Source organism: Streptomyces sp. MUSC 14, assembly GCF_001866675.1.
GTDB lineage: Bacteria > Actinomycetota > Actinomycetes > Streptomycetales > Streptomycetaceae > Streptomyces.
The window spans coordinates 1-57,671 of record NZ_MLYN01000010.1; the positions used below are offsets into that span (position 1 = coordinate 1).

A 57,671-nucleotide genomic window follows, 5' to 3' on the forward strand; every position below is an offset into this window, starting at 1 on the left:
ACCGCGTGCCGAGGCCTGCCGCAGGGATGACGGCCTTGGAAATGGAGGGGCGGGAAACCACGGGGTGCTCGTCTCTCTCGTTCGGTACGTCAGGCCGTGCGTCAGGCGCCGATGAGGCCACGCTCAGCGGTCGGCTGCTGCGGAATGCGTGCCTTGGCGACGACTCCCGGCGCGGGCGCCGGAGTCCGCTCGTCCAGGGGCAGCACCGCGGGACCCTGGTCCTGGCCGAGGAACAGCCGGCGCACGACGCGCTCCGCCGCGTTGCCGTCGTCGAACTGCACGAACCGTTCGCGGAACGCGGCCCGCAGCTCGGCGGCCGCGGCGCTGTTCCAGGCGCCGGAGCGGAAGACCGAGATCAGCTCGTCCTCCGTGGTGGCGGTCGCGCCGGGGGTCTCGCCCGGCTGCCCGGAGAGAATGTCGAAGTAGACACCGCGGGCCTTGCGGTAGACCTCCCAGTCGTCCGCGTAGCTGACGATCGGGCGGTTGAGGCACGCGTAGTCGAACATGATCGACGAGTAGTCCGTGATCAGGGCGTCGGCGGCCAGGCAGAGGTCCTCGACCACCGGGTACCTCGACACGTCCTTGATCAGCCCGCGCTCCTGGAGGGCCGCCAGCCGGGGGTCGGCGCCGTAGAAGTAGTGGGTGCGCACCAGGACGACATGGTCCGGGCCGAGCTCGCGGCAGAAGCGCTCCAGGTCGATCCGGGGCACGTAGCCCTTCTGGTAGTCGCGCACCGTCGGGCAGTAGAGGATGGCGGTCTTGCCGTCCTCGATGCCGAGTTCACGGCGGATCCGTGTGACGTCCTCGGCGGTGGCCCGGAAGTAGACGTCGTTGCGCGGGTATCCGAACTCGACGGCCTCGAACGCGCAGGGGTACACCCGCTCCCAGATCTCGGTGGAGTGCTGGTTGGAGGTGAGGCTGAGGTCCCACTTGTCGGCCCGCTCCAGCATCTTGGCGAAGCTCATGTTCTTGGCCGCCGCCGGGTACTTCTGCTGGTCGATGCCCATCTGCTTCAGCGGGGTGCCGTGGTGGGTCTGGAGGAAGACCTGCTCCGGCCGCTTGACGATGTTGTTCGGGAAGTTGACGTTGTTGACGAGGTACTTGGCGCGGGCCATGACCTCCCAGTAGCGCGGCGAGTTGGCCACCACGTAGTCGACGCCCGCGGGGACGGTGTCCACCGCGTCGCGCTTCACGACCCACACGCCGTGGACGTTCGGGGCCAGCTCCTTCGCCTTCTCGTAGACGGCTCCGGGGTTGCAGGCGACGCCGCGGTTCCAGTAGGCCGCGTAGACGGCGAGGTTCTCGTCGACCGGGCGGCGCAGGTGCAGCTGGTACAGCCGGTTGTAGGCGGTCTTGCCGAGCTTGGTCTTGACCCTGGTGGCCCGCTTGATCACCTCGCGACGGGTGTTGCTCGCGGCCATCACCGCCGAGTACGCCGTGTAGGAGCCGCGCTCCAGCAGCTGGAACCTGGTGCCCTGCGTGCCCTCCGGGAGGACGAAGCCCTGCGGCTTGAAACGCTTGTAGCTGGCGGCCGCCAGCTTGAAGAACTCCGCGCGGTCCTTGGGGACGATGCGGTCCTCACGGGCCAGGGTGAACAGGTAGTGGCTGACGGCGCGCTCGAACAGCAGGGCCCGCACGGACTCCAGCCGGGGACGCTCGTCGAGGAACGCGAAGAGCCGCTGGTACTGCTCGAAGATCCCGAAGTGCTTGCGTCCGGGCGTGCGCATGGAGTTGCCCTGGCGGCGCTGGCGGTACTCGACGCAGACGTGGTCGGTGGCGGCGATGCGCTCCGCGGTCAGCATGGTCTTGTAGACCATGAGGGCATCCTCGTAGATGCCGTCGGTGAAGGTGAAGTGGTGGTCGTCGACGTAGAACTCGCGGCGGTAGGCGCGGTTCCACACCACGGCGAACATGCCGAGGTACTCGGGACGCTCCAGCGCCGTGAAGACGTCCGTGCCGGCCGCGGCGAGCAGTTCGCCGGCCGCGCTCGCCTGTACCCGGTTGTTCCAGTACGTGCGGACATGGTTGAGCAGGAGGACGTCGGGGTTGTCCGTGACGGCCAGCCGGTCGGCTATCGCCTGGAGAGCGCCCTCGGCGAGGGTGTCGTCGCTGTCGAGGAAGAGGATGTACTCGCCGCGTGCCTTCAGCGCGCCGGCGTCGCGTGCCTTTCCTATGCCCTGGTTCTCCGTCAGGTGCACGGGGATGACGCGCTCGTCCAGGGCGGCGTATTCGTCGAGTATGCGCCCGCAGGAGTCGGGGGAGTGGTCGTCGATCGCGACGACCTCGAAGTCCTCGAACGACTGGGAGAGGATGGAGTCCAAGCATGCGCGCAGATATCCCTGAACCTTATAGACAGGGACGACCACGCTTATTTTGGGCGAAGTGCTTCCATCCGCGAGGGGCATGCTTGGGGCTCCTGGACTGTCGATCAGACTCACCCGCGCCCCGCTGCTGACATGCGGCGCGGGTGGCGAGAGGCACAAGGAGTGCAAGGTTAAGGTTCGTTTAATCGTACCCTAACGTCACTCGCGGGGTGTTCTTACCACTACCCGTCCGTCCCTGGTCAGTTGGGGTGTGGCGGGGCTCACCCCGACTCCGGGACCGGACGCGCCGCACGAGATGACCCCCCAAAAGGTAAGAAGAGGATCACTGTTCGCATTCTTTCGTGCATCTTTGGCGGGTAAATAGGGAATTCCCGTTCGAGGTGGCTTTTCGGCGTTCCACCCACCGGACCCGGGCGCACCACCCGCCCCCGTTCGCGTAGATTGCGGCTCGGGTGAAGGACCGCGCGAGGGGACAGCAAGGTGGCAAGGGCAAGGCAGGCCGTACGCGAGGCCCGCAGGATCGTCGTCAAGGTGGGCTCCTCGTCGCTGACCACCGCCGCCGGCGGCCTGGACGCCGACCGCGTCGACGCGCTGGTGGACGTGCTGGCCAGAAGCCGCAGCGGCGGAGAGCGGGAGGTCGTCCTCGTCTCCTCCGGCGCCATCGCCGCAGGTCTCGCCCCGCTCGGCCTGCGCCGGCGCCCCAAGGACCTGGCCCGGCAGCAGGCCGCCGCCAGCGTCGGCCAGGGCCTGCTCGTCGCCCGCTACACCGCCTCCTTCGCCCGCTACGGCGTCCGCGTCGGCCAGGTCCTGCTCACGTCCGACGACATGAGCCGCCGCGCCCACCACCGCAACGCCTCCCGCACCCTCGACAAGCTGCTCGCCATGGGTGCCTTCCCGATCGTCAACGAGAACGACACCGTCGCCACCGACGAGATCCGCTTCGGCGACAACGACCGCCTCGCCGCCCTCGTCGCCCACCTCGTCCACGCCGACCTGCTCGTCCTGCTCTCCGACATCGACGGGGTCTACGACGGGGACCCGAGCAAGCCCGGTACCTCGCGGATAGCGGAGGTGACGGGGCCCGGGGACCTCGCGGGCGTGGAGATCGGCAGCACGGGCAAGGCCGGCGTCGGCACCGGCGGCATGGTCACCAAGGTCGAGGCCGCCCGGATCGCGGCCGCCGCGGGCATTCCCGTCGTCCTCACCAGCGCCGTGCACGCGGCGGACGCGCTGAGCGGCGGCGACACCGGCACCTACTTCCACCCCACCGGCAAGCGCTCCGCCGACCGGCTGCTGTGGCTCCAGCACGCCTCCACCCCGCAGGGCGCGCTGACCCTCGACGACGGGGCCGTCGAGGCCGTCGTCCAGGGCCGCAAGTCGCTGCTGCCCGCCGGAATCGCCTCCGTGGAGGGCGAGTTCAGCGCCGGCGACCCCGTCGAACTGCGCGACACGGCCGGCCGCGCGGTGGCCCGGGGCCTCGTCAACTTCGACGCCAAGGAGATCCCCCGGCTGATCGGGCGTTCGACCCACGAGCTGGCCCGTGAGCTGGGCCCGGCGTACGAACGCGAGGTAGTACACAGGGACGACCTGGTGCTCCTGCACCTCTGACAGTCGCAAGACCGCTCGTAAAACAGGGCGTACGGCACGCCCCCGGTGGGGGACGTTCCGTAAAACCACCACGCGGAGCCCTGCGGCCTGCTCAACTTTGTCTCGGGGGCATGTTGGCAGGACACGCCTTCCGTCAAGGGGCCGAGCGAGCCATGAAGGAGGCCGTCGTGAGACGAGTGCGCCCTGGGGCGACGTCGCGCGGTGCTCTGACGAGCGTCGCGGCCGGGGACACCTACGAGGAGCCGAAAGACCTGCCCCGGCTGTGGCACGTCACCCTCAGCGTCTCCGGGGACACCGTCCCCCTGTCCGATCTGCGTCGGGCCCTGGAACAGCTGGCCCACGACCACCCCTTCCTCCTGACCAGCAGATACGCGACCGATCACGCCGAGATCCGGTACTGGGAGGAGGCTCGCGACCTGCACGACGCCGCGGCCGTCGCCCTGCGCCTGTGGGGCGAGCACCGGCAGAGCGCCGGACTGCCCGCGTGGGAGATCGTCGGCCTGGAGGTCATCGACCGCGAGACCTACCACCACCGCATCGCCGAGGGCTACGGCCCGTCGCCCGCGACACCCGTAGGGGTCCACCCCTTCTGATCCCGTACGGGGGTTTCGTCTCGGGGTGTGGGACGTGCGCCGGAGGCGTACGCGGCGCGCACTACCCTTCCCTCATGACCACGCTCTCGCCGTACGACTCGATGTCCCCGGTCACCCAGGCCGCCTACCGGGCCAAGGCCGCGGCCGCCGACCTCGCGCCGCTGCCGCGCGCCGTGAAGGACGACGCGCTGCTCGCCATCGCCGACGCGCTGGAGGTACGGACCGCCGAGATCGTCGAGGCCAACGCCGAGGACGTGGCCAGGGCCCGGGAGAACGGCACCAGCGAGTCCGTCGTCGACCGGCTCACCCTCACCCCCGCGCGGGTCCGCGCCATCGCCTCCGACGTCCGCGACGTCGCGAAGCTGCCCGACCCGGTCGGCGAGGTCGTCCGCGGCTCCACCCTCCCCAACGGCATCGACCTGCGCCAGGTCCGCGTCCCGCTCGGCGTCGTCGGCATCATCTACGAGGCCCGCCCGAACGTCACCGTCGACGCCGCCGTCCTGTGCCTCAAGTCCGGCAACGCCGTCCTGCTGCGCGGCTCCGCCTCCGCGTACGAGTCGAACACCGCGCTGGTGCGGGTGGTGCGCGACGCCGTGGGCGGCGCCGGGCTGCCCGCCGACGCCGTACAGCTGGTGCCCGGCGAGAGCCGGGAGTCCGTGCGCGAGCTGATGCGCGCCCGCGGCCTGGTGGACGTCCTCATCCCGCGCGGCGGCGCCTCCCTGATCCGGACCGTGGTCAGCGAGTCCACCGTCCCCGTCATCGAGACCGGCACCGGCAACTGCCACGTCTACGTCGACGCGGCCGCCGACATCGACATGGCGGTCGACATCCTGATCAACTCCAAGGCCCAGCGGGTCAGCGTCTGCAACGCCGCCGAGACCCTCCTGGTCCACCAGGACATCGCCGCGGAGTTCCTGCCGCGCGCCCTGGACGCCCTCGCCGAGGCCGGCGTCACCGTGCACGCCGACGAGCGCGTGCTGGCCCACGCCAAGGACTCCAAGGCGACCGTCGTCGAGGCCGTGGCCGAGGACTGGGAGACCGAGTACCTCTCGTACGACATCGCCGCCGCCGTCGTCGACTCCCTCGACAAGGCCGTCGAGCACATCCGGCTGTGGACCTCCGGGCACACCGAGGCGATCGTCACCACCTCCCAGCAGGCCGCCCGCCGCTTCACCCAGCTGGTCGACTCCACCACCGTCGCCGTGAACGCCTCCACCCGGTTCACCGACGGCGGCCAGTTCGGCTTCGGCGCCGAGATCGGCATCTCCACCCAGAAGCTGCACGCCCGGGGCCCGATGGGCCTGCCGGAGCTGACCAGCACGAAGTACATCGTCACCGGCGACGGCCACGTACGCCCCTGAGAATCACCCGTTCGGCCGTACGTCCGGGACCCTGGCGGGCGGCCGAAAGGCGTCTCACCTGTCAGACGAATTTCCCTACCGTCTGCCCAAATTGACCCCTCAGGTCTACTCTGGACGTGTGCCGGAGGACGTGGGGGGCACGCCGTTCCCTGACGGCTGGGAGCCCGACGACGACCACGACCACGGGGTGTCGGACGAAGAGTTCGCCTCCGTGGTCTTCGACGAGGCCTTCGTGCAGGCGGCCACGGTCCATGAACCGACCGCCGTGGAGCGCCTCCTGGCCGCCGCGCAGGCGAGAGCCGAGGCCTCCGAGGCGGAGGCCCGCCGAGCCCGCGCCCGCGGCGAGCGCTACGACGACAAGTACGCCCCCGAGGGCACCGATCTCGGCCAAGATCGCGACGACGACCTGGACGACCTCTACGTCCTCGACGACGGCGACGGCCCCTTCGGCGCCCACGGCAGACAGGTTCGCTGGCACCGGCCCGTGGCCTGGGTGCTCGCCGTCGTGATGGGCATAGGCATGGTCGCCCTCGCCTTCGCCGCGGTCTACCGCGGCGGCTCCTCCGGCGCCCGCGACCGGGTACCCGCCCCCGCCTCCACCGGGGTGGAACAGGGCGGTGCCGCCGCGCCCTCCGTCTCCGCCGACACCGGCCAGCCGGTCGCCTCGGCCACCCCGCGCACCCCTTGAGCGCACTCACCCGCCCCTTGGTGAGAACCTGTCAGAAGTTGTCGTGTACCAGGGCGTTTACCTGAGGCCCCTGAGACCTACCCTGAAAGTATGGGCGGGCCAGGAGACCCACCGGAGGGGACACCCGAGGGCGGCCCCGCAGGTGGCGAGGACGAGTACCGATCCGTCGTCTTCGACGAGTCGTTCGTCCGCGCTGCCCGCCTCCAGGAGTACTCCGCCGAGGAGCGGATGGCCGACCACACACCGGCCGTACGCCGTCGCCCGCCCCTGCACCGCGGCCTGCCCCGGCAGTTGCTGATCCTCGTCGTGCTGTTCGCCGTCGCCCTGGGCACCGCGGTCTACATGAGCGTGCGTCATCCCTACGGCTCCCCGCAGGCCCGGCGCCCCGTCGAGCCCCTGCGCACGACGGTGATCCCGCTCGCCCCGACCGCCGAGGTGCCCGGCGGGGCCGACGCCGAGAGCCTGTACGCGCACAGCCCCGCCGCCCAGTTCGACATCGGCGCCGAGGGGATCCCGCTGCCGGCCGCGCGCGGCACCGTCCACTTCTCCGACAGCCAGGTGATGACCGCGCTCACCAGCGCCAAGGACTACATCGTCCGCTCCGCGCTCTACCCCGAGGTGCTGACCGGCCGCCAGAACGCCCCCGCCCGGGCCCTGCTCGACGCTGACCAACTCGACCAGTTCGACCAGAGCTTCGCCCGCCCGGCGGCCGACGGCCGGCACGCCGCCACCGGCTGGGTGGTCCGCTTCGACCCCGCCCGCACCCAGCTCGCCGACGACCGGATCCGGGTCCGGGGCGACCTCCAGGCCGTCGAGACCGACGCGGACACGCTGGAGGTCACCGCCGACCACACCCTGGTCTACGCACTGCGGCCCGCCGGCGCCCCGGCCGGCGCGCGGGTCTCCCTGTTCACCGTCCGCCGCGAGCTGACCTTCGGCTTCAGCCGGGACGACCTGCGCACCCGCCAGGTCCAGCTGCTCACGTCGTACGTCCAGGCGGGCCCCCTCGCCTGCGCCGAGGACTCCTCGGCGTACCTGAGGCCGCTGCTGGCCGGGCAGACGGCCCGCAGCGGGGGCCCGGCGGGCACCGACCCGTTCGCCACGGACAGCCCGGCGGCGCTGTGCGGGACCCTGGCTACTCCTCGTCCGTCGGCTCCTCCTGCGCCGTAGGCGGGCCGCTCTTGAAGCCGTCGAAGCCGCGTCGCACCCGGCCGCCCAGGTCGCCCGCGCCGCCCGCGAGGTCCGAGACCAGCTTCATCAGCGGGTCCTTGGAGCCCTTGACGTCGCTCGCGTAGGCGGCCGCCGACTCGCGGAAGGAGTCGCTGACCGAGGTGTCCTTGTCCTCGTCGCGGCGGGCGTAGTGGCCGTCCATGATCCGCTGGAAGTCCCGGGACTCGGACCACTTCTTCAGCTCGGCCGCCCGCACGGCGGCGAACGGGTGCGAGCGGGGCAGCACGTTCAGGATCTTCAGCACCGAGTCGCGCAGATCGCCCGCGGCGTCGTACTCCTCGGCCTGCTCCAGGAAGGCGTCCACGTTCATCTCGTGCAGGTGGTTGCCGCCCGCGATCTTCATCAGGCCGCGCATCGAGGCCTGTGCGTCCTGGCCCACCAGCAGCCCCGCGCGGTCCGCGGACAGCTCCGACTTGCGGAACCACTCCCGCAGGGCCGTGATGATCGCCATGATCGCGAAGTTGCCCAGCGGGATCCAGGCGACCTTCAGCGCGAGGTTGGTCAGGAAGAGCAGGATCGTGCGGTACACCGCGTGACCGGACAGGGCGTGGCCCACCTCGTGGCCCACGACCGCGCGCATCTCCTCCTCGTCGAGGAGCTCCACGAGGCCCGTCGTGACCACGATGATCGGCTCGTCCAGGCCGATGCACATCGCGTTCGGCTGCGGGTCCTGGTTGACGTACATCGGCGGGACCTTCTCCAGGTCCAGGATGTGACAGGCGTCCAGCAGCATGTCGTGCAGATGCTGGAACTGCCGCTCGGAGACGCGGACCGAGTCGGACAGGAACAGCAGCCTCAGGCTCCGCTCGGGCAGCAGCCCGCTGAGCGCCTTGAAGACCGTGTCGAATCCGCTCAGCTTGCGCAGTGCGACCAGGGCCGAGCGGTCGGCCGGATGCTCGTACGCGCGCGAGGAGATCCCCGGGAAGCGCCTGCGCTGCCTGCTCGGCACGCGCTCGTGCCCGGTCTGCTGGCCGTCGTCGGACATGTCGTCCCCCATGTGCGTTGAGTGCCCACTGTGCCCCCGAGGCAGGGCCCAGCCTAGGCGGAGATACGGTGGACGGGCAGTACAGCCGAAGGAGTCCACCGATGGATCACCATCCCGCAGCCGTGTGGCTGACCGAGGCCGCCACCAGCGCCGCCCAGCAGCACGGGGCAGGGAATCTGCTCCGCGTCGTTCTGGTCGTGATGGTCCTGGGCTGTGCGCTGACCGCCTGGTTCCTGCTCAGGGGCTACAAGCGCAATGACGACTGAGCGGTGGCGAAAGTTCCCCGCCTCGGCCCAACGGCGGAGTCGGCGTGATCGTCGCCGGGCCGCCCGCATACGATGAGCCGACATCTTTATCCCGCCCACACGCGTTAGGTCTGCCGAAGATGAGCCTTCACAGCGCCGCAGCCCAGATGGTCACCCTCGCCGAAGCCGAGGGCGGCCACCACAACAGCCTCAACCCGGCCATCACCGGCGGCAGCGCCTTCGTCATTTTGCTGCTCCTGCTGTGGATCACCACGCGCTTCAACCGCGACCGCTGAGCCGGGCGCCCGTCCCCGGCGGGACCTCGGAGGCCGGGCCGGTAGGGTCTGCACGCATGGGAGAGCAGGACATGCCTACCGGCCCCGTGCACACGGGCAAGCGACGCCTGGGCGTCATGGGCGGAACGTTTGACCCGATCCACCACGGACACCTGGTGGCGGCCAGCGAGGTCGCCGCGCAGTTCCAGCTGGACGAGGTGGTGTTCGTGCCCACCGGCCAGCCGTGGCAGAAGTCCCACCGCAAGGTCTCCCCGGCCGAGGACCGCTATCTGATGACGGTCATCGCGACCGCCGAGAACCCCCAGTTCTCCGTCAGCCGCATCGACATCGACCGCGGCGGTCCCACCTACACCGTGGACACCCTGCGCGACCTCAGGGCCCTCAACCCCGACACCGACCTGTTCTTCATCACCGGTGCCGACGCGCTCGCCCAGCTGCTGACCTGGCACGACAGCGAGGAGCTGTTCTCCCTCGCGCACTTCGTCGGCGTCACCCGGCCCGGCCACCACCTGACCGACCCCGGCCTTCCCGAGGGCGGCGCCTCGCTGGTCGAGGTTCCCGCGCTCGCCATCTCCTCCACAGACTGCCGTGCGAGAGTCGCGAAGGGCGACCCCATCTGGTACATGGTGCCGGACGGAGTCGTGCGCTACATCGCCAAGCGCGAGCTGTACCGCGGCGAGTGAGCCGAGAGGGGCACCGGTGAACGACCGATACGACACGGGCAATGGCGGCTACGGCGCCGACCCGTACGAGATCGTCGGCTACGACGAGTACGGCCGGCCCGTCTACCAGCAGGTCACGGCACAGCAGGCCCCGCACACCCAGCAGGCCGGCTACGACCCGTACGCCCAGCAACAGGGCTACGGCTACGACCCCTACGCCACCGGCCAGCAGCCGCCCGTGCCCTCCTACGACTCGGGGCAGCAGCCGGCGTACGACCCCTATGCCGCCCAGAACCCGTACGACCCCTACGGGACCGGCACCCAGCAGATGCCCGGCCACGACCCCTACGGGCAGGCCGCGGCCGGCGGGCAGCAGTCCCGGGCCGCCGGACAGACCGCCCACATCCCGCACCAGCCCGGCCCGGCGCAGGGGCCGCGGGAGCCGGGGGAGCGGCCCGCGGAGACCCGGGACGGGGGCGAACGGGACTACCGCACCGAGCAGTTCGCGTTCGTCGAGGACCCGGACGGTGACTCCGAGGACGTCATCGACTGGCTGAACTTCACCGAGAACCGCACCGAGCGCCGCGAGGAGGCCAGGCGCCGCGCCCGCAGCCGGCTGGTCGCCCTGGTCGTCGTCCTCGCCCTGGTCGCCGTCGGCGGTGTCGGCTACCTCTGGTACGCCGGAAAGCTGCCCGGCCTGTCCTCCGCGGCCGCGGGGCCCGGCACGGCCACGCCCGTCGGAGCCCAGAAGCGCGACGTGATCGTCGTCCACCTGCACAACACCGACAAGGGCGGCACGTCCACGGCGCTGCTGGTCGACAACACCACCACCAAGCAGGGCAGCACCGTGCTGCTGCCCAACAACCTCGCCCTGAGCGACGACTCGGGCGCCACCACGACGCTCGCCAAGTCGGTGGACGGCGACGGCTCCTCCGGTACTCGCGACCAGCTCGACACCGTCCTCGGCACCAACATCCAGGCCACCTGGCGCCTCGACACCCCCTACCTGCAGAACCTGGTCGACCTGGTCGGCAACATCGACATCGACACCAACGCCGACGTGCCCGACCCGAGCGCGAAGAAGGCCGGCGCCGAGCCGCTCGTCCACAAAGGCAGCCAGCAGACCCTCAGCGGCAAGATGGCCGTCGCCTACGCCACCTACCGCGCCTCCGGGGAGAACGAGAACGCCCAGCTGGAGCGGTTCGGGCAGGTCATGCAGGGCACGCTGCGCAAGCTGTCGTCCGACCCGTCGGCGGCGATCACCACGGTGCAGACCCTGGCGCAGATCCTCGACCCGCCGCTCACCGACAACGACCTCGGCACCTTCCTCGCCAAGCTCTCCGACCTCGCCAAGAGCGGCGACTACAAGACCGCCATGCTGCCCGTGCAGACCGACGGCACCCTGAGCGCGAAGACCAGCGACAGCGTGGTGAAGGACATCCTCGGCGGCACCGCGAAGAGCCCCGCCGCCGGCTCCGCGGTCCGGGTCTCCGTACAGAACGCCACCGGTGTGAAGGACGACACGGAGAAGGCCCGCGTGGTGCTCCTCAACGGCGGCTTCACGTTCCTGGACGGCGGCAGCCCCACCGGCACCCAGGCCGTCTCGAAGGTGCTCTACGCGGGCGCCTCCGGCCGGCAGAACGCCACCGAGGTCGCCAAGACCCTCGGCCTGCCGAGCAGCTCCGTGGCCAAGGGCACGGTCTCCTCGGGCGCCGACGTCTCGGTCGTACTCGGCCAGGACTACAAACCGTCCGCCTCCTGACCGTCCGCCTCCCGGTCCCGGCCGAGGCGCCCGGGGCACCCTGCGCGACCCTTTGATCACGTGGGGTGCCCCGGGCGGTCCGTGAGACCCTTGAGGGCAAAAGACCGCCGACGGAAAGCCATGTAGTGACCGCCACCGACCGTTCCCTTGAGCTCATCCACACCGCCGCCCAGGCGGCGGCCGACAAGCTCGCCCACGACGTCATCGCCTACGACGTCAGCGACGTGCTGTCGATCACGGACGCCTTCCTGCTGGCATCCGCGCCGAACGACCGCCAGGTCAAGGCCATCGTCGACGAGATCGAGGAGCGCCTGCAGAAGGAACTCGGCGCCAAGCCGGTGCGCCGCGAGGGCGACCGCGACTCCCGCTGGATCCTGCTCGACTACGTCGACATCGTCGTCCACGTCCAGCACAGCGAGGAGCGGGTCTTCTACGCCCTGGAGCGGCTGTGGAAGGACTGCCCCGAACTGGAGCTGCCCGCCGACGCCAAGGCCACCCGCGGCAAGGCCGAGGAGCACGCGAAGCAGCAGGCCGCCGAGGCCGACCAGGGGCCGGGCGGGCAGTGGTGATGAGCGCCACCGGCGAGGTCACCGACCGCAAGGGCCGCGGCCGCCGCATCATCCTGTGGCGGCACGGCCAGACCGCGTGGAACGTCGAGCGCCGCTTCCAGGGCAGCACGGACGTCGCGCTGACCGAGACCGGCATCGGCCAGGCCCGCCGCGCCGCCCGGCTGCTGGCCTCCCTGGGGCCGGACGCGATCGTCTCCTCCGACCTCCAGCGGGCGGCGCACACGGCCGCCGAGCTGGGCGCCCTCACCGGCCTCGACATCGTCCGCGAGGAGGGTCTGCGCGAGACGTACGCGGGCGTGTGGCAGGGGCTGACGCACGAGGAGATCATCGCCCGCCACGGCGCGGAGTACGCCGCGTGGAAGCGCGGCGAGCCGGTCCGCCGCGGCGGCGGTGAGCTGGAGACCGAGGTCGCCGACCGGGCCGCCCCCGTCGTGCTGCGGCACGCCGAGAAGCTGCCCGAGGACGGCACGCTCGTCGTCGTCAGCCACGGCGGCACCATCCGCACGACCATCGGCCGGCTCCTCGGGCTGGCGGCCCGGGACTGGGAGAGCCTCGGCGGTCTGTCCAACTGCTGCTGGTCCGTGCTGGGCGAGGGCGCCCGCGGCTGGCGCCTGCTGGAGCACAACGCCGGCACCCTCCCGGAGCCCGTGCTCGGCGACGACGACTGACCGCCGGCCGACCCGCCGGGGCTCCGAACCCCGGATTTCACTTTCCGGCAGGTCACAGGCTAGAGTTCTTCTTGTTCGCCCCGCCGAGCGGGAAGAACGTAAGGGGCTATAGCTCAGTTGGTAGAGCGCCTGCATGGCATGCAGGAGGTCAGGAGTTCAATTCTCCTTAGCTCCACTGATCGACACTCTGTCGAGTGTCAGAGATCGGTGAGAAGATCCCGTCCCCCGAGGGGGCGGGATCTTCTGTTTGTCGGCGGCGGCCTTTGAGTCGCTCGGGGTCCCGTGCTCGTATACCCCTCCGGTGGCGTTCCCGTGGCAGAATCAAACGGCCGGAAGGGGGCGCGGCCCGACGGGAGGGAGTAGCGATGCCTGCGAGCATCCTTGGGGAGGGCGGCGACCTCCTCGGTGCGGCGTTGATACGGAGCACGGCGACCCGGCTGTTCTGCCCTTCCTGCGGTTCCGCGCATGTGGCCCAAGTCCTCGGCGACAACGGCGGAATCTCCTACGTGTGCACGGCCTGCGGCCACAGCTGGAGCTGATCGATGGGTGCACACAGGCGAAAGTGCGACTGGTGCGGCAGCGGTACGCCGATCGTCCGTGACATGGAGCCGATCAACCCCGACTACCAGTACTGGTGCGAGGAATGCGCCCGGGCGCTGATCATAAAGGGCGACCCGATCGAGACGTACCGGGAGCTGGAGGGCGAGCCGATCTACGGCCGCCTCCTCGAAGAGCACTGCACGCTCAAGCGCTTCTACTCCTTCGTGACGGCCTGACAGATCCCGTGCGAAAGCGGACATACGTGCACACATTGGTGCGGCCCTGAATCCGATTTTGCGCTCCGCCCACGGCCCTGTAATGTTTACGACGTCGCCGGGGGAACCGGGCGAAACAACAAAACAAGGGGCTATAGCTCAGTTGGTAGAGCGCCTGCATGGCATGCAGGAGGTCAGGAGTTCAATTCTCCTTAGCTCCACAGAAGTCGAAGGCGGATCATCCCGAGGATGGTCCGCCTTCGACGTGTTGGCCGCTCCGCTCAGCGGCCCAGGGCCCGTCGGCCGCGGCCCTGTGAGAGGACGGGCAGGTTGCGCGACGGCGTCTGTCCGCGCGTGTCCTCCTCCAGGCGCAGGGCGAGCGCCGGGCAGCGGCGCACCGCGCGCAGCGCCTTGGCCTCGGCGTAGCGCGGCACCTGCGCCTGGGCGACGGTCGGGAACCCGTCGGCGCCCAGCTCGAACACCTCGGGCAGGATGTCGGCGCACAGCCCGTGGCCCCGGCACAGCGTCCAGTCGACGTAGATCTTCTGACGGCTGGCGCCGGTCTCCTCGGGCTCTCCGCCGCCCGGGATGCCCGTAGGGGCCCTGCCCCCCTCGAAGAGCGGCAGAACGCCCTCCACGGGCCGTCCGCAGCCGTTGCCGAGGACATGGGCGGCCAGGTCGTCGGTGAACGCCTTGATGGTCGACTCCAGGAACATCGCGGAGCCGTCCGGGTGCGAACACGCCCCGCGGCGCTTGACGTTCTTCGCGACCTGCTTGAGCGCCTCCAGGGCGGCCGGTCCGCCGCCGTTCAGGATGTCCTCCATCCCGCGCGCGGCCGCGGGCAGTCCGAGGTAGCAGGGGCCGCACTGGCCGGCGCTCTCCTCGGCCAGCCACTGCGCCACCCGCAGCGACTCGCCCAGCGGGCAGGTGTCCTGGCTGATCGGCAGGATCGCGCCCGCGCCCAGCGAACCGCCCACCGCGTCCAGGGAGTTGCGCGAGACGATCGCCTCGTTGACGGTCGCGGCGTCGATCCACTTGCCGTGGTAGCCGCCGGTCAGCACGCCCTGCGGCACCGGCGGGGCGCCCGCCAGCTGGAGCACGTAGCGCAGCGGCACGCCCGTGGGGACCTCCAGGACCATCGGGCGGGCCACCGCGCCGGACACGGTGAGCATGACCGTGCCCGGCTCGTCGTACAGGCCGGTGTTGCCGTAGCGCTCCGGGCCGATGCGGGCGGCGATGGCCAGCTGCGCGAACGTCTCGGCGTTCGACAGCAGTGTGGGCGCCCCGCCGACACCGCTCTGCGAGGCGCTGATCTTGCGGCCGGGCGGGATCGCCGGGCCGCCGTCGACCGAGCGGATCAGCGACGCGGCGGCGCCGGTGACCATGCGCACGGGGTTGCGCTGCACCCACGCGCGCAGCGCCGATCTGCGGCTGTTGCTCAGGCCGCGTTCGGCGAGCGCGGCCTCCATGGAGCGCTGGGTCGACTCGCGCGTGACGCCGATCACGAGCGTGCGCGCGCCGAGCGCCTCCGCGCACAGCAGCGCGCCGTCGAGGATCAGGTGCGGGGCACGGTTGATCAGCACCGTGTCCTTGCGGCAGGCCGGCTCGTCCTCGCTGCCGTTGACCACGACGACCGGGCGCACCCCGCGCTTGATCGCCGACTCGGCGACCGAGCGCAGCTTCCTGTGGAAGGGGAAGCCGGCGCCGCCGCGGCCCTTGAGGTTGATGTTCTCGGCGAGCTGCGCGAGCTGTTCGCCGCCCAGGGGATCGAGCGGCCCGTGCACCTTCAGATGCATGGGCAGGTCGAGTCGTTCCACAAGGTCGAAGCCCGACGTGAGCTGCGGAAGGCCGACGACGCGGACCTCGGGGACGTCGGGCAGGGCCTCGTTCACTTAAAAGCCTCCGGACGGGGTGTTCCAGGATTCGCCCGAACCCGGTGCGTCGAAGGACGAACCTGGCAGCGGTCCGGTCGACGGACCGTTGTCGTACGTGTCACTGGCGTTGTACGTGCCATACCGGCCGTTTGTCTCACCGGTGTCGTACATCTCACTTCCGCCGTATCCGGACGTGCCCGGATTGTCGTAGACCGGGATGTTGAAACCGGTGTCCTGGAGCGGGTCGTACACGGACGGCGGGGCCTCGCCGACCGGCGGCGGGGAGGGGATCGGCCAGCTGCCCGAGGTGCTGGAGGGGCCGTCCACGCGCGGGATGGCCTCCGTGGCCCGGAGGTCCGGGGGCAGGTCCATGCGCGCGGTCTGGCCGGCCGCGAACGGCTGCTGGGCGCCACCGCGCGGGGACACCGCGCGGTACGCGGCCGCGAAGCCCGGCGCCGGCTGCCCGGAGGGCGCCGCGGGGGTCTGGTACAGCGGTGCCGAGGGGGCCGCCGTCGCCTCGGGCTCGCGGGCGCTTCCGAAGCCCGCGAGGCCCGCCTCGGCGACCCGGGAGCGGCTCGCTTCGAGCTCGTCGAGCCCCGGCCGCTCCGAGCTGCCGAACAGCGCCACCAGCCGGTCGGCGACCCTGCGCTTGACCGGGCGCGGAGCGGAGCGCAGGGCCAGGGCGGCCATCACGCCGAGCAGCGACAGGCCGTAGGAGATCACGAAGAACGGCTTGGCCGCGCGGCCCGCGTACAGGCCGTGGATCAGCGCCGCGCACCAGGCCGGGTAGGCCAGCATGTGCATCGCGCGCCAGCGGGCGGCCACCGGGGCGGGGGCGGCGAAATTGCTGCGGAGGGCGCCGGTGACGCCCACGAAGATCATCAAAAGGCCCGCCGTCGAGCCGAGGCCGATCAGGCCGCCGATTCCGGTGACGCCGAGCGAGAACGGAATGATCGCGCCGATCACCTGGGTGTGACCGAGCGCGATCTTCGTGACGACGTGCAGCAGAAGGAACGCGATCGAGGCGATCCCCAGCGTGCGATGGACCGCCTGGCCGACGATCCGCTGCCGGATGTTCAGGAAGATCCGGTCCTGGGCGAACAGGCCCCAGATCACCGAGCAGCTGAGCGAGACCAGCGACAGCACGCCCGCGCCGAAGTTCAGGAAGTCGCGGAGCGGGCCGCCTCCGACCAGCACGATCACGGGTATCAGCAGCAGGGCGACAGCGGTCGCCACCCCATAGGCCGAGCGGCCCGGTTTGGGGAGTGAGCTGGTACTACGACGAGGGTTCATGGGGGCAACTCCGAGCAGTTTCGGGAAAGCGGTCCCGCTGCCGAACTCTAAGCGGCGCCATACCGATCGGTACGGGGTTTCAGTTATTGCGTTGTTATCAACGGGCAATATGACTGGACGGCGTCCCTGGGGGGACAGTACGCGATGTATTTCTTGACCTTGGTTCAGTTACGGCGGGCTCCTGGCATGTCCACCAGGGATACGGACGCGCGTCCCCGCTTGCTCAAGGCCGTCGCGGCCCGCTCGGGGCCTGCGGTACCCTAACGCCATGCGTGCCGTACGCCTTCTGCTTAGCGGGCCGCGCTGATCAGCACCGACCCCGGTCGAACCCGTGAGGTCGGCATCGGCGCGGCGTCCCCTCCTGTGTGAGGGGATTTTTCGTTTCTTTGAACAGCCGCAGGCAGAGACGATCGATGGAGCTTTGAGGATCATGAGCGAGACGAACCCCGCTGCCGCCGCCGCCCCGTCGGCGGAGGTCGCGCCGCACCGCTACACGGCCGCCATGGCGGCCGACATCGAGGCACGCTGGCAGGACTTCTGGGACGCCGACGGCACCTACGCGGCCCCGAACCCCAAGGGCGACCTGGGGGGCGACCCCGAGATCGTCGCCCGGCCCAAGAAGTTCATCATGGACATGTTCCCGTACCCCTCCGGTGCGGGTCTGCACGTCGGCCACCCGCTGGGCTACATCGCCACCGACGTCTACGCCCGGTTCCAGCGCATGACCGGCCACAACGTCCTGCACACCCTGGGCTTCGACGCCTTCGGCCTGCCCGCCGAGCAGTACGCCGTGCAGACCGGCACGCACCCGCGTGTCTCCACCGAGGCCAACATCGAGAACATGAAGTCCCAGCTGCGCCGGCTGGGCCTGGGCCACGACAAGCGCCGCTCGTTCGCCACGATCGACCCGGACTACTACAAGTGGACCCAGTGGATCTTCCTGCAGATCTTCAACTCCTGGTACGACGAGGAGGCGAGGAAGGCCCGCCCGATCGCCGAGCTGATCGCGCAGTTCGAGTCCGGTGAGCGTGCGATCCCGGGCTCCACGCGCGCGTGGAGCGAGCTGAGCGCCGGCGAGCGCGCCGACGTCCTGGGCGAGTACCGCCTGGCCTACGCCTCCGACGCGCCCGTGAACTGGTGCCCGGGCCTGGGCACCGTGCTGGCCAACGAAGAGGTCACCGCCGACGGCCGCTCCGAGCGCGGCAACTACCCGGTCTTCAAGGCCAAGCTGCGCCAGTGGAACATGCGCATCACCGCCTACGCCGACCGGCTGCTGGAGGACCTGGAGGAGCTGGACTGGCCCGAGGCCATCAAGCTGCAGCAGCGCAACTGGATCGGCCGCAGCGAGGGCGCCCGCGTCGACTTCCCGATCGACGGCGAGAAGATCACCGTCTTCACCACCCGCCCCGACACCCTGTTCGGCGCGACCTACATGGTGCTGGCGCCCGAGCACCCCCTGGTCGAGAAGTTCACCCCGGCCGCCTGGCCCGAGGGCACGCACGCGGTGTGGACCGGCGGCCACGCCACCCCGGCCGAGGCCGTCGCCGCCTACCGCGCGCAGGCCGCCTCGAAGTCCGACGTCGAGCGCCAGGCCGAGGCCAAGGACAAGACCGGCGTCTTCATCGGCGCGTACGCGACCAACCCCGTCAACGGCGAGCAGGTCCCGGTCTTCGTCGCCGACTACGTCCTGATGGGCTACGGCACCGGCGCGATCATGGCCGTCCCCGCGGGCGACCAGCGCGACTTCGAGTTCGCGCGCGCCTTCGAGCTGCCGATCCACTGCATCGTGGAGCCCACCGACGGCCGCGGCACCGACACCGCGACCTGGGAGAACGCCTTCGGGTCGTACGACGCGAAGATCATCAACTCCTCGAACGACGACATCTCCCTGGACGGCCTGGGCGTCGCCGAGGCCAAGGCCCGCATCACCGCGTGGATGGCGGAGCGGGGCATCGGCGAGGGAACCGTCAACTTCCGCCTGCGCGACTGGCTGTTCAGCCGCCAGCGCTACTGGGGCGAGCCCTTCCCGATCGTCTACGACGAGGACGGCACCGCCCACGCGCTGCCCGAGTCGATGCTGCCGCTGGAGCTGCCCGAGGTCGAGGACTACAGCCCGCGCACCTTCGACCCGGACGACGCCGACACCCAGCCCGAGACGCCGCTGTCGCGCAACGAGGAATGGGTCAACGTCACCCTGGACCTGGGCGACGGGCCGAAGAAGTACCGCCGCGAGACCAACACCATGCCCAACTGGGCCGGCTCCTGCTGGTACGAGTTCCGCTACCTGGACCCGCACAACGACCAGAAGCTGGTCGACCCCGGGATCGAGCAGTACTGGATGGGCCCCCGCGCGGGCCAGCCGCACGGCGGTGTCGACCTGTACGTCGGCGGCGCCGAGCACGCCGTGCTGCACCTGCTGTACGCGCGTTTCTGGTCCAAGGTCCTGTACGACCTGGGCCACGTCTCCTCCGCGGAGCCGTTCCACAAGCTGTTCAACCAGGGCATGATCCAGGCCTACGTCTACCGCGACAGCCGCGGCATCGCGGTGCCCGCCGCCGAGGTGGAGGAGCGCGACGGCGCCTACTACCACGAGGGCGAGAAGGTCTCCCGCCTGCTGGGCAAGATGGGCAAGTCCCTGAAGAACGCGGTGACTCCGGACGAGATCGCCGCCGAGTACGGTGCCGACACCCTGCGCCTGTACGAGATGGCGATGGGCCCGCTGGACGTCTCCCGCCCGTGGGACACGCGCGCGGTGGTCGGCCAGTTCCGGCTGCTGCAGCGGCTGTGGCGCAACATCGTCGACGAGAACACCGGCGAGATCACGGTGGTCGACACGGCCCCCGACGAGGACACGCTGCGTGCCCTGCACAAGGCCATCGACGGCGTCGGCCAGGACCTGGAGGGCCTGCGCTTCAACACCGCCATCGCCAAGGTCACCGAGCTGAACAACCACCTGACCAAGGTCGGCGGCGCCGTGTCGCGTCCGGTCGCCGAGTCGCTGGTGCTGATGGTGGCCCCGCTGGCCCCGCACGTCGCCGAGGAGCTGTGGCGCAAGCTGGGCCACACCGACTCGGTCGTCCACCGGGACTTCCCGGTCGCGGACCCGCAGTACGTCGTCGACGAGACCGTGACCTGCGTCGTGCAGATCAAGGGCAAGGTCAAGGCCCGCCTGGAGGTGGCACCGGCGATCTCCGAGGACGAGCTGGAGAAGGTCGCGCTGGCCGACGAGGCCGTCGTCCGGGCACTGGACGGCGCGACCGTCCGCAAGGTGATCGTGCGCGCACCGAAGCTGGTGAACATCGTCACGGGCTGACGGCTGACGGCTGACGGCTGACGGCTGACGGCTGACGTCTGACGGCTGCGGGGCGGTGACGGCCGGCGGCCTGCGGCTGAGGTCTGAGGGCCGACCCCTACGGGCAGACTCGGGGCAGGTTCGGGGTTCTTCCGGAACTCCGGGCCCGCCCGCGGCGTTTACCGTGGAGAGCGCGGCGGCGAGTGCCGCGCCGGCCGGAGGAGGAGCGTCGTGGAAGCAGTGATCGCCGTCTTCGCCCTACTCTTCCTGCTGTTCGTCGGCCTGGGTGTGTACGCCACGGTGAAGGCGATCGGCGCCGCCAAGCGCGGCGTGGACCGCACCATCGAGCAGGCCCGGCGCACGGTCGAGGACCACACCCTGCGCGCGAAGTCCTTCGTCCAGGTCGGCCCCACCGCCGAGATCGCGCAGCTGAGGCTGGCGCTGCGCACGTCGATGCGTGCCACCCGGGACGCGCTGCGCACGGGCTCCGCCGAGGACGAGTCCCTGAGGGAGTCCCTCGCCCTCTTCGAGCGGCTCAGCGCCCATGGACATCAGCTCGACGCCGACCTCAGGCGCCTGGAGACCGAGCCCGACCGGGCCGAGGTCAAAGAGCGGCTGGCCGAGCTCCGCGGCCGTACCGAGCGCATCACCAAGTCCGCGGACTCCCTGCGCTGGGCCGTGCGCGACCGCGCCCACCGCTTCTCCGACGACGATCTCGGTGCCCTCAGCGACCAGATCGACCTCGAAGCGGACGCCCTGCGCCACTGGACGCCGGCCGGGCCGGCCCAGCCGCCCCCGCCGTGGCCTGACGCCTCCGACGCCGGGGACCCGGCGGCGCAGCACACCCAGTCCTGGGCCCCGGGCTCCCGTCCCGCCGCGGACCCGCCGGCTCCGCAGGAGATCACCCCGCCGGCACCCCGCCCCGCCTACCCTTGGCAGAAGAAGCCGCGCCCGGAGAGCACGGCCTGAGCGGAGCGCCGCGTTCCCGTCGACGGGGGCCGGGCTGCCGCGTGCGCGCTACGGCAGGTAACCTCCAGCTCATGTCCCGCCATGTCGCGATCGTCACCGATTCAACGGCCTACCTGCCGCCCCGGACGATGGAGCGTCACGGCATCACCGCGGTACCTCTGACCGTGGTCCTCGGCGACGAGGCGCTCGAAGAGGGCACGGAGATCTCGACCCGCTCGCTCGCCCAGGCGCTGCAGAAGCGCCGCCCGGTCACGACGTCCCGGCCGAGCCCCGAAGTCTTCGCGGAGACCTACCGCAGGGTGGCGCAGTCCGGCGCCGACGGCATCGTCTCGCTGCACCTGTCCGCCGAACTGTCCGGTACCTACGACGCGGCGGTTCTCGCGGCGCGGGAAGCGCCGGTGCCGGTGCGGGTGGTGGACACCGGCATGGTCGCCATGGCCCTCGGCTTCTGTGCGCTCTCCGCGGCCGAGACCGCGGAGGCCGGCGGCACGGTGGACGAGGCCGTCACGGCCGCGGAGAAACGCGCCGCGGGCACGTCCGCCTACTTCTACGTCGACACCCTCGACTATCTGCGCCGCGGCGGCCGCATCGGAGCCGCCCAGGCCCTCCTCGGCTCCGCGCTCGCCGTCAAACCCCTGCTCCAGCTGGACAGTGGGCGTATCGAGCTGCTGGAGAAGGTCCGTACGGCGTCCAGGGCCATCGCGCGCCTGGAAGAGCTGACCGCCGAGCGGGCAGGAGACGCCGACGTCGACATCGCCGTCCATCACCTCGCCGCCCCGGAGCGCGCCGCCGCCCTCGCCGACCGGCTCCGGGCACGGGTGCCGGGCCTGGCCGACCTGCATGTCAGCGAGGTGGGAGCGGTGATCGGGGCGCACACCGGGCCGGGGCTGCTGGGAGCGGTGGTCTCGCCCCGCTGACCCGGGTGCGCGGGTCTCCCGTCTCACTCGTGCGGGTGGCCGCGTTTTCCACAACCGGGCGGTAATACCCGGGAATTGACCAAGATCATCGCGAATCGAGGGGATGTTCCATCCTCGTCGCATGGCACTTCGATCACGCACACGCATCACCGCTGCGAGCAGTGGACCCGGCCGCGGGCCCGCGTCGGACGGGCGGGTCCGGTATCACCGTCGAACCGGCCGCCGCCCGCCGGCGCCGGGGGACGAACTGCGCCGCCGAGCGGAACTCCTCTTCGGCGAACGAGCGGTGCGGCGACTGGAGTTGGGCAACGGGCCGCCGCAAGGCGAGGGGCAGGAGCAGGGGCAAGAGCGGACGCCGGCCGCTGCGACGCTCGACCCTGAACCAGCCGATTCCACACGCCCGTTGAAGCCGCTGCCGCCAGCCGGCCCAGCCGGTCCCGGTGTGCGGGAGCGGGTGGGACTGGCGGTGCGGGAGCGGATGCCGGTGTGGTTGCAGACGCGGTGCGGGGTGGAGCGGCGGGGTGTCGTCGCGCTCACCGTGCTGCTCGCGGCCGCCGCCGTGTTCGCCGTCCTGCACTTCTGGGCCGGGCGGCCCGAGACCCTGAAAGCCCCTCAGGCGGTGCGTGCGGAGGCGCCGTACGGCAAGACGGGGCAGGGGCAGGGCGCGCAGGCCGGTGGGGGTGGCGGGGCGAGTGCGGGGGTGGGTGCGGGTCCCTCGGGGGCGCCGGCCGGGGAGATCGTCGTGGACGTCAGCGGCAAGGTGCGGGAGCCGGGGATCCGGCGGCTGCCGGCCGGCTCCCGGGTGGCCGACGCGCTGCGGGCGGCCGGCGGGGTCCGTCCGGGCGTGAGCGTCGAGGGGCTCAACCGGGCCCGCTTCCTGGTCGACGGCGAACAGGTCGTCGTCGGCGGGCCCGCCGGGGCGGCGGCGCCACCCGGTCCGGCGGGCGGAGCGACCTCCACGGCGGCGGGCGCGGCCCCCGCGGCCCCGGTCTCCCTCAACACGGCCACCGCGGACCAGCTCGACGCCCTGCCCGGCGTCGGCCCGGTGCTGGCCCGGCACATCGTCGACTACCGCACCCAGCACGGCGGTTTCCGCTCAGTGGACGAACTGCGCGAGGTCAACGGCATCGGCGACCGCCGCTTCAGCGACCTGCGCGAGCTGGTGCGGCCATGAGCGGTACGACCGGCACCGGACCGCCCGGGACCGCCGTGGGCCGTGGACCAGAAGGGCGGGAGGCGCCGCGCGAGGCACGGGGGACCTCGCGCGAGGACCGGGCGGGGCTCCTGGATCTGCGCCTCGTACCGCCCGCACTCGCGGCTTGGGCCACGGCGGCCATGACACTGGACACACCGGCAAGCTGGACCGCCGCGTCGGCAGGGGTCTGCCTGGTGGGCGGGGCCGTGCTGCTGTGGTTCCGCGGGGCCGCCGGTGTGCTGCTGCCGAGGCGGTTCGCGTGGGCCCGCGCCTCGGTCGCCGCTGTGCTCCTCTGTATGGCCGTGGCCGCCGTCTCCGCCGGGTTGCACGGGGCCGAGGCGCGGCGCGGGCCGGTGCCCGAGCTGGCCCGGCGGTTCGCGACCGTGACCGCCGAGATCGAGGTGAGCGGCGACCCCTGGCTCAGCCGGCCGAAGGTGCGCGGCGATCACTCGGCACCCCTGGCGGTGCTTGCGCGCGCGGAGGTGCGCAGTGTCGAGCGGAGTGACGGGACCCGGGTGCGGACCCGGAGCCCGGTGCTGCTGGTCGTCGATGCCGACGTCCCGGCACCGGAGGGGAGTGCCCGAAGCAGGAGTGGTGCGGCGAAGGGTCCGGCAGAGGGGAGCGGGGCGGGGAGCGGGGTTTCCGGGGCGCCACCGGCGGTCGCCGCCCGGCGGGCGCAGCAGGCGCGGGCCGCCTGGCTCGGGTTGCTGCCGTCCACACGGCTTCGGCTGGGCGGACGGCTGGCGCCCCCGCTGACGGACGGCGACCGGACCGCGGCCGTGCTGCGGGTGCGCGGGCGGCCGGGGCCGCGGATCGTCGCGGGGCCCAGCGGGCCGCAGCGGCTGGCGGGCCGGCTCAGAGCCGGGCTGCGGGAGGCGACGGACGGCCTGCCGGAGGACGCGCGGGCACTGCTGCCCGGACTGGTCGTCGGGGACACCACGCGGATCTCCCCGGAGCTGGACGAGGCGTTCAAGGAGACCGACCTGGCGCACACGCTCGCCGTGTCGGGCAGCAACCTCACCGTGCTGCTCGCGCTGCTCATCGGGCCGCCGGGGCTGGCCCAGCGGGCCGAACGCCGTGGCCTGGCCCCGCGCCTGGGGCTCTCGCTGCGGGCGACCGCGCTCGCCGCCGGGGCGCTCACCCTGGGCTTCGTGATCGTGTGCAGGCCCGACCCCAGTGTGCTGCGCGCCGCCGCCTGCGGCACGCTCGCGCTGGTCGCGCTGGCCACCGGACGCCGTAGATCCCTCGTTCCGGCACTGGCCACGGCCGTCCTGCTGCTGGTGCTCTACGACCCGTGGCTGGCCCGGAGCTACGGCTTCCTGCTCTCCGTGCTGGCCACCGGCGCGCTGCTCGTGCTGGCACCGGGCTGGGGCGAGGCGCTGCACCGGCGCGGGGTGCCGGCGAGGCTCGCCGAGGCGCTGGCGGCGGCCGCCGCCGCGCAGGCGGTGTGCGCGCCGGTCGTGGCGGTGCTGTCGGCCCGGGTGAGCCTGGTGGCGGTGCCGTGCAATCTGCTGGCCGAGGCGGCGGTGGCACCGGCGACCGTGCTGGGGTTCGCGGCCCTGGTGACGGCACCCGTGGTGATGCCGGTGGCCACGGCGCTGGCGTGGTGCGCGAGTTGGCCCGCGGGATGGATCGCCGGGGTCGCCCGGACCGGGGCGGCGCTGCCCGGCGCGGGCGTGGACTGGCCGGGGAGCTGGCCGGGGGCACTGGCACTCGCGGCCGTGACCGTGGCGGTCGTCCTGGCCGCGCGGCGGTTGTCACGGCACCCGTGGTGGTGCGGGCTGCTCGCGCTGCTGCTCCTGCTGGCGGTGGTCCGGCCGGCACCGCTGACCCGGGTGCTCACGGGCTGGCCGCCGCCCGGCTGGCGGTTCGCCATGTGCGATGTCGGACAGGGGGACGCGACGGTGCTGGCGGCGGGGGACGGCGCCGGGGTGGTCGTGGACGCCGGACCGGATCCGGTGCCGGTGGACCGCTGTCTGAGACAGCTGGGCATCACACGCATCCCGTTGCTCGTCCTGACCCACTTCCACGCGGACCACGTCGCCGGACTGACCGGCGTGCTGCGGGGCCGCGCGGTGGCCGCGATCGAGACGACCGGCCTGGAAGAACCCGCCGACCAGGCCGAGTTCGTCAGAAAGGAGGCGGCACGGCGGCACATCCCGCTCACGCGGGCCGTGGCCGGGGAGGAGCGGAGCACCGGTCCGCTCGCCTGGCGGGTGCTGTGGCCCCCGCCGAGTGGCGGCACGCCGCCGGACGCGGGGGGACCCGGACGGCCGGGCACGCTCGCGGGCCCGGAGCCGGTGCCGGACGGGCCGAACGACGCCAGCGTGGCGATGCTGGTCCGCTCGGGCGGACTGCGGCTGCTGCTGCTCGGCGACCTCGAACCCCCGGCCCAGCAGGCGCTGTTGCGGTCCCCACGGGCTGCGGAGCTGGCCCGCGTGGACGTGCTCAAGGTGGCCCATCACGGCTCGGCCTACCAGGACCCGGACCTGATCCGGCTCGCGGCGCCCCGGGTCGCCCTGATCTCCGCCGGGGCCGGCAATCCGTACGGCCACCCGGCACCGGCGACCCTGGCCGCGCTGCGGGCGGGCGGCGCGCTGGTGCTGCGCACCGACCGGGACGGCGCCCTCGCGGTCGGCGGGACGGGAGGGCCGGGTGGTGAGGTGCGGGTGGCGAGAGACTGAGCGCATGAACTCACACCAGGTCGACGCCTATCTCCGCCGGATCGGGGCCGGGCGCCCGCGCCGGCCCACCGTTGAGGCGCTGCGTGAGCTGCATCTGCGTCATCTGCGGACCGTCCCCTTCGAGAATCTGTCCATCCACCTCGGCGAGGAGATCGTGCTGGAGGAGGAACGGCTGCTGGACAAGGTGGTCGGGGCGCACCGGGGCGGCTTCTGCTACGAACTGAACGGCGCCTTCGGCGCGCTGCTCACCGCCCTCGGCTACGAGGTCGAGCTGCTCGCGGCGCGGGTGTACGGGGACGAGGGGCGGCTCGGTGTCCCGTACGACCATCTGGCGCTGCGGGTGCGGACGGCGGAGGGGGACAGCCGGCTCGCCGACGTCGGGTTCGGGGCGAACAGCCACTACCCGCTGCGGTTCGCCGAGCGCGGGGAGCAGGCCGACCTGGCCGGGGTGTTCCGCATCGCGCAGTCGGCACCGGACGCGGCAGGGGTGCGCGGCGACGGCCCGGCGGGGTCCGGGGAGCCGGACCTGGACGTCGTACGGGACGGGGTGCGGCAGTACCGGCTGGAGACGCGGCCCCGGGTGCTCGCGGACTTCAGGGCCGGTGCCTGGTGGCACAGCACCTCGCCGCTGTCGCACTTCACCGGATCGCTGGTCTGCTCACGGGTCGCCGACGACGGAGGGCGGATCACGCTCGGCGGGCGGACGCTGACCACGACGGACGTGGACGGTACGCGCGAGACAAGGGAGTTGGGGACGGACGAGGAGGTGCTGGCAGCGTACCGGGAGTGGTTCGGGATCGAGCTGAGCTGTGTGCCGGCTGTGCGAAACCGGAACCTGAACCCCTAATCGGGATCAGTTCCGGCGCATGCGCCGGAGTCCCGTTATGTGGTCCCGTGTTGCCCCGAAAGCCGCATCAGTGATCGAATGGGTCTTCGACAGCAGGTGATGTCGAGGCGTACAGGGGTGTCGTAGATGTTCGGCCGCTGGCTGGGTAACCGGACGGACCAGAAGGAACGGACGAGTCCCCTGGTGGCGGTGCGGACACCGCCGGGTGCCGGGGTGCTCAGCTGCCGGGTGGTCGATCCGGTCCACGAGCCGGTCACGGGCGCCGAGTTCACGGTCAGCGACACCATGGGCCGCAAGGTCGTGTGCGGCGGCACGGACCCCTACGGGACGTTCATGGCGACGGTGCCGGCGGGGGAGTACCGGCTGGCGCTGTCGGCCGAGGGCTACACCCCCTACCGGGCCACCGCGCTGGTCGGCGAGAACTCCCTCGCCTCGCTGGGCGACGTGACCCTCCAGGTGTCCCATCCGCCGGAGCCGCCCGCGCCGGGCGACTGGGAGATCGAGCCCATGCACTCCTCGATCGGCTTCACCGCGCGGCACATCGCACTGGCCCGGATCCACGGGCAGTTCACCTCCTTCGCCGGGGCGGTGCGGATCGGCGAGCGGGTGGAGCGGTCGGCGATGCACGTCGTGATCGACGCCGCCTCCATCGACACGGGGGTGCGGATGCGGGACGACCATCTGCGGTCGGCGGACTTCCTCGACGTACAGCGGTTCCCGACCCTGGAGTTCTACAGCGAACGGTTCGTGCACAAGGGCGGCAGCCGGTGGGCGGTCACCGGCGCGCTGTCGCTGCACGGGGTGACACGCACGGTCACGCTCGACACCGAGTACCTCGGCCTCGGCAACGGCATGGAGGGCGAGGTGCGGGCCGCCTGCCGGGCCACCACCGAGCTGCACCGGGACGACTTCACGGTCAACTGGCAGTCCATGCTGGCGCGGGGCATCGCGGTGGTCGGATCCAGCGTCCGGGTCGACCTCGACGTACAGCTTGTGGCCAAGGGCTGACCGGGGCGTGGTCAAGGGCCGGTCTGGCGGTTCGTGGCTCGCCGGTTGCCGGAGAATGGGCACGTGAGCGATGTGAGACATGTGCTGGTACTGCCCGACCGGGATGCCGCCGAGGAGGCGGCCGAGGCGCTCCGGGAGCGGTTCGGCCTGGCCGAGGAGCCCCAACTGGTCCGGGATGCGCTGGCCGGCGAGGACGACGCCGAGGACGCGCAGTGGCTGCTGGTCCTGCGCGACGAGGGCGGCCGGCTGGACCCCGCCGAACTGGACGCGTTCGCCGGGGAGTGGGACGGCTGGCGCGAAGAACCCTGATTCACTCACGAGCCTGGCTCCCCGAGGCGGGCTCCGGGTCGGTTCAGGGACCGCTCAGGGTGCGCGGGCGGACTCGTTGTCAGTGCCGCGTGGGATGCTGTAGGCGATGGCCAGGAAGACTGCGAATGACGACCCTCTCGCCCCGGTGACGCTTGCCGTGGGCCAGGAGGACCTCCTGCTCGACCGTGCCGTGCAGGAGGTGGTGGCCGCCGCCAGGGCCGCCGACGCCGACACGGACGTACGCGACCTCACCCCGGACCAGTTGCAGCCCGGCACGCTCGCCGAGCTGACCAGTCCCTCGCTCTTCGCCGAGCGCAAAGTCGTGGTCGTACGCAACGCACAGGACCTTTCGGCCGACACGGTCAAGGACGTCAAGGTGTATCTCGGTTCGCCCGCCGAGGAGATCACCCTCGTGCTGCTGCACGCAGGCGGGGCCAAGGGCAAGGGCCTGCTGGACGCCGCGCGCAAGGCGGGGGCGCGGGAGGTGGCCTGCCCCAAGATGACCAAGCCGGCGGACCGGCTGGCCTTCGTACGGCAGGAGTTCCGCGCTGCGGGGCGCTCGGCGACGCCCGAGGCGTGCCAGACGCTCTGCGACGCCATCGGCAGCGACCTGCGCGAGCTGGCCTCGGCGGTGTCGCAGTTGGTCGCCGATGTGGAGGGGACGATCGACGAGGCGGTCGTCGGGCGGTACTACACCGGCCGGGCCGAGGCCTCCAGCTTCACGGTCGCCGACCGGGCCGTGGAGGGGCGTACGGCGGAGGCGCTGGAGGCGCTGCGCTGGTCGCTGGCCACGGGGGTGGCGCCGGTGATGATCACCAGCGCGCTCGCCCAGGGTGTGCGGGCCATCGGGAAGCTGTCGTCCGCGCGGGGCGGGCGGCCGGCCGACCTGGCCCGTGAGCTGGGCATGCCGCCGTGGAAGATCGACCGGGTGCGGCAGCAGATGCGCGGGTGGACGCCGGACGGTGTCGCGGTGGCGCTCCGTGCTGTCGCCGAGGCGGACGCCGGGGTGAAGGGCGGGGGCGACGATCCGGAGTACGCGCTGGAGAAGGCGGTCGTGACCATCGCTCGGGCCGCTCGGTCGCGCGGGCGCGGTTAGGCCGCACCCGGACACCGAAAACCCCGGCATCCGCCCTGGGGAAGGGAGAGATACCGGGGTCTGCGACTGAAGCTGCTGGATTCGCACCCGCGTGGCGAACGCAGGCCGCGTGCGAATCCGTGGGCGCCGGACGGGAGCGGATGAGAGAGGGCCCGCTCTGGATCCCTCCGGCGGTCAGACCAGGGGGAAAGCTCAGCCCTTGAGGCCCGCGACCTTGGAAGCGAGCGCCGACTTCTTGTTGGCGGCCTGGTTCTTGTGGATGACGCCCTTGGAGACGGCCTTGTCGAGCTTGCGCGAAGCCTCGCGCGCCGCCACGGTGGCCTTCTCGACGTCACCCGCGAGAACGGCCTCACGGGCCTTGCGGATCGCGGTCTTCAGGGAGGACTTGACGGCCTTGTTGCGCAGCCGCGCCTTCTCGTTGGTCTTGATCCGCTTGATCTGGGACTTGATGTTCGCCACGAAGGAGCCTTTTCAGGTTCTGGTGCGGGGCCGCTCGGGTCCCGTACCGGTGATCCAAAATTTCTCGGACGTGCCTCGCGCTGAGAGGGCATGAGGCACAGCCATCTACAGTACCAGCGGCTCTGCCGGCAGCCCAAAACGGTCCCCGGTCGCTCTCCGTGGGACCATGGAGACTACGTATCGATCCGACCCGAGGCATAAGGCGCCTCAAGAGACAGGACCCTGCGTGCCCGCGACCCCTAAGCATGTGCCCGAGCCGAGCCGTACCGCCCCGGCGCTGATCCGCAATTTCTGCATCATCGCGCACATCGACCACGGCAAGTCCACGCTCGCCGACCGGATGCTCCAGCTGACCGGTGTGGTCGAGCAGCGGCAGATGCGTGCTCAGTACCTCGACCGGATGGACATCGAGCGCGAGCGCGGCATCACGATCAAGTCCCAGGCGGTGCGTCTGCCCTGGGCCCCCACCGAGGGCCCCGATCAGGGCACGACCCACATCCTCAACATGATCGACACCCCGGGGCACGTCGACTTCACCTACGAGGTCTCGCGGTCGCTGGCCGCCTGCGAGGGGACCGTCCTCCTCGTCGACGCCGCCCAGGGCATCGAGGCGCAGACCCTCGCCAACCTCTACCTGGCGATGGAGAACGACCTCACGATCATCCCCGTGCTGAACAAGATCGACCTGCCGGCCGCCCAGCCGGAGAAGTTCGCCGAGGAGCTGGCGAACCTGGTCGGCTGCGACCCGTCCGACGTGCTGAAGGTCTCCGCCAAGACCGGCCTCGGCGTGGACGCGCTGCTGGACAAGGTCGTCAAGGAGATCCCGGCCCCGGTCGGCGTCGCCGACGCCCCCGCCCGCGCGATGATCTTCGACTCGGTCTACGACTCCTACCGCGGTGTCGTGACGTACGTGCGTGTCATCGACGGTCAGCTCAACAAGCGTGAGCGGATCAGGATGATGTCCACCGGCGCCACCCACGAGCTGCTGGAGATCGGCGTCAGCTCGCCCGAGATGCTGCCGGCCGACGGCCTGGGCGTCGGCGAGGTGGGCTACCTCATCACCGGTGTGAAGGACGTCCGCCAGTCCAAGGTCGGTGACACCGTCACCAGCCAGCAGAAGGGGGCGACGGAAGCCCTCGGCGGCTACAAGGACCCGAAGCCGATGGTCTTCTCCGGTCTGTATCCGCTGGACGGCTCCGACTACCCCGAGCTGCGCGAGGCCCTGGACAAGCTCCAGCTCAACGACGCCGCGCTGGTCTACGAGCCGGAGACCTCCGCGGCCCTCGGCTTCGGCTTCCGCGTCGGCTTCCTCGGCCTGCTGCACCTGGACGTGATCCGGGAGCGGCTGGAGCGCGAGTTCGGCCTGGACCTGATCGCCACCGCCCCCAACGTGGTCTACCGCGTGGTCATGGAGGACGGCAGCGAGCACACCGTCACCAACCCGAGTGAGTTCCCCGAAGGCAAGATCAACGAGGTGTACGAGCCGGTCGTGCGCGCCACCATCCTGGCGCCCACCGAGTTCATCGGCGCGATCATGGAGCTGTGCCAGACCCGGCGCGGCACCCTGCTCGGCATGGACTACCTCTCCGAGGACCGCGTCGAGATCCGCTACACCCTGCCGCTCGCGGAGATCGTCTTCGACTTCTTCGACCAGTTGAAGTCCAAGACGCGCGGCTACGCCTCCCTCGACTACGAGCCCACCGGCGAGCAGACGTCCAGTCTGGTCAAGGTCGACATCCTGCTGCACGGCGACAAGGTGGACGCCTTCTCCGCGATCACCCACAAGGACGCGGCGTACGCGTACGGCGTGCGACTGGTGGCCAAGCTGCGCGAGCTGATCCCCCGGCAGGCCTTCGAGGTGCCCATCCAGGCCGCCATCGGCTCCCGGGTGATCGCCCGCGAGACCATCCGCGCCATCCGCAAGGACGTCCTCGCCAAGTGCTACGGCGGTGACATCTCCCGTAAGCGGAAGCTGCTGGAGAAGCAGAAGGAAGGCAAGAAGCGGATGAAGATGGTGGGTTCCGTGGAGGTTCCGCAGGAGGCCTTCATCGCCGTCCTGTCCAGCGATGACGGTGCGGGGTCGGCCAAGGGCAAGAAGTAACCACGGGTAACGGCGGATTGCGTCCGCAAACCGGGCATGAAGGGGCTCGCCGTACGAAAGTGCGGCGGGCCCCTACGCGTGCGTAACGTCGCTCTGCGTGGAACATGCGGGGAAACAGACAACCCGATGCCCCTTACGCAGCGGCCGGTCGCGGCTTACTCTGATCCCTGCTCGATAGTTACTCACGAGTTAAACAACCGTGCGGCCACCGCACGGACCCCACCCGTGAGTCACCCCAGCCGCACTGAGCCAGCCGCACCGTCGCGGGCCCCGGAGGATGTCGTGAGCGACACACAGACCCTGATCGAGAACCGACCGCCGTCCGTGGCGTCCCTCTTCCTGGAGCGCGTCGCCGCCACACCGGACGCCGAGGCCTACCGCTATCCGGTGCCGCCGTCCTCGGGCCAGGGCCCCGACGACTGGAAGTCGCTGAGCTGGGCGCAGGCGGCCGAGCGGGTGTACGCGATCGCGGCCGGGCTCATCGAGCTGGGCCTCCAGCCCGAGCAGCGGGTGGCGCTCGCGGCCTCGACCCGCGTCGAGTGGATCCTCTCCGACCTCGGCATCCTGTGCGCGGGCGGTGCGACGACCACGATCTACCCGCAGACCAACGCCGACGAGTCGGCCTTCATCCTCTCCGACTCCGAGAGCCGGGTGCTCATCGCCGAGGACGCGGCGCAGGTCGCCAAGGCCGTCGAGAAGCGCGCCGAGCTGCCCGAGCTGACCAAGGTCGTCGTCATCGACCCGGCCGGCGTCGAGACGGACGACTGGGTGACCACCCTCGCCGAGCTGGAGCTGCGCGGCGCCGCCCACCTGGAGAAGCACCCCGAGCTGATCAAGGAGCGGGTCGGCGCGATCACCAAGGACCAGCTGGCCACGCTCATCTACACCTCCGGCACCACCGGCCGCCCCAAGGGCGTGCGCCTGCCGCACGACAACTGGTCGTACATGGCGAAGGCGATCGCCGCGACCGGCCTGGTCACCATCGACGACGTGCAGTACCTGTGGCTGCCGCTCGCGCACGTCTTCGGCAAGGTGCTCACCTCCGGACAGATCGAGGTCGGGCACGTCACCGCCGTGGACGGCCGCGTCGACAAGATCATCGAGAACCTTCCGGTGGTGCAGCCGACGTACATGGCGGCCGTGCCGCGCATCTTCGAGAAGGTCTACAACGGCGTCGCCGCCAAGGCCCGCGAGGGCGGCCCGGCCAAGTACAAGATCTTCCAGTGGGCCGCCGAGGTCTCCCGCGAGTACGCCAAGGTCACCCAGGACAACTTCCGCCGCACCGGCACCCACTCGGCGCCCTTCGCTCTCGCCGCAAAGCACAAGGTCGCCGACACCCTCGTCTACGCCAAGCTCCGCGAGGCCTTCGGCGGCCGGCTGCGCGCCTGTGTCTCCGGTGCCTCCGCGCTCGCGCCCGAGATCGGCTACTTCTTCGCCGGCGCCGGCATCCACATCCTGGAGGGCTACGGCCTCACCGAGTCCTCCGCGGCCTCCTTCGTCAACCCCGGCGAGGCCTACCGCACCGGCACGGTCGGCAAGCCGCTGCCCGGCACGGAGGTCCGCATCGCCGAGGACGGCGAGATCCTGCTGCGCGGCCCCGGCATCATGCAGGGCTACCACAGGCTGCCCGACAAGACCTCCGAGGTGCTGGAGTCCGACGGCTGGTTCCACACCGGCGACATCGGCGAGCTGTCCCCCGACGGCTACCTGCGCATCACCGACCGCAAGAAGGACCTCATCAAGACCTCCGGCGGCAAGTACGTCGCCCCGGCCGAGGTCGAGGGCCAGTTCAAGGGCGTGTGCCCGTACGTCTCCAACATCCTGGTGCACGGCGCCGACCGGAACTACTGCACCGCCCTCATCGCCCTCGACGAGATCGCGATCCTGGACTGGGCGAAGGAGAACGGCCTGGAGGGACGGTCGTACGCCGACATCGTCGCCGCGCCGCAGACGGTCGAGATGGTCGACGGGTACGTGCGCGAGCTCAACGCGGGGCTCCAGAAGTGGCAGACGATCAAGAAGTTCCGGCTGCTGCCGAGGGATCTCGACGTGGAGCACGGCGAGATCACGCCGAGCCTGAAGCTGAAGCGGCCCGTCGTGGAGCGGGAGTACAGGCACCTCATCGACGAGATGTACGCCGGGACGAGGGAGAAGTAGCGCGATAGTCACCGTCGTTCAAAAGTCGCTATCTTCTGGCCACTTCGATAACTGAGCGCTTCTGATCGCCCCCTGTCTGTCACCCTGGCCGCATGGACATGGCGGCCATACCCACGCAGCGGGAGAGCGAGCCACGGGCCAGGAAGGCGCGGGGGCGGGCGGCGCTGCCCGGGAGTGCGCTGGCGCCCGGGGCGGCGCGGTCGCTGGTGCGGGCCGCGCTCGCCGACGAGCCGGGCGTGGCGCCCCGGCTCGCCGACGACGCCATGGCCGTCGTCAGCGAGCTGGTGACCAACGCCGTCGTCCACGCGGGTACGGACGTCGAGGTCGAGTGGCGGCTGGAGGAGACCGGCGCGTTCACCGTGGAAGTGTGCGACCGGCACCCTTCGCGCGCCCCGCGCGACCCCCTCGGCGGCGAGGCGCCCTACGACGCCGCCGAGTACGGACGCGGGCTGCGGCTGGTCGCCACGCTCGCCGAGTCCTGGGGCGTCACCTACCGCGTCGGCGCCAAGACCGTCTGGGCGCGGCTGCCCCCGGGCGGCGTCGGCGAGCCGGAGGGACCGGCCCCGGGTGCCGCCCTGGCGGTCGCCGAGGAGCTGGCCCCGCAGCCGCTGCGGGCCGACGGCGAGGGCGAGTGGCTCGGCCGGGGCGCGCTGTCCTTCCTCGCCGAGGCCTCCGACCTGCTCGCCGGGCAGCTGGACGAGTCCCTGGTCACCGCGCTCACCGGCCAGCTCATCGTGCCCCGGCTCGCCGACTGGTGCGCGGTGTGGCTGGAGGACGAGGCGAGCGCGCGCGGCGGCGACGGCGGTGGGCCCGCCCGGGTCTGGCACACCTGCGAGAGCCACGTCGAGGAGCTGCACCGCACCCTGGAGAAGGAGCCGCCCGCCCCGCGCGAGGGACTGCGCTCGGGCCCCGAGCCGTACCCCTGGCCCGGCGACGCGCTCGGCCCGCGCGGCGCCGAGGGCACGGCGCTGGCGTACCGGCTGATCGCGGGCGGCCGGCCGCTCGGCACGCTGGTCATCGGCCGGTGCGGCCCCGCCGCCTTCCCCGACGAGGTCACCGGGCTCGTGGAGGACCTGGGCCGCCGGGTGGCGCTCGCCATCGGCGCGGCCCGCCAGTACGCCCGCCAGGCCACCATCAGCGCCGTCCTCCAGCGCGGTCTGCTGCCCGGCGCGGTCGCCCAGATCCCCGGGATGAGCAGCGCGCTCGTGTACGAGCCGTGCGACAAGGGCGGCCCCAGCGGCGACTTCTACGACCTGTTCCCGGCGGGCGACGGCCGCTGGTGCTTCGCCATCGGCGACGTCCAGGGCAAGGGCCCCGAGGCGGCCGTCGTGATCGGCCTCGCCCGGCCCTGGCTGCGCCTGCTCGCCCGCGAGGGCTACCGGGTCGCCGACGTCCTCGACCGCCTCAACCAGCTCCTCCTGGACGACGCCACCGAGGCCGCCGACGCCGCCGCCCGCGCCCTGGTCGCGGCGGGCGGCCGCCCCGTGGCCCCCGGGGACGGCCCGCAGACACGATTCCTCTCCCTCCTCTACGGCGAGCTGACGCCGCACGCGGGCGGGGTCCGCTGCACGCTCGCCTCCGCCGGCCACCCGCTGCCGCTCGTCCTGTGCCCCGACGGCACGGTGCGTACGGCGGCCCGCCCGCAGACCCTGCTCGGCGTGATCGAGGACGAGACCTACACCAGCGAGACCCTCGACCTGTGCCCCGGCGACAGCCTGCTGTGCGTCACCGACGGGGTCACCGAGCGGCGCTCCGGCTCCCGTCAGTTCGACGACGGCGACGGACTCGCCCGCGCCCTGTCCGGCTGCGCGGGCCTGAACGCCGAGCTGATCGCGGAGACGATCCGCGGCCTGGTGCACGACTTCGGCGGCGGCCAGCCCGAGGACGACCTGGCGCTGCTCGTCCTCCAGGCGGAGTGACGCCCGCGGTGCTGGACAATGGGGACATGCCTTCCGCACTCCCCGACGGCGAGCCCGTCCCCGCCGACGGCGCGCTGCCCGCGTCCGCGCTCGCCGGGGCCGCAGACCGTCCGCTCGGCTTCTACCTGCACGTGCCGTACTGCGCGACCCGTTGCGGCTACTGCGACTTCAACACCTACACCGCGACCGAGCTGCGCGGCACGGGCGGGGTGCTGGCCTCCCGCGACAACTACGCCCAGACGCTGACCGACGAGATCCGCCTCGCCCGCAAGGTCCTCGGCGACGACCCGCGCGAGGTCCGCACGGTCTTCGTCGGGGGCGGTACGCCGACGCTGCTGGCCGCCGACGATCTCGTCCGGATGCTGGGCGCGATCCGCGACGAGTTCGGTCTGGCGCCGGACGCGGAGGTGACGACAGAGGCGAACCCGGAGTCGGTCGACCCCGCGTACCTCGCGAGCCTCCGGGAGGGCGGCTTCAACCGGATCTCCTTCGGCATGCAGAGCGCGAAGCAGCACGTGCTGAAGATCCTGGACCGGACGCACACCCCCGGCCGCCCCGAGGCCTGCGTGGCGGAGGCACGGGCGGCGGGCTTCGAGCACGTCAACCTCGACCTGATCTACGGCACGCCGGGCGAGAGCGACGACGACTGGCGGGCGTCGCTCCGGGCGGCGCTGGGCGCGGGCCCGGACCACGTCAGCGCGTACGCGCTCATCGTGGAGGAGGGCACGCAGCTGGCCCGCCGGATCCGCCGGGGCGAGGTCCCGATGACCGACGACGACGTCCACGCCGACCGCTACCTGATCGCCGAGGAACTGCTGTCCGCGGCGGGCTTCGACTGGTACGAGGTCTCCAACTGGGCCACCTCGGACGCCGGCCGCTGCCTGCACAACGAGCTGTACTGGCGCGGCGCCGACTGGTGGGGCGCGGGCCCCGGCGCGCACTCGCACGTCGGCGGCGTGCGCTGGTGGAACGTCAAGCACCCGGGGGCGTACGCGACGGCCCTGGCCTCCGGCCGCTCACCGGGCGCCGGGCGCGAACTGCTCTCCGACGAGGACCGGCGGGTCGAGCGGATCCTGCTGGAGCTGCGCCTGCGCGAGGGCGTACCGCTGTCCCTGCTGAAGGAGGAGGGGCGCGCGGCTTCGCGCCGGGCGCTGGCGGACGGGCTCCTCCAGGAGGGGCCGTACGAGGAGGGGCGGGCCGTGCTGACGCTGCGGGGGCGGTTGCTGGCGGACGCGGTGGTGCGGGACTTGGTGGACTGATCGCTCGGGGGAGTGAATCGGAGCGGAACGCCGGTTCGGTCCCTAACCTGGTTCGTAGGCTGCCGCCAAAAGGACGCGGCGGATGTGGAGGGCCACGGAGATGACCGCTGTGGACGAGCGTGGGATGACCAAGTACTTCGAGGAGCTTGAGCCCCCTGAGGGCGTCAAGGTCGAGCTTCTCCGGGGGGAAATCGTGATGATGGCCAGTCCTGATCTTGTGCACAACATGATCGTGGAAGACGTGCTGGACCAGATCCCTCGTAAGCGGTGGTCCCGCCTGCAGACCCAGGACGTCGACATTCTCGACGAGGCCAGTGAGCCAGTACCGGACCTGGTGGTTCTTGAGCGAGAAGCCAGGCCTGCCTCGGGACGTCTCTTGCCGTCCCGGTTGATCACGATGGTCGTCGAGGTCGTCTCCAAGACCAGCGTCCAGCGGGACTACGAAATCAAGCGGTCGATCTACGCTGCCGGCGAGGTGCCCGTCTATCTCATCGTGGATCCGATCATGGCGCAGTGCGTCCTCCTGACGAGGCCTGTCGGGAGGGGGGAGGACGCCGACTACCAGCGTCAGCAGATCACTAAGTTCGGAGCACCGCTGCCGGTAGAGGATCTCGGACTCGAACTGGACACCACCGAGTTCGGAACGTTCCCCAACGTCAGGCCTCACCGCTACCCGTGACGAAGTCGATCAGTTCCTCCACCCGGCCCAGCAGTTCCGGCTCCAGGTCCTTGTAGGAGTCCACCCGCTTCACGATCGCCTGCCACACCGCCCCGGTGTTCTCCGACGGCCAGCCCAGCGCCCGGCACACCCCGGTCTTCCAGTCCTGCCCCTTCGGCACTGTCGGCCAGGCCGGGATCCCCAGTGCGGCCGGTTTCACGGCCTCCCAGATGTCGATGTACGGGTGGCCGACGACCAGCGCGTGCTCGCTCGTCACCGACTCGGCGATCCGCCACTCCTTCGTGCCCGGCACCAGATGGTCCACGAGCACCCCCAACCGCGCGTCCGGTCCCGGCGCGAAGTCCGCGACGATCGACGGCAGATCGTCCACGCCCTCCAGGTACTCCACCACCACGCCCTCGATGCGCAGGTCGTCGCCCCAGACCTTCTCGACCAGTTCGGCGTCGTGCCGGCCCTCGACGTAGATGCGGCCGGCACGGGCCACGCGGGCGCGGGCGCCGGGCACGGCGACCGAGCCGGACGCGGTGCGGGCGGGCCGCGCCGGACCACCGGACGACGGCCGTACGAGGGTGACCACCCTGCCCTCCAGCAGGAAGCCGCGTGGCTCCAGCGGGAAGACGCGGTGCTTGCCGAAGCGGTCCTCCAGGGTCACCGTGCCCGCCTCGCAGCGGATCACCGCCCCGCAGAACCCGGTGCCGGGCTCCTCCACCACCAGCCCCGGCTCCGCCGCCACCTCCGGCACGGGCGGGGGTTTCTTCCACGGCGGGGTCAGATCGGCGGAGTACTGGCGCATTCGAGTGACGATAGGAGAAGTCGCGGACCAGCGCCTACGACACGCCGAAGCGAGCCGCCAGCCGATCCCGCTGCGCGCGGACGAAGCCGGCGTCCACCACCGCTCCGTGACCCGGCACGTACAGAGCGTCCGCGCCGCCCAGCGCCAGCAGCCGGTCGAGCGCGGCGGGCCAGCGGGACGGGACCGCGTCCGGGCCCGCCTGGGGTTCGCCGGACTCCTCGACCAGGTCGCCGCAGAAGACCACCTCACGGTCGCCGGGGACCAGGACCGCCAGGTCGTTCGCCGTGTGCCCGGGGCCCACGTTGGCCAGCAGGACCTGGTGGCCGGCCCCCAGGTCCAGGGTCCACTCGCCCGACACCGGATGGGCGGGCGGGACCAGCGCGTCCGTCGCCTCGTCGGCGTCGGCCACCGGCAGGCCGTTCCTGATCGCGTCCAGACGCAGCTCCGCACGCTCGTGGGTGAACACCGCGTCCACACCCACCGCCGCGTACACCCGCGCCCCGGCGAACACCGGCGCCCCGAAGACATGGTCGAAATGGGGGTGTGTGAGCGCGAGATGGGTCACACGGCGGCCGGTCAGTTCCTCGGCCTGCGCCCGCAGCCGCGCGCCTTCGGCCAGACTCGAGCCGGCGTCCACCATGAGGGCCGTACCCTCGCCGAGGACCAGCCCCACCGTGCAGTCCCAGCCCGGCAGCCGGCACCGCCCGACCCCGGCGGCCAGCCGTTCCCACCCCAGCTCTTCCCAAGTCACGGTCATACCGCGACGCTAGCCGTACGAACCGTGGCGGGCGCACCGACCTTGCCCCGGGTGTACGGGACAGCCGTACACTGGGGCCGGGAAAGGGCTGGCACTCGTATGGGAAGAGTGCCAGGAGACCGACCCCGACGGACGAGCGGGGCCAGGGGACGACGTGTGGGAGGTGCGCGCGCATGCTGAGTGAACGCAGGCTTCAGGTGCTGCGCGCGATCGTCCAGGACTACGTCGGGACCGAGGAGCCGGTCGGCTCCAAGGCGCTGACCGAGCGGCACAACCTCGGGGTCTCGCCGGCCACCGTCCGCAACGACATGGCGGCCCTGGAGGACGAGGGGTTCATCGCGCAGCCGCACACCAGTGCCGGGCGGATTCCGACCGACAAGGGTTATCGGCTGTTCGTCGACAAGCTCGCCGGGGTCAAGCCGATGACGGCTCCGGAGCGGCGGGCCATCCAGAACTTCCTGGAGGGCGCCGTCGACCTCGACGACGTAGTGGCCCGTACCGTACGGCTGCTCGCGCAGCTCACGCGGCAGGTCGCCGTCGTGCAGTACCCGTCCCTGACCCGGTCCACCGTCCGGCATGTCGAACTGCTCGCGCTCGCGCCCGCGCGTGTGATGCTCGTGCTGATCACGGACACCGGCCGGGTCGAGCAGCGGATGGTCGACTGCCCGGCCCCGTTCGGCGAGGCCTCGCTGGCGGACCTGCGGGCGCGGCTCAACAGCCGGGTCGCGGGGCGCCGGTTCACGGACGTGCCGACGCTGGTCGAGGACCTTCCGGACGCCTTCGATCCGGAGGACCGCGGTACGGTCTCCACGGTGCTCTCCACTCTTCTGGAGACACTCGTGGAGGAGAACGAGGAGCGGCTGATGATCGGCGGCACCGCCAATCTCACCCGCTTCGGACATGACTTTCCCCTCACGATCCGGCCCGTCCTGGAGGCCCTTGAGGAGCAGGTCGTGCTCCTCAAACTCCTTGGCGAGGCGAAGGATCCGGGCGTGACCGTGCGTATCGGTCACGAGAACGCCCACGAGGGACTCAACTCCACCTCCGTCGTGTCGGTGGGCTACGGTTCGGGCGGCGAGGCGGTTGCCAAGCTCGGCGTGGTCGGACCGACCCGCATGGACTACCCGGGAACGATGGGAGCGGTACGCGCAGTGGCACGGTACGTCGGACAGATCCTGGCGGAGTCGTAAGTGGCCACGGACTACTACGCCGTTCTCGGCGTGCGCCGCGACGCGTCGCAGGATGAGATCAAGAAGGCGTTCCGTCGGCTCGCACGCGAGCTGCACCCGGACGTCAACCCCGATCCGAAGACCCAGGAGCGGTTCAAGGAGATCAACGCCGCTTACGAGGTGCTCTCGGACCCGCAGAAGAAGCAGGTCTACGACCTCGGCGGCGACCCGCTCTCGCAGAGCGGCGGCGCCGGCGCGGGCGGCTTCGGAGCCGGTGGCTTCGGCAACTTCTCCGACATCATGGACGCGTTCTTCGGTACGGCGTCGCAGCGCGGGCCGCGCTCGCGCACCAGGCGCGGCCAGGACGCGATGATCCGCATCGAGGTCGAGCTGGACGAGGCGGCCTTCGGGACCACCAAGGACATCCAGGTCGACACGGCGGTCGTCTGCAACACCTGCAACGGCGAGGGCGCGGCGCCCGGTACGACCGCCCAGACGTGTGACATGTGCCGCGGCCGCGGTGAGGTCTCGCAGGTCACGCGGTCCTTCCTGGGCCAGGTCATGACCTCCCGCCCCTGCCCCCAGTGCCAGGGCTTCGGCACCGTCGTGCCGACCCCGTGCCCGGAGTGCGCGGGCGACGGCCGGGTCCGCTCCCGGCGCACGCTGACGGTCAAGATCCCGGCCGGTGTCGACAACGGCACCCGCATCCAGCTCGCCGGCGAGGGCGAGGTCGGCCCCGGCGGCGGTCCGGCCGGTGACCTGTACGTCGAGATCCACGAGCTGCCGCACTCGACCTTCCAGCGGCGCGGCGACGACCTGCACTGCACGGTCACGATCCCGATGACCGCGGCCGCGCTCGGCACCAAGGTGCCGCTGGAGACCCTGGACGGCATGGAGGAGGTCGACATCCGGCCCGGCACCCAGTCCGGCCAGTCGATCCCGCTGCACGGCCGCGGCGTCACGCATCTGCGCGGCGGCGGCCGGGGTGACCTCATCGTGCACGTCGAGGTCACGACGCCGACCAAGCTGGACCCCGAGCAGGAGCGACTGCTGCGCGAGCTGGCCAAGCTGCGCGGCGAGGAGCGTCCGCAGGGCCAGTTCCAGCCGGGGCAGCAGGGGTTGTTCTCGCGGCTGAAGGATGCGTTCAACGGGCGCTGAGCCCGGCTGGATCAGGGGCGTACGGGGCCTCCGGGCGACCCGTATGCCCCTGTCCTATGCCGTGGGAAGCCCGGATTCGGACTTGTTCGAAGGACGTGACAACATGCGGTCATGTCCTCCGCACTGACCGATCTCCTCCCCCACCCGATCGTGCAGGCCCCCATGGCGGGCGGCGTCTCCGTCCCGCAGCTCGTCGCCGCTGTCTCCGAGGCCGGTGGCCTCGGGTTCCTCGCCGCCGGATACAAGACCGCCGACGGGATGTACCAGGAGATCAAACAGCTGCGGGGACTCACGAGCCGCCCCTTCGGCGTCAACGTGTTCGTGCCGCAGCCCGAGCTGTCCGAGTCGGGTGCCGTGGAGGTCTACGCGCATCAGCTGGCCGGCGAGGCCGCCTGGTACGAGACCGAGCTGGGCGACCCCGACAGCGGCCGGGACGACGGCTACGACGCCAAGCTCGCCGTACTCCTCGACAACCCGGTGCCGGTGGTCTCCTTCCACTTCGGCGTGCCCGGCCGGGACGTGCTCGACCGGCTGCGCCGGGCCGGCACCGTCACCCTGGTCACCGCCACCACCGCCGAGGAGGCGCGCGCGGTCGAGCGGGCCGGGGCGGACGCGGTGATCGCGCAGGGCGTGGAGGCCGGCGGTCATCAGGGCACGCACCGCGACCTGCCCGAGAACGACGGCTCCGGCATCGGTCTGCTGTCGCTGGTCGCACAGGTCCGGGAGGCCGTGAGCCTGCCGGTCGTCGCCGCCGGCGGCATCATGCGCGGCGGCCAGATCGCCGCCGTCCTCGCGGCGGGCGCGAGCGCGGCCCAGCTGGGCACCGCGTTCCTCGCCACCCCCGAGTCCGGCGCCCACACCCTGCACAAGCAGGCGCTGACCGACCCCCTGTACGCGCGCACCGAGCTGACCCGCGCGTTCTCGGGCCGCCCGGCGCGCGTCCTGGTCAACCGCTTCGTGCGCGAGCACGGCCCGTATGCCCCCGCCGCCTACCCCGAGGTCAACCACCTGACCTCGCCGCTGCGCAAGGCCGCCGCCAAGGCCGGGGACGCGCAGGGCATGTCGCTGTTCGCGGGCCAGGGCCACCGGCTGGCCCGGGAGCTGCCCGCCGGAGAGCTGGTGGAGGTGCTGGCGGCCGAACTCGCCGCCGCCCGGACAGCGTTGTCGGCCGGAGGTGACGCGCGATGACCGCACCCGTCTTCGTGGTGGACCGACTCGACCTCACCGGACCCGAGTTCGTGCTCGACGGACCCGAGGGCCGGCACGCCGTGTCCGTGAAGCGGCTGCGGCCCGGCGAGGACGTGGTCCTCACCGACGGACTCGGCCGCTGGGCCGAGGGCGTCGTCACGGCGGCCGAGGGCAAGGACCGGCTCGTGGTGGACCTTGCGCCGGTCCACGAGGAGCCGCCGGCCGCCCCGCGCATCACCGTCGTCCAGGCCCTGCCGAAGGGCGACCGGGGCGAGGTCGCCGTGGAGACGATGACCGAGGTCGGCGTCGACGCGATCGTGCCCTGGCAGGCGTCGCGCTGCATCACCCAGTGGAAGGGCGAGCGCGGCCTGAAGGCGCTCGGAAAGTGGCGGGCGACCGCGCGCGAGTCGGGCAAGCAGTCCCGCCGGGTCCGCTTCCCGGAGGTCGCGGACGCGGCGACCACCAAGCAGGTGGGCGCGCTTCTGGCCACGGCCGACTTCGCCGCCGTCCTCCACGAGAGCGGCGAGGAACGCCTCGCCACCGCCGAACTCCCCGCCGAGGGCGAGATCGTGCTGGTCGTCGGCCCCGAAGGGGGTGTCTCCTCCGATGAGTTGGCGCTCTTCGCGCAGGCCGGTGCGCGGCCGTACGTCCTCGGGCCCACCGTCCTGCGCACATCCACCGCCGGCACCGCCGCCGCGGCCCTGCTGCTGGGCCGCACCGGCCGCTGGTCCTGACACCCGCCTGGGGGACACCGTGGAACTCGCCCAAGTCCGGCTCCTGGTCACCGACTTCGCCGTCTGCTACCACTTCTACGCCGACGTCCTCGGCCTGAAGCCGCAGTCCGGCGCGACCCAGGGCCCGTACGAGAAGTTCAGCCCGCACACCGGCTCCGCCGGGATCGCCCTCCAGGACCGGGCGATGATGGCCGAGATCCTGGACGAGCTGGGCGACACCGTCAACGGCCACCGCTCCCTGGTGGTGCTGCGCGTGGACGACCTCGACGCCTACTGCGCGCAGATCACCGCCCGCGGCGCCACCGTCCTGCACGGCCCGGCCCCCATGACCGACCGCATGCGCGTGGCCCACCTCAAGGACCCGGAGGGCAACCTGGTGGAGCTTCAGGAGTGGCTGCTGCTGCGAGGATGACCGCCGCGCCCCTCCGGGGCACGACCGGCGCTCCGAACGGGTGAGTGGCCGTATGCCGCCTTCCCCCGGGGGGCGGGTCGGTGGCAGTCTGCCCCGCATGGGGGCTTTCGGACGGATCGGGTACGGGGCGCGCGGGCCGCGGGTCGCGGGTGCGGTGGGGGTCGTCGTCGTGGCCGGCGGGGCGCTGGCGGGCTGTCAGCCGACCGATCTCAACTCCTCCTCCGCCGCCTACACCACCGGCACGACCGCCACGGCCGAGCTGAAACAGCGGCATGTGGACGTCAGTTGGCTCAGCTGCACCGGCAACTACGGCGGCAAGGGGAAGGCGGGCACGCCCGCGCCGACCGAGACCACCGTCGTCTCCGTCGAGTGCCAGGGCGAGACCAGGAGCAAGAAGAAGATCACCGTCACCGGGAGGGTCACCAAGGCCGTCGACGGGGCGTGTGTGCGCGGCAGCCTGACCGCCAGGGTCGGAGGCCGGCAGGTGTTCCACGTGAGCGGGCTCGGCGACTGCTCCGCCACGCCCGGACCGACGTACACGCCGCCCACGTACCACCCCGGCGGCGGGCAGCCCACCGTCACGGTCACCGTCACCCGCACCCTGTGGTGCAAGGGCGATCCGACCTGCTGGCCCGTCCAGGGCAAGTGATCGAAACCCGGGCGGGGCGCGCCGGTCGCTGCGTACAGTGACGGGGTGACTCAGGGTGCTTCGACGGGAACGACGCGCACGACGGGCACCTCGGCGTCCGACGGCTATCTCCGATTCCCCCACGTACACGGTGATTTGGTGACCTTCGTCGCCGAGGACGACGTATGGCTCGCCCCCCTCGACGGCGGCCGCGCCTGGCGGGTCAGCGCCGACAACCGGCCCGTGACCCACCCCCGGATATCCCCGGACGGGCACCGTCTCGCCTGGACCTCCACCCGGGACGGCGCACCCGAGGTGCATGTCGCCCCCGTCGACGGCGGCCCCGCCGAGCGGCTGACGTACTGGGGCAACCGCCGTACCGAGGTGCGCGGCTGGACCCCCGACGGGCGGGTCCTCGCGCTCGGCGCGCAGGGCCGCCCCAGCTTCCGCCAGAGCTGGGCGCACGCCGTCCCGCTGGACGGCGGCCCCGCCGAGACCCTGCCGTACGGCCCGGTCGGCGACGTGGCGCCCGGCCCGGCCACCGTGCTGCTGTCCGCGCAGATGGGCCGCGAGGCGGCGTACTGGAAGCGCTACCGGGGCGGCACGGCGGGCAAGTTGTGGATCGACCGGGAGGGGAACGGGGAGTTCGTCCGGCTGCACGCCGAGCTCGACGGCAACCTGGAGTGCCCGGTCTGGGCCGGCGACCGGCTCGCCTTCCTCTCCGACCACGAGGGCACCGGCGCCCTGTACTCCTCCCTCGCCGACGGCTCCGACCTGCGCCGCCACACCCCGATCGACGGTCTCTACGCCCGCCACGCCGCCGGCGACGGCACCCGCGTCGTCTACGTCTCGGGCGGTGAACTCTGGCTCCTGGACGACCTGGAGGGCGCCGAGCCGCGCCGGCTGGACGTCCGCCTCGGCGGGCCCCGCGTCGACCTGCGCCCTCGCCCGGTGGACGCCGACCGCTGGTTCGGGGAGGCGTCGCCCGACCACACCGCCCGCGGCAGCGCCGTCTGCGTGCGCGGCGGGATCCACTGGGTCACCCACCGCTCCGGCCCTGCCCGCGCCCTCGCCGCCACCCCCGGCGTGCGCGCCCGGCTGCCCCGCACCTTCCGCGCCGACAGCGAGGAGTGGGTGGTCTGGGTGACGGACGCCGAGGGCGACGACGCCCTGGAGTTCGCCCCCGCCACCGGCAACGTGCCCGGCGCCACCCCGCGCCGCCTCGCCGCCGGACAGCTCGGCCGGGTCCTGGAGCTGGCCATGGCCCCCGACGGCAGCCGCGCCGCCGTCGCCGCGCACGACGGCCGGCTGCTGCTCGTCGAGCGCGAGACCGGCGAGGTCCGCGAGGTCGACCGCAGCGACGACGGCGAGGTCTCCGGCCTCGCCTTCTCACCCGACTCCGGCTGGCTCGCCTGGGCCCACCCCGGCCCCCGCCCGCTCTCCCAGCTGCGCCTCGCCCACACCACCGACCTGTCGGTCACCGAGGCGACCCCGCTGCGCTTCATGGACCACGCCCCCGCCTTCACCCTCGACGGCAAACACCTGGCGTTCCTGTCCAACCGCGCCTTCGACCCGGTCTACGACGAGCACGTCTTCGACCTCGCCTTCGTCGTCGGCGCCCGCCCGCACCTGATCACCCTGGCGGCCACCACGCCCTCGCCCTTCGGCCCGCAGCGGCACGGCCGCCCCTTCGAGACCCCGCACAAGGACGAGACCCCGGACAGCGAGGGCACCCCCGCCACCCGCATCGACCTGGAGGGCCTCGCCGACCGCATCGTGCCCTTCCCGGTGGAGGCGGGCCGCTACTCCACCCTCCGCGCGGCCAAGGACGGCGTCCTGTGGCTGCGCCACCCCGTGCACGGCGTCCTCGGCACCGCACGCGCCCATCCCGAGGACCCCGACCCGCACACCGAGCTGGAGCGCTACGACCTCGCCCAGCGGCGCCTGGAGCAACTCGCCTCCGACGCCGACCACTTCGAGGTCAGCGGCGACGGCAAGCGCGTCCTGCTGTGGAGCGGCGAGCGACTGCGCGTCGTGTCGGGCGACCGCGGCACCGGCGCCGACGACGACGGCGACACCAGCGTCACCGTCGACCTCGCCCGGGTCCGGCAGACCCTCGACCCGGTCGCCGAGTGGCGCCAGATGTACGACGAGACGGGCCGCCTCATGCGCGACCACTTCTGGCGCCCCGACCTGGGCGGCACCGACTGGACGGCCGTCCTCGCCCGCTACCGCCCCCTGCTGGCCCGCCTCGCCACCCACAGCGACCTGACCGACCTGCTCTGGGAGGTGCAGGGCGAACTCGGCACCTCGCACGCCTACGTCATCCCCGCCGGCGGCAGCGGCGGCGCCCGGCACGGACTGCTCGGCGCCGACATCTCCCGCCACGAGGACGGCAGTTGGCGCATCGACCGGATCCTGCCGTCGGAGACCTCCGACCCGGACGCCCGCTCCCCGCTCGCCGCACCCGGCGTCGCGGTCCGCCCCGGCGACGCGATCATCGCGGTCGCCGGCCACCCGGTCGACCCGGTGACGGGACCGGGCCCGCTCCTCGCCGGCACGGCGGGCCACCCGGTCGAACTGACCGTCTCCCCGGCGGGCGGCGGCGACGTGCGGCACACGGTCGTCGTCCCCCTCGCCGACGAGGAACCCCTGCGTTACCACGCCTGGGTCGCCGACCGCCGCGCCCATGTCCACGCGGCCTCCGTCGGCCGCCTCGGCTACCTCCACGTCCCCGACATGCAGGCCCCCGGCTGGGCCCAGATCCATCGCGACCTGCGCGTCGAGGTCGCCCGTGAGGGCCTGGTGGTCGACGTCCGCGAGAACCGCGGCGGCCACACCTCCCAGCTCGTGGTCGAGAAGCTCGCCCGCCGCGTCATCGGCTGGGACGTCCCGCGCGGCATGCGCCCCACCAGCTACCCCGTCGACGCCCCGCGCGGCCCGGTCGTCGCCGTCGCCAACGAGTTCTCCGGCTCCGACGGCGACATCGTCAACGGAGCGATCAAGGCCCTCGGCATCGGCCCGGTCGTCGGCACCCGCACCTGGGGCGGCGTCATCGGCATCGACAGCCGCTACCACCTGCTCGACGGCACCCTGGTCACCCAGCCGAAGTACGCGATCTGGCTGGAGGGCCAGGGCTGGGACGTGGAGAACCACGGCGTGGACCCGGACGTGGAGGTCGTCCAGCGCCCCCAGGACTGGGTATCGGGCACGGACGCCCAGCTGGACGCGGCGATCGGGCTGGCACTTGAGGCACTGGAGGAGCGGCCCGCGAAAACTCCTCCGGGGCTGCCCACCTGAAACGACTACGATGCACCGGTATTGATCACCAGCGTGAGGAGGCACACGTATGGCCGGCGAACCGCAGGACGACTGCCTGTTCTGCAAGATCGTCGCGGGACACATCCCGGCGACGATCGTCCGCGAGACAGACACCACCGTCGCGTTCCGGGACATAAATCCCCAGGCGCCGACCCACATCCTGGTGATCCCCAAGGCGCACTACCCCGACGCGGCGTCGCTCGGTGCGGGCGACCCGCGGAGCGCGGCCGACGTCCTCCGCACGATCGGCGAGGTCGCCGCGGAGGAGAAGCTGGAGAGCTACCGCACCGTCTTCAACACCGGCTCCGGCGCCGGCCAGACCGTCTTCCACGCCCACGCCCACCTCCTCGGCGGCCGCGGCCTGGAATGGCCCCCCGGGTAACTCGCCGTGTCCGTACGTGAATTGGTGGTCCTCGGCACCGCCAGCCAGGTCCCGACCCGGCACCGCAACCACAACGGCTACCTGCTGCGCTGGGACGGCACGGGCATCCTGTTCGACCCCGGCGAGGGCACACAGCGCCAGATGGTGCGCGCCGGGGTCGCCGCCCACGACCTGCACCGCGTCTGTGTCACGCACTTCCACGGCGACCACTCCCTCGGTCTCGCCGGCGTGATCCAGCGGATCAACCTCGACCAGGTGCCGCACGAGGTCACCGCGCACTACCCGCGCTCCGGGCAGCGCTTCTTCGACCGGCTGCGGTACGCGACGGCCTACCGGGAGACGGTCGGCATCACCGAGGCACCCGTCGCCGCCGACGGCATCCTCGCGGTGACCTCGTCGTACACCCTGGAGGCCCGCGAGCTGTCCCACCCGGTCGAGTCCTACGGCTATCGCCTCATCGAGCCCGACGGCCGCCGGATGCTGCCCGACCGGCTCGCCGCGCACGGGATCAAGGGGCCGGACGTCGGCCGGTTGCAGCGCGAGGGGCGGATCGGGGACGTCACGCTGGAGGACGTCAGCGAGGTGCGGCGCGGCCAGCGGTTCGCGTTCGTCATGGACACCCGGCTCTGCGACGGCGTGCACGCGCTCGCGGAGGGCTGCGACCTGCTCGTGATCGAGTCCACGTTCCTGGACGAGGACGTCGAACTGGCCGTGGAACACGGTCACCTGACCGCCGGGCAGGCCGCCGCCGTCGCCCGGGACGCGGGCGTGCGGCACCTCGTCCTGACCCACTTCAGCCAGCGCTACGCCGAGCCGGAGGAGTTCGGGCGGCAGGCGCGGGCCGCCGGTTTCGAGGGCGAGCTGACCGTGGCGCACGATCTGCTGCGCGTGCCGGTGCCGAAGCGGCGCTGACGCGAATCAGCGGTAGAGCCCCCGTACGATACTTCGATGCCCCTCCCGAAAGCAGAACTGCACCTCCACATCGAAGGCACCCTGGAGCCGGAGCTGGCGTTCGAGCTGGCTGCCCGCAACGGCGTGAACCTCCCGTACGCGGACACCGACGAGCTGCGCAAGGCGTACGACTTCGAGGACCTCCAGTCCTTCCTGAACCTGTACTACGAGCTGATGGCCGTCCTGCGTACCGAGCAGGACTTCGCCGACCTGGCGGACGCCTACCTCGCCCGCGCCGCCGCGCAGGGCGTCCGGCACGCGGAGATCTTCTTCGACCCGCAGGCCCACCTCGCCCGGGGCGTGTCCATGGGCACCGTCGTGGAGGGGCTGTGGCGGGCGCTCGGCGGCAGCGTGGCGAACCACGGGATCTCCACCCGGCTCATCCTCTGCTTCCTGCGCGACGAGTCCGCCGAGTCGGCCCTCCGGACGCTCGACGCCGCGAAGCCGTATCTCGACCGGATCACCGGTGTCGGGCTCGACTCCGCCGAGGTCGGACATCCGCCGGTGAAGTTCCGCGAGGTGTACGAGGCCGCCGCCGCGCTCGGGCTGCGGCGCGTGGCGCACGCCGGTGAGGAGGGGCCGCCGGCGTACATCACCGAGGCCCTGGACGTGCTCGGCGTCGAACGCGTCGACCACGGGCTGCGCTGCATGGAGGACCCGGCACTGGTCGAGCGGCTGGTCCGGGAGCGGATCCCGCTGACCCTGTGCCCGCTGTCCAACGTCCGGCTGCGGACGGTCGACACGCTCGCCGACCACCCGCTGCCGGCCATGCTCGACGCCGGCCTCATGTGCACGGTCAACTCCGACGACCCGGCTTACTTCGGCGGCTACGCGGGCGACAACTTCGCGGCCGTGCACCGCACCCTGGGCCTGACCGAGGACCGGCTGCGCGAGCTGGCCCGCAACTCCTTCCGCGCCTCCTTCCTGGAGGACGACGAGGAGCGGCGGGCGCGCTGCCTGGCCGAGGTCGACGCCTACGAGTTCGCGGGCGACGCGGTGTCGTAGGCCTTCTGCGCACGTACGGCGGGCGTCTCCACCGGGAGCTCCACGACGGGCAGGTCCGTCACCGGCAGGGGGCGCCTGCCCGTACGCAGTGCCACCGCCGTCATCGGGACGGCGATCAGCAGCAGCCCGGCGGCCAGCACTTCGCCCATGACCGGGAAGCCCACCCCCGACGCCAGCACGCTCCCGGTCAGCGGGCCCGCCGCCGTGCCCAGCGAGGACGCCGAGCCGACCAGGACCGCCCAGCGGCCGCGCGGGTCGAGGGAGGCGGCGAGGCCGAGGACGTACGACAGCACGACCGGGTAGAGCAGGTTCCAGGAGATCTCGCCGGCCGCGAAGGCGGACAGGTCCCGGGCCGACGCGCTCAGCGCGATGCACCCGGCGATCAGGGCCGTACCGGCCCCGATGGGCAGCGCGCGGCCCAGCCGGGAGCCGAGCACGCCCGCGCCCAGCACGCCGAGCAGCCCGGCGCCGAGCGCGACCGCGAACACCGCGCCGACGCCCACCTCGGTGAGGTGTGCCTGGGCGAGACCGATCCGGCCGCTGACCCCCCACAGGGAGTTCTGGGCGAGGGACCAGCAGGGCAGCGCGGCGGCCAGCAGCAGACCCGAGCGCAGGTGCGGAAGCCGGCCGTGCGGGACGGACGCCGAACGGGCCGGTGACGTGCGGCCGGACAGCCGGGCGGTGAGCGGCCAGACGGCGAGCGCGGTGAGCGCGATCGCGGCCAGCGGCAGGCCGTGCCCGGGGCCGAGCCGGGGGATGGCCAGGTACAGGGCCCCGGCGAGCGCCGAGACGCCGAGCAGGCCGAGCGTGGTGGCCCGGTGCGGGTCTCTCTGGGCGGCGATGCCGCTCGTGGCGACGGCCGTGACCGTGCCCGAGCCGAGGCCGCCGAGGACCGCGCCCGCGATGACGGCCGGTACGACGGTGGTGAGGGCGGCGCCGCCGTAACCGAGGACGACGAGCGCGAGGCCGGTGCGGGCCAGGGTGCGGGCACCGATCCGGTCCACCCGGGACGCGAGCAGGAAGCCCGCCGTCGCCGAACTCAGCAGCAGGGCACTGCCGATGGCCCCGGCCTGGGTGGCGGTCAGCGGAAGCCCGCTGCCGAGTCGGCCGACGGTGGTCGGCAGCAGATAGGGGGCGAGATAGCCGGCCGTGAAGAGGGCGACGAGGGGCCAGGGCAGGGTGCGGGGGGCGGGCACGGGCGTTTCCAGGGCATGCGTGAGGAGCCGCAGCTCGACAGGGGGAGAGGGGGAGGCGAGCAAGTTGTATCAAGCGGGCGGGGCTTGAAGAAGGCGAGGTCGGGTGATACGGGTCACTTTCTGGTTTGCGTGGTGCTGTTGGGGGTAGTCGAAACTCTCGGTAGCTGTTCTCATACATGGACGACATTCAGAAGGGGAGATGATCGCGGTGGATGGCGACCCGAGTCCGCAGCAGGTGGCGCGGCGCTTGCGGGAGGGCATGACACGGGGCGTGCTGTCCTTCCCGCTCACCGCCTTCCACGACGACGGCTCCCTCGACCCCGACGGCTTCCGCGCCCATGTCGCCGGCCGGCTCGCCACCGGCCCCGGCGCCGTCTTCCCCGCCTGCGGCACCGGGGAGTTCTTCTCGCTGGACGAGGAGGAGTACCGGACGGTCGTCTCGATCACCGTCGAGGAGGCGGCCGGCCGGGTGCCCGTCGTGGCCGGGACCGGGTACGGCTGGGCGCAGGCCGCCCGGTTCGCGCGGATCGCCGAAGAGGCCGGCGCCGACGCCCTGCTCGCCCTGCCCCACTACCTCGTCGACGCCCCGCAGGCCGGCCTCGCCGCCCAGCTGGAGCAGCTCGCCGCCCGCACCCGGCTGCCGCTGATCGCCTACCAGCGCGGCCAAGTCGCCTACGGCATCGAGACGTTGCGGCGCATCGCGGGCATCCCGAACGTCATCGGCCTCAAGGACGGCCACAGCGACCTCGACCGGCTCCAGCGCCTCACCCTCGCCGCCCCCGGCGGCTTCCTCTTCTTCAACGGCGCCGCCACCGCCGAGATCCAGGCCCGCGCCTACGCCACGGTCGGCGTCCCCGCCTACTCCTCCGCCGTGCACGCCTTCGCCCCCGAGATCGCCGGCGCCTTCTTCACGGCGCTCGGCGACGGCGACCGGGGGACCATGGACAAACTGCTGCGGGAGTTCTACGTCCCCCTCGTCGAACTGCGCGACCGCGCGCCCGGGTACGCCGTGTCCCTGGTGAAGGCGGCCGCCCGGCTGCGCGGACAGCGCGTCGGCCCCGTGCGCGCGCCGCTCACCGATCCCGCGCCCGCCGACCTCGCCGGCCTCAAGGCCCTGCTCACCACCGGACTCGACCTCGTAGGAGCCGCCCTGTGACGACCGCGACGACCGCGCCGACCCGTGATCTGACCATCGCCGAGGTGCGCCTGACGCCGATCCTGGTGGCCGACCCGCCGCTGCTCAACACCCAGGGCGTGCACCAGCCGTACACCCCCCGGCTGATCGTGGAGATCGTCACCGCCGACGGGATCACCGGGCTCGGCGAGACCTACGGCGACACCAAGTACCTGGAGGTCGCCCGCCCGTTGGCCGAGCGGCTCACCGGGCGGTCGGTCATGGATGTGAACGGGCTGTTCGCGCTCGACCTCGGCGTGGACGCGTCCCGGGTCCAGGGACAGGTCGACGCGGGCGGGCTGCGCGGCGTGCAGAGCGCCGACAAACTGCGGCTGTCCGTGCTCTCCGCCTTCGAGGTCGCCTGCCTGGACGCCCAGGGCAGGGCGCTCGGCCTGCCCGTGCACGCGCTGCTCGGCGGCAGGCTGCGCGACTCCGTCGAGTACAGCGCCTACCTGTTCTACAAGTGGGCCGGCCACCCCGCGGGCGTCGCCGCCGAGCCCGACGACTGGGGCGCCGCCCTCGACCCGGCCGGAATCGTGGCCCAGGCGCGTACGTTCAAGGAGCGCTACGGCTTCACCTCCTTCAAGCTCAAGGGCGGTGTCTTCCCGCCCGACGAGGAGATCGCGGCCGTCCGCGCCCTCGCCGAGGCCTTCCCCGGACACCCGCTGCGCCTCGACCCCAACGGCGCCTGGTCCGTGGAGACCTCGCTGAAGGTGGCGAAGGAACTCGGCGACGTCCTCGAATACCTGGAGGACCCCACGCTGGGCACGGCGGCCATGGCGCAGGTCTCGGCAGGATTGAGAGGGACGGCGCGCAGCGCCTCGGCCAAGGGCGGCGGTGGGCCACGGGCGGGCGTTCCCCTCGCGACCAACATGTGCGTGACCACGGTCGGGGAGATCAAGGAGGCGTTCACGAAGGACGCCGTCCAGGTGGTCCTCTCCGACCACCACTACTGGGGCGGGCTGCGCCACACCCGCGAACTCGCCGCTGTCTGCGCCGCGTTCGGGGTCGGGGTGTCCATGCACTCCAACACCCACCTCGGCATCAGCCTCGCCGCGATGACCCAGGTCGCCGCCACCGTCCCGAACCTCCACCACGCCTGCGACTCCCACTACCCCTGGCAGTCCGAGGACGTCCTCACCGAGCGGGTCGGCTTCGACGGCGGCCGGGTCGCCGTGACCGACGCGCCGGGCCTCGGCATCACCCTCGACCGCGACGAACTGGAGCGGCTGCACCGCAGGTGGACCGAGGACGACGGCACGCTGCGCGACCGCGACGACGCGGCGGCGATGCGGACCGGCGAGCCCGGGTGGCGGCAGCCGACGATGCCGCGCTGGTAGTCCGGGGCACCCCGCGCGCACCCTGCGCACACCCCGCGCACATCCCTCCGTACGCCCCTCGTGCGGAGCGCTCCCTGGTGCACACTGGCCAGACCCGCACCACGTCAGGGAGCGCACCGTGACCGCCTCGCACGCCATCGCCGCAGAGGAACCGGACCACCTCACCCGGGCCGGGAGTCGACGGGCCGACATCGACCCGCTCGCCGCGCTGCGCGCACCCGGCGACCCGCCCTGGGACGTCTACCTGACCGGCACGGTCTTCCTCGACATCATCTTCACCGGCCTGGACTCGGCGCCGGTGCGCGGCACCGAGTCCTGGGCCCGGGGCATGGGCTCCAGCCCCGGCGGGGTCGCCAACATGGCCACCGCCCTGGCCCGGCTCGGCCTGCGGACCTCCCTCGCGGCGGCCTTCGGTGACGACCACTACGGCGAGTACTGCTGGGACGCGCTCGCACAGGGCGAGGGCATCGACCTCACGGCCTCGCGCACCGTGCCCGGCTGGCACTCGCCGGTGACGGTGTCGATGGCGTACGAGGGCGAGCGGACGATGGTGTCCCACGGGCACGAGCCGCCCTCCGGGACCGCGTTCCTCCAGGAGGGCGCGCCGGACCGGCCGCCCCGCGCGCGTGCCGCCGTGGCGTCGCTGACGCCGGGCACGCGCGCGCCGTGGATCGCGCAGGCCGCCCGCGAGGGCACCCGGATCTTCGCCGACGTCGGCTGGGACGACACCGGGGCCTGGGATCTGTCGAGCCTCGCCGACCTGGAGCACTGCGAGGCGTTCCTGCCGAACGCGGAGGAGGCGAAGCGGTACACCGGGGCCGGCTGCCCCCGCGTGGCCGCCCACGCGCTGACCGCGTACGTGCCGGTGGCCGTCGTGACGCTCGGCTCGGAGGGGGCGTACGCGGTGGACCGGCGGACGGGGGAGGCGGCGGAGGTGCCCGCGATCGCCGTGGAGGCGCTGGATCCGACCGGCGCGGGGGACGTGTTCGTCGCCGGCTTCGTCACCGGGTCCCTCGCGGGCTGGCCGCTGGCCGACCGGCTGGCGTTCGCAGGACTGACGGCGGCCCTGTCGGTGCAGGAGTTCGGGGGATCCCTGTCGGCGCCGGGATGGTCCGAGATCGGGGCGTGGTGGCGCCGGGTGCAGGCCCTTCCCGGGCAGGACCCGGCGGCCCTGGAGCGGTACGCCTTCCTCGACGGGCTCGTCCCGGAGGAACTGGACCGGCCCTGGCCGCTGCGGCGGGCGGTGCCGACGATCGGGTTCCGGCGCTCGGGGTGAGGGGGGCGGGTCATGGAGGTCCGGGAAAAGTCCTACGGCGTTGTCAGCCCCCCGTCGTACTCTGGAATCGCGAGGCCGCCCTCAGCCAGGCGGCCGTGACGAGGAGGAAGCGCAGGCCTTCAGCGCCGGCCCATGACACAGACATCCACAGCTCACACCACCCCCGCGCAGCAGCAGGCGAGAGCGCAGTTCACCGTCCCCGCCCAGCACCCCATGGTGACCGTGCTGGGCTCCGGCGACTCCCTCCTGCGCGTCATAGAGAGGGCCTTCCCGGCGGCCGACATCCATGTCCGGGGCAATGAGATCAGCGCGGTCGGCGACGCAGGCGACGTCGCCCTCATTTCGCGCGTGTTCGACGAGATGATGCTGGTGCTCCGCACCGGGCAGCCGATGACGGAGGACGCAGTGGAACGCTCGATCGCCATGCTGAAGGCGAGCGAGAACGGGACGAGCGACGGCCCGGAGACCCCGGCCCAGGTGCTGACGCAGAACATCCTGTCCTCGCGAGGCCGCACGATCCGCCCGAAGACCCTCAACCAGAAGCGGTACGTCGACGCGATCGACCATCACACGATCGTCTTCGGCATCGGCCCCGCCGGTACCGGAAAGACCTACCTGGCCATGGCCAAGGCCGTCCAGGCCCTCCAGTCCAAGCAGGTCAACCGCATCATCCTCACCCGTCCCGCGGTCGAGGCCGGCGAGCGGCTGGGCTTCCTGCCCGGCACGCTCTACGAGAAGATCGACCCCTACCTGCGCCCGCTCTACGACGCGCTGCACGACATGCTCGACCCGGATTCGATCCCGCGCCTGATGGCGGCCGGGACGATCGAGGTCGCGCCGCTGGCGTATATGCGCGGCCGCACGCTCAACGACGCCTTCATCATCCTGGACGAGGCCCAGAACACGAGCCCCGAGCAGATGAAGATGTTCCTCACCCGGCTCGGCTTCGACTCGAAGATCGTCATCACCGGTGACGTGACGCAGGTCGACCTGCCGAACGGCACGAAGTCCGGTCTGCGGCAGGTGCAGGAGATCCTGGAGGGCGTCGAGGACGTCCACTTCTCCCGGCTGTCGTCCCACGATGTCGTACGGCACAAGCTGGTGGGCCGTATCGTCGACGCGTACGAGTTGTACGACAGCAAGCACGGCACCGAGAACGGCACCCACAAGGGCGGCCACGGCAAGTCAGGTGCCAAGGGCTCCAAGGGGAAGTAGACCAGCACGACCATGTCGATCGACGTCAACAACGAGTCCGGAACCGAGGTCGACGAGCAGGCGATCCTCGACATCGCCCGCTACGCGCTCGCGCGGATGCGCATCCACCCGCTCTCCGAGCTCTCGGTGATCGTCGTGGACGCCGACGCCATGGAGCAGCTGCACATCCAGTGGATGGACCTGCCCGGGCCGACCGATGTCATGTCGTTCCCGATGGACGAGCTGCGGCCGCCGTCGAAGGACGACGACGAGCCGCCGCAGGGTCTGCTCGGCGACATCGTGCTGTGCCCGGAGGTCGCCGCCAAGCAGGGGGCGGACGCCCCGACGCAGCACTCCATGGACGAGGAGCTCCAGCTGCTCACCGTCCACGGCGTGCTGCACCTGCTCGGGTACGACCACGAGGAGCCGGACGAGAAGGCCGAGATGTTCGGGCTGCAGGCCGCCATCGTCGACGGCTGGCGGGGCGAGCAGGGCCTGACCGGCCCGTCCCCGGCGCCGACGGTCTCGTAAGCGGATCGGTCGTCTCCCGTGTCCCCGCAGATCGTGATCGGCGCGATCGCGCTGGTCGTCGTCGCCTGGCTCGCCGCCTGCGCGGAGGCGGGCCTCGCGCGCGTCTCCAGCTTCCGCGCCGAGGAGGCCGTCAAGGCCGGCCGGCGCGGCAGCGCCGGGCTCGCCCAGGTCGCCGCCGACCCCACCCGCTATCTGAACGTGGCCCTGCTGGTCCGCGTCGCCTGCGAGATGGCGGCCGCGGCCCTGGTGACGTACGCGTGCCTCCAGCAGTTCACGGCCACGTGGGAGGCCCTGCTGGTCGCCATCGGGGTCATGGTGCTGGTGTCGTACGTCGCGGTCGGCGTGTCGCCCCGCACCATCGGCCGCCAGCACCCCCTCAACACCGCGACGGCGGCGGCCTACGTGCTGCTGCCGCTCGCGCGCGTGATGGGCCCGATCCCATACCTCCTCATTCTCATCGGCAACGCCCTCACCCCGGGCAAGGGCTTCAGGCGCGGCCCGTTCGCCTCCGAGGCGGAGCTGCGCGCGCTGGTCGACCTCGCCGAGCAGGAGTCGCTGATCGAGGACGAGGAGCGCCGGATGGTGCACTCGGTCTTCGAGCTCGGTGACACGCTGGTGCGCGAGGTGATGGTGCCGAGGACCGACCTGGTCACCATCG

At 72.0% G+C, this 57,671-nt stretch carries 51 protein-coding genes and 2 tRNA genes (1 of these 53 running past the window's edge); 45 read left to right on the forward strand and 8 right to left on the reverse strand.

Annotation, left to right across the window (positions count from 1 at the left end):
* Nucleotides 1-101: 101 nt before the first annotated feature.
* Nucleotides 102-2,321, reverse strand: coding sequence for a CDP-glycerol glycerophosphotransferase family protein (locus BIV25_RS05465; RefSeq protein WP_371272990.1), 2,220 nt, complete (start codon nt 2,319-2,321; stop codon nt 102-104).
* A 483-nt stretch (nt 2,322-2,804) separates the two neighbouring features.
* Between BIV25_RS05465 and proB the strand changes: the two genes are divergently transcribed.
* The 5 genes from proB to BIV25_RS05490 all read left to right on the forward strand — a co-directional run bounded on the left by proB (nt 2,805) and on the right by BIV25_RS05490 (nt 7,744).
* Nucleotides 2,805-3,932 (forward strand): glutamate 5-kinase, encoded by a 1,128-nt coding sequence (gene proB / locus BIV25_RS05470; RefSeq protein ID WP_071371001.1) that lies wholly within the window; start codon nt 2,805-2,807, stop codon nt 3,930-3,932.
* A gap of 167 nt (nt 3,933-4,099) precedes the next feature.
* Nucleotides 4,100-4,525, forward strand: coding sequence for a hypothetical protein (locus BIV25_RS05475; RefSeq protein ID WP_071371061.1), 426 nt, complete (start codon nt 4,100-4,102; stop codon nt 4,523-4,525).
* 74 nt (nt 4,526-4,599) lie between these two features.
* Nucleotides 4,600-5,886, forward strand: a complete 1,287-nt coding sequence (locus BIV25_RS05480) for a glutamate-5-semialdehyde dehydrogenase (protein ID WP_071371002.1) — start codon at nt 4,600-4,602, stop codon at nt 5,884-5,886.
* A gap of 91 nt (nt 5,887-5,977) precedes the next feature.
* Entirely contained in the window at nt 5,978-6,574 is a 597-nt protein-coding gene (locus BIV25_RS05485) for a hypothetical protein (RefSeq protein WP_177235159.1), read from the forward strand.
* Nucleotides 6,575-6,664: 90 nt separating this feature from the next.
* Nucleotides 6,665-7,744 carry a hypothetical protein gene (locus tag BIV25_RS05490; RefSeq protein WP_071371004.1) on the forward strand — a complete coding sequence of 360 codons (1,080 nt, stop codon included), beginning with the start codon at nt 6,665-6,667 and terminating at the stop codon, nt 7,742-7,744.
* Here BIV25_RS05490 and BIV25_RS05495 read toward each other — a convergent pair.
* Nucleotides 7,710-8,789, reverse strand: a complete 1,080-nt coding sequence (locus BIV25_RS05495) for a M48 family metallopeptidase (protein ID WP_071371005.1) — start codon at nt 8,787-8,789, stop codon at nt 7,710-7,712. The two genes, BIV25_RS05490 and BIV25_RS05495, sit on opposite strands and share 35 nt — an antisense overlap.
* 101 nt (nt 8,790-8,890) lie before the next feature.
* Here BIV25_RS05495 and BIV25_RS50785 point away from each other — a divergent pair, with 101 nt between their 5' ends.
* The 10 genes from BIV25_RS50785 (at nt 8,891) to BIV25_RS05530 (ending at nt 13,967) form a co-directional block, all read left to right on the forward strand.
* Nucleotides 8,891-9,055, forward strand: a complete 165-nt coding sequence (locus tag BIV25_RS50785) for a hypothetical protein (RefSeq protein ID WP_177235160.1) — start codon at nt 8,891-8,893, stop codon at nt 9,053-9,055.
* Nucleotides 9,056-9,174: 119 nt separating this feature from the next.
* Complete coding sequence (locus BIV25_RS50790) at nt 9,175-9,330, forward strand: hypothetical protein (RefSeq protein WP_177235161.1); 156 nt, start codon at nt 9,175-9,177, stop codon at nt 9,328-9,330.
* A gap of 56 nt (nt 9,331-9,386) precedes the next feature.
* The gene (gene nadD / locus BIV25_RS05500) at nt 9,387-10,013 is read left to right on the forward strand and encodes a nicotinate-nucleotide adenylyltransferase (protein ID WP_071371006.1); all 627 of its coding nucleotides are present in this window, start codon (nt 9,387-9,389) and stop codon (nt 10,011-10,013) included.
* Between the two features lie 16 nt (nt 10,014-10,029).
* Nucleotides 10,030-11,754: an LCP family protein gene (locus BIV25_RS05505; RefSeq protein ID WP_071371007.1), complete on the forward strand. Its 1,725-nt coding sequence runs from the start codon at nt 10,030-10,032 to the stop codon at nt 11,752-11,754.
* A gap of 125 nt (nt 11,755-11,879) precedes the next feature.
* Nucleotides 11,880-12,323: a ribosome silencing factor gene (gene rsfS, locus BIV25_RS05510; protein ID WP_071371008.1), complete on the forward strand. Its 444-nt coding sequence runs from the start codon at nt 11,880-11,882 to the stop codon at nt 12,321-12,323.
* Entirely contained in the window at nt 12,323-12,991 is a 669-nt protein-coding gene (locus tag BIV25_RS05515; protein ID WP_071371009.1) for a histidine phosphatase family protein, read from the forward strand. The genes rsfS and BIV25_RS05515 overlap by 1 nt, the downstream gene beginning before the upstream one ends.
* Nucleotides 12,992-13,093: 102 nt before the next feature.
* Nucleotides 13,094-13,166: transfer RNA gene (locus BIV25_RS05520), tRNA-Ala, on the forward strand.
* 190 nt (nt 13,167-13,356) lie between these two features.
* Nucleotides 13,357-13,530 carry a hypothetical protein gene (locus BIV25_RS50795; protein WP_177235162.1) on the forward strand — a complete coding sequence of 58 codons (174 nt, stop codon included), beginning with the start codon at nt 13,357-13,359 and terminating at the stop codon, nt 13,528-13,530.
* Between the two features lie 3 nt (nt 13,531-13,533).
* Nucleotides 13,534-13,767: a hypothetical protein gene (locus BIV25_RS05525; RefSeq protein WP_006136074.1), complete on the forward strand. Its 234-nt coding sequence runs from the start codon at nt 13,534-13,536 to the stop codon at nt 13,765-13,767.
* Nucleotides 13,768-13,894: 127 nt separating this feature from the next.
* Nucleotides 13,895-13,967 (forward strand) — tRNA-Ala (locus tag BIV25_RS05530).
* Between the two features lie 60 nt (nt 13,968-14,027).
* Here the strand turns inward: BIV25_RS05530 and BIV25_RS05535 are convergent.
* Nucleotides 14,028-15,638 carry an NADH-quinone oxidoreductase subunit NuoF family protein gene (locus BIV25_RS05535; RefSeq protein WP_071371010.1) on the reverse strand — a complete coding sequence of 537 codons (1,611 nt, stop codon included), beginning with the start codon at nt 15,636-15,638 and terminating at the stop codon, nt 14,028-14,030.
* On the reverse strand, nt 15,639-16,913 hold the full coding sequence (locus tag BIV25_RS05540; protein ID WP_177235163.1) for a cytochrome b/b6 domain-containing protein: 1,275 nt from the start codon (nt 16,911-16,913) through the stop codon (nt 15,639-15,641).
* Nucleotides 16,914-17,343: 430 nt separating this feature from the next.
* Here BIV25_RS05540 and leuS point away from each other — a divergent pair, with 430 nt between their 5' ends.
* The 9 genes from leuS (at nt 17,344) to holA (ending at nt 29,230) form a co-directional block, all read left to right on the forward strand.
* Entirely contained in the window at nt 17,344-20,226 is a 2,883-nt protein-coding gene (gene leuS / locus BIV25_RS05545; RefSeq protein WP_071371012.1) for a leucine--tRNA ligase, read from the forward strand.
* A 210-nt stretch (nt 20,227-20,436) separates the two neighbouring features.
* Nucleotides 20,437-21,174, forward strand: coding sequence for a hypothetical protein (locus BIV25_RS05550; protein WP_071371013.1), 738 nt, complete (start codon nt 20,437-20,439; stop codon nt 21,172-21,174).
* 71 nt (nt 21,175-21,245) lie between these two features.
* Complete coding sequence (locus BIV25_RS05555) at nt 21,246-22,091, forward strand: DegV family protein (protein WP_071371014.1); 846 nt, start codon at nt 21,246-21,248, stop codon at nt 22,089-22,091.
* A gap of 442 nt (nt 22,092-22,533) precedes the next feature.
* Nucleotides 22,534-23,265 carry a helix-hairpin-helix domain-containing protein gene (locus BIV25_RS05560; protein WP_371272991.1) on the forward strand — a complete coding sequence of 244 codons (732 nt, stop codon included), beginning with the start codon at nt 22,534-22,536 and terminating at the stop codon, nt 23,263-23,265.
* The gene (locus tag BIV25_RS05565) at nt 23,262-25,970 is read left to right on the forward strand and encodes a ComEC/Rec2 family competence protein (protein ID WP_079176431.1); all 2,709 of its coding nucleotides are present in this window, start codon (nt 23,262-23,264) and stop codon (nt 25,968-25,970) included. Before BIV25_RS05560 ends, BIV25_RS05565 begins: the two co-directional genes overlap by 4 nt.
* 4 nt (nt 25,971-25,974) lie before the next feature.
* The gene (locus BIV25_RS05570) at nt 25,975-26,817 is read left to right on the forward strand and encodes an arylamine N-acetyltransferase (RefSeq protein WP_071371016.1); all 843 of its coding nucleotides are present in this window, start codon (nt 25,975-25,977) and stop codon (nt 26,815-26,817) included.
* Between the two features lie 126 nt (nt 26,818-26,943).
* A complete protein-coding gene (locus BIV25_RS05575) occupies nt 26,944-27,825 on the forward strand; it encodes a YceI family protein (protein WP_071371017.1) in 882 nt (293 codons plus the stop codon).
* A 63-nt stretch (nt 27,826-27,888) separates the two neighbouring features.
* Nucleotides 27,889-28,134 (forward strand): hypothetical protein, encoded by a 246-nt coding sequence (locus BIV25_RS05580; RefSeq protein WP_071371018.1) that lies wholly within the window; start codon nt 27,889-27,891, stop codon nt 28,132-28,134.
* 106 nt (nt 28,135-28,240) lie between these two features.
* Nucleotides 28,241-29,230 (forward strand): DNA polymerase III subunit delta, encoded by a 990-nt coding sequence (gene holA / locus BIV25_RS05585; RefSeq protein WP_071371019.1) that lies wholly within the window; start codon nt 28,241-28,243, stop codon nt 29,228-29,230.
* 192 nt (nt 29,231-29,422) lie between these two features.
* On the opposite strand, the gene rpsT is transcribed toward holA, so the two are convergent.
* Nucleotides 29,423-29,689, reverse strand: a complete 267-nt coding sequence (gene rpsT, locus BIV25_RS05590) for a 30S ribosomal protein S20 (RefSeq protein ID WP_071371020.1) — start codon at nt 29,687-29,689, stop codon at nt 29,423-29,425.
* A 226-nt stretch (nt 29,690-29,915) separates the two neighbouring features.
* On the opposite strand from rpsT, the gene lepA reads away from it, so the two are divergent.
* From lepA to BIV25_RS05615, 5 genes are all read left to right on the forward strand, one after another.
* Complete coding sequence (lepA, locus tag BIV25_RS05595) at nt 29,916-31,790, forward strand: translation elongation factor 4 (protein ID WP_071371021.1); 1,875 nt, start codon at nt 29,916-29,918, stop codon at nt 31,788-31,790.
* A 282-nt stretch (nt 31,791-32,072) separates the two neighbouring features.
* A complete protein-coding gene (locus BIV25_RS05600; RefSeq protein WP_071371022.1) occupies nt 32,073-33,947 on the forward strand; it encodes a long-chain fatty acid--CoA ligase in 1,875 nt (624 codons plus the stop codon).
* Between the two features lie 98 nt (nt 33,948-34,045).
* Nucleotides 34,046-35,866 (forward strand): SpoIIE family protein phosphatase, encoded by a 1,821-nt coding sequence (locus tag BIV25_RS05605; protein ID WP_177235165.1) that lies wholly within the window; start codon nt 34,046-34,048, stop codon nt 35,864-35,866.
* A 26-nt stretch (nt 35,867-35,892) separates the two neighbouring features.
* Nucleotides 35,893-37,125, forward strand: a complete 1,233-nt coding sequence (gene hemW, locus BIV25_RS05610) for a radical SAM family heme chaperone HemW (RefSeq protein ID WP_071371063.1) — start codon at nt 35,893-35,895, stop codon at nt 37,123-37,125.
* 100 nt (nt 37,126-37,225) lie between these two features.
* Nucleotides 37,226-37,804 carry a Uma2 family endonuclease gene (locus tag BIV25_RS05615; RefSeq protein WP_079176433.1) on the forward strand — a complete coding sequence of 193 codons (579 nt, stop codon included), beginning with the start codon at nt 37,226-37,228 and terminating at the stop codon, nt 37,802-37,804.
* Here the strand turns inward: BIV25_RS05615 and BIV25_RS05620 are convergent.
* Nucleotides 37,782-38,597 (reverse strand): DUF3097 domain-containing protein, encoded by an 816-nt coding sequence (locus tag BIV25_RS05620; RefSeq protein ID WP_071371025.1) that lies wholly within the window; start codon nt 38,595-38,597, stop codon nt 37,782-37,784. The genes BIV25_RS05615 and BIV25_RS05620 overlap by 23 nt on opposite strands.
* Before the next feature lie 34 nt (nt 38,598-38,631).
* Nucleotides 38,632-39,354: an MBL fold metallo-hydrolase gene (locus BIV25_RS05625; protein WP_071371026.1), complete on the reverse strand. Its 723-nt coding sequence runs from the start codon at nt 39,352-39,354 to the stop codon at nt 38,632-38,634.
* 173 nt (nt 39,355-39,527) lie between these two features.
* Between BIV25_RS05625 and hrcA the strand changes: the two genes are divergently transcribed.
* The 10 genes from hrcA to BIV25_RS05675 all read left to right on the forward strand — a co-directional run bounded on the left by hrcA (nt 39,528) and on the right by BIV25_RS05675 (nt 50,302).
* Nucleotides 39,528-40,544, forward strand: a complete 1,017-nt coding sequence (gene hrcA, locus BIV25_RS05630) for a heat-inducible transcriptional repressor HrcA (RefSeq protein ID WP_071371027.1) — start codon at nt 39,528-39,530, stop codon at nt 40,542-40,544.
* A complete protein-coding gene (dnaJ, locus tag BIV25_RS05635) occupies nt 40,545-41,681 on the forward strand; it encodes a molecular chaperone DnaJ (protein ID WP_071371028.1) in 1,137 nt (378 codons plus the stop codon).
* Between the two features lie 111 nt (nt 41,682-41,792).
* Nucleotides 41,793-42,869 (forward strand): nitronate monooxygenase, encoded by a 1,077-nt coding sequence (locus BIV25_RS05640; protein ID WP_071371029.1) that lies wholly within the window; start codon nt 41,793-41,795, stop codon nt 42,867-42,869.
* Nucleotides 42,866-43,603: a 16S rRNA (uracil(1498)-N(3))-methyltransferase gene (locus BIV25_RS05645; protein ID WP_071371030.1), complete on the forward strand. Its 738-nt coding sequence runs from the start codon at nt 42,866-42,868 to the stop codon at nt 43,601-43,603. The genes BIV25_RS05640 and BIV25_RS05645 overlap by 4 nt, the downstream gene beginning before the upstream one ends.
* Before the next feature lie 19 nt (nt 43,604-43,622).
* Nucleotides 43,623-44,015: a VOC family protein gene (locus BIV25_RS05650; RefSeq protein ID WP_071371031.1), complete on the forward strand. Its 393-nt coding sequence runs from the start codon at nt 43,623-43,625 to the stop codon at nt 44,013-44,015.
* A 97-nt stretch (nt 44,016-44,112) separates the two neighbouring features.
* Nucleotides 44,113-44,664, forward strand: a complete 552-nt coding sequence (locus tag BIV25_RS05655; RefSeq protein WP_071371032.1) for a hypothetical protein — start codon at nt 44,113-44,115, stop codon at nt 44,662-44,664.
* Nucleotides 44,665-44,802: 138 nt separating this feature from the next.
* Nucleotides 44,803-47,943, forward strand: coding sequence for a S41 family peptidase (locus BIV25_RS05660; RefSeq protein ID WP_071371033.1), 3,141 nt, complete (start codon nt 44,803-44,805; stop codon nt 47,941-47,943).
* Between the two features lie 49 nt (nt 47,944-47,992).
* Nucleotides 47,993-48,346 (forward strand): histidine triad nucleotide-binding protein, encoded by a 354-nt coding sequence (locus tag BIV25_RS05665; RefSeq protein ID WP_071371034.1) that lies wholly within the window; start codon nt 47,993-47,995, stop codon nt 48,344-48,346.
* A 6-nt stretch (nt 48,347-48,352) separates the two neighbouring features.
* Nucleotides 48,353-49,258 (forward strand): ribonuclease Z, encoded by a 906-nt coding sequence (locus BIV25_RS05670; protein WP_071371035.1) that lies wholly within the window; start codon nt 48,353-48,355, stop codon nt 49,256-49,258.
* 36 nt (nt 49,259-49,294) lie between these two features.
* Nucleotides 49,295-50,302, forward strand: coding sequence for an adenosine deaminase (locus tag BIV25_RS05675; protein WP_071371036.1), 1,008 nt, complete (start codon nt 49,295-49,297; stop codon nt 50,300-50,302).
* Here BIV25_RS05675 and BIV25_RS05680 read toward each other — a convergent pair.
* Nucleotides 50,272-51,498 carry an MFS transporter gene (locus BIV25_RS05680; protein WP_071371037.1) on the reverse strand — a complete coding sequence of 409 codons (1,227 nt, stop codon included), beginning with the start codon at nt 51,496-51,498 and terminating at the stop codon, nt 50,272-50,274. The two genes, BIV25_RS05675 and BIV25_RS05680, sit on opposite strands and share 31 nt — an antisense overlap.
* 199 nt (nt 51,499-51,697) lie before the next feature.
* On the opposite strand from BIV25_RS05680, the gene BIV25_RS05685 reads away from it, so the two are divergent.
* From BIV25_RS05685 to BIV25_RS05710, 6 genes are all read left to right on the forward strand, one after another.
* The gene (locus BIV25_RS05685) at nt 51,698-52,654 is read left to right on the forward strand and encodes a 5-dehydro-4-deoxyglucarate dehydratase (protein WP_071371038.1); all 957 of its coding nucleotides are present in this window, start codon (nt 51,698-51,700) and stop codon (nt 52,652-52,654) included.
* Nucleotides 52,651-54,012, forward strand: coding sequence for a glucarate dehydratase family protein (locus BIV25_RS05690; RefSeq protein WP_071371039.1), 1,362 nt, complete (start codon nt 52,651-52,653; stop codon nt 54,010-54,012). Before BIV25_RS05685 ends, BIV25_RS05690 begins: the two co-directional genes overlap by 4 nt.
* A gap of 136 nt (nt 54,013-54,148) precedes the next feature.
* The gene (locus BIV25_RS05695; protein ID WP_256255601.1) at nt 54,149-55,288 is read left to right on the forward strand and encodes a carbohydrate kinase family protein; all 1,140 of its coding nucleotides are present in this window, start codon (nt 54,149-54,151) and stop codon (nt 55,286-55,288) included.
* Nucleotides 55,289-55,420: 132 nt separating this feature from the next.
* Entirely contained in the window at nt 55,421-56,503 is a 1,083-nt protein-coding gene (locus BIV25_RS05700) for a PhoH family protein (RefSeq protein WP_071371041.1), read from the forward strand.
* 12 nt (nt 56,504-56,515) lie between these two features.
* Nucleotides 56,516-57,013, forward strand: a complete 498-nt coding sequence (gene ybeY, locus BIV25_RS05705) for an rRNA maturation RNase YbeY (protein ID WP_071371042.1) — start codon at nt 56,516-56,518, stop codon at nt 57,011-57,013.
* A gap of 18 nt (nt 57,014-57,031) precedes the next feature.
* A protein-coding gene (locus tag BIV25_RS05710) for a hemolysin family protein (protein WP_071371043.1) crosses the window boundary here: on the forward strand, nt 57,032-57,671 show its 5' portion. It continues 665 nt past the right edge of the window; 640 of the gene's 1,305 nt are visible here — the first part of the coding sequence; it begins with the start codon at nt 57,032-57,034; its stop codon lies beyond the right edge, outside the window.

Excerpts from the sequence above, each read along its gene's own strand:
- BIV25_RS05480 (WP_071371002.1), top strand. The coding sequence starts at position 4,600 with ATGACCACGCTCTCGCCGTACGACTCGATGTCCCCGGTCACCCAGGCC.
- BIV25_RS05490 (WP_071371004.1), top strand. The coding sequence starts at position 6,665 with ATGGGCGGGCCAGGAGACCCACCGGAGGGGACACCCGAGGGCGGCCCC.
- BIV25_RS05495 (WP_071371005.1), bottom strand. The coding sequence starts at position 8,789 with ATGTCCGACGACGGCCAGCAGACCGGGCACGAGCGCGTGCCGAGCAGG.
- BIV25_RS50785 (WP_177235160.1), top strand. The coding sequence starts at position 8,891 with ATGGATCACCATCCCGCAGCCGTGTGGCTGACCGAGGCCGCCACCAGC.
- BIV25_RS50790 (WP_177235161.1), top strand. The coding sequence starts at position 9,175 with ATGAGCCTTCACAGCGCCGCAGCCCAGATGGTCACCCTCGCCGAAGCC.
- nadD (WP_071371006.1), top strand. The coding sequence starts at position 9,387 with ATGGGAGAGCAGGACATGCCTACCGGCCCCGTGCACACGGGCAAGCGA.
- BIV25_RS05515 (WP_071371009.1), top strand. The coding sequence starts at position 12,323 with ATGAGCGCCACCGGCGAGGTCACCGACCGCAAGGGCCGCGGCCGCCGC.
- BIV25_RS50795 (WP_177235162.1), top strand. The coding sequence starts at position 13,357 with ATGCCTGCGAGCATCCTTGGGGAGGGCGGCGACCTCCTCGGTGCGGCG.
- BIV25_RS05525 (WP_006136074.1), top strand. The coding sequence starts at position 13,534 with ATGGGTGCACACAGGCGAAAGTGCGACTGGTGCGGCAGCGGTACGCCG.
- BIV25_RS05540 (WP_177235163.1), bottom strand. The coding sequence starts at position 16,913 with ATGAACCCTCGTCGTAGTACCAGCTCACTCCCCAAACCGGGCCGCTCG.
- leuS (WP_071371012.1), top strand. The coding sequence starts at position 17,344 with ATGAGCGAGACGAACCCCGCTGCCGCCGCCGCCCCGTCGGCGGAGGTC.
- BIV25_RS05555 (WP_071371014.1), top strand. The coding sequence starts at position 21,246 with ATGTCCCGCCATGTCGCGATCGTCACCGATTCAACGGCCTACCTGCCG.
- BIV25_RS05565 (WP_079176431.1), top strand. The coding sequence starts at position 23,262 with ATGAGCGGTACGACCGGCACCGGACCGCCCGGGACCGCCGTGGGCCGT.
- BIV25_RS05570 (WP_071371016.1), top strand. The coding sequence starts at position 25,975 with ATGAACTCACACCAGGTCGACGCCTATCTCCGCCGGATCGGGGCCGGG.
- BIV25_RS05575 (WP_071371017.1), top strand. The coding sequence starts at position 26,944 with ATGTTCGGCCGCTGGCTGGGTAACCGGACGGACCAGAAGGAACGGACG.
- holA (WP_071371019.1), top strand. The coding sequence starts at position 28,241 with ATGGCCAGGAAGACTGCGAATGACGACCCTCTCGCCCCGGTGACGCTT.
- BIV25_RS05605 (WP_177235165.1), top strand. The coding sequence starts at position 34,046 with ATGGCGGCCATACCCACGCAGCGGGAGAGCGAGCCACGGGCCAGGAAG.
- hemW (WP_071371063.1), top strand. The coding sequence starts at position 35,893 with ATGCCTTCCGCACTCCCCGACGGCGAGCCCGTCCCCGCCGACGGCGCG.
- BIV25_RS05615 (WP_079176433.1), top strand. The coding sequence starts at position 37,226 with ATGACCGCTGTGGACGAGCGTGGGATGACCAAGTACTTCGAGGAGCTT.
- BIV25_RS05620 (WP_071371025.1), bottom strand. The coding sequence starts at position 38,597 with ATGCGCCAGTACTCCGCCGATCTGACCCCGCCGTGGAAGAAACCCCCG.
- BIV25_RS05625 (WP_071371026.1), bottom strand. The coding sequence starts at position 39,354 with ATGACCGTGACTTGGGAAGAGCTGGGGTGGGAACGGCTGGCCGCCGGG.
- hrcA (WP_071371027.1), top strand. The coding sequence starts at position 39,528 with ATGCTGAGTGAACGCAGGCTTCAGGTGCTGCGCGCGATCGTCCAGGAC.
- BIV25_RS05640 (WP_071371029.1), top strand. The coding sequence starts at position 41,793 with ATGTCCTCCGCACTGACCGATCTCCTCCCCCACCCGATCGTGCAGGCC.
- BIV25_RS05645 (WP_071371030.1), top strand. The coding sequence starts at position 42,866 with ATGACCGCACCCGTCTTCGTGGTGGACCGACTCGACCTCACCGGACCC.
- BIV25_RS05655 (WP_071371032.1), top strand. The coding sequence starts at position 44,113 with ATGGGGGCTTTCGGACGGATCGGGTACGGGGCGCGCGGGCCGCGGGTC.
- BIV25_RS05665 (WP_071371034.1), top strand. The coding sequence starts at position 47,993 with ATGGCCGGCGAACCGCAGGACGACTGCCTGTTCTGCAAGATCGTCGCG.
- BIV25_RS05675 (WP_071371036.1), top strand. The coding sequence starts at position 49,295 with ATGCCCCTCCCGAAAGCAGAACTGCACCTCCACATCGAAGGCACCCTG.
- BIV25_RS05685 (WP_071371038.1), top strand. The coding sequence starts at position 51,698 with ATGATCGCGGTGGATGGCGACCCGAGTCCGCAGCAGGTGGCGCGGCGC.
- BIV25_RS05700 (WP_071371041.1), top strand. The coding sequence starts at position 55,421 with ATGACACAGACATCCACAGCTCACACCACCCCCGCGCAGCAGCAGGCG.
- ybeY (WP_071371042.1), top strand. The coding sequence starts at position 56,516 with ATGTCGATCGACGTCAACAACGAGTCCGGAACCGAGGTCGACGAGCAG.